General features: G+C 60.5%; 47 protein-coding genes. 21 read left to right on the top strand and 26 right to left on the bottom strand.

What is annotated here, in order from left to right; translation table 11 throughout:
* Positions 1 to 110 precede the first annotated feature (110 nt).
* From APH44_RS22790 to APH44_RS22780, 3 genes are all read right to left on the bottom strand, one after another.
* Positions 111 to 3,029 carry a S8 family serine peptidase gene (locus APH44_RS22790; protein ID WP_082430657.1) on the bottom strand — a complete coding sequence of 973 codons (2,919 nt, stop codon included), beginning with the start codon at positions 3,027 to 3,029 and terminating at the stop codon, positions 111 to 113.
* A gap of 169 nt (positions 3,030 to 3,198) precedes the next feature.
* The gene (locus tag APH44_RS22785; protein ID WP_054894672.1) at positions 3,199 to 3,852 is read right to left on the bottom strand and encodes a glycosyltransferase family 25 protein; all 654 of its coding nucleotides are present in this window, start codon (positions 3,850 to 3,852) and stop codon (positions 3,199 to 3,201) included.
* 249 nt (positions 3,853 to 4,101) lie between these two features.
* A complete protein-coding gene (locus APH44_RS22780; protein WP_054894671.1) occupies positions 4,102 to 5,295 on the bottom strand; it encodes a D-alanyl-D-alanine carboxypeptidase family protein in 1,194 nt (397 codons plus the stop codon).
* 285 nt (positions 5,296 to 5,580) lie between these two features.
* On the opposite strand from APH44_RS22780, the gene APH44_RS22775 reads away from it, so the two are divergent.
* Together APH44_RS22775 and APH44_RS22770 are read left to right on the top strand one after the other, a co-directional pair.
* Entirely contained in the window at positions 5,581 to 5,964 is a 384-nt protein-coding gene (locus tag APH44_RS22775) for a DUF4398 domain-containing protein (protein WP_054894670.1), read from the top strand.
* Between the two features lie 39 nt (positions 5,965 to 6,003).
* Positions 6,004 to 6,792 carry an OmpA family protein gene (locus tag APH44_RS22770; RefSeq protein WP_054894669.1) on the top strand — a complete coding sequence of 263 codons (789 nt, stop codon included), beginning with the start codon at positions 6,004 to 6,006 and terminating at the stop codon, positions 6,790 to 6,792.
* A 55-nt stretch (positions 6,793 to 6,847) separates the two neighbouring features.
* On the opposite strand, the gene APH44_RS22765 is transcribed toward APH44_RS22770, so the two are convergent.
* The 12 genes from APH44_RS22765 to APH44_RS22715 form a co-directional block, all read right to left on the bottom strand.
* The gene (locus APH44_RS22765) at positions 6,848 to 7,531 is read right to left on the bottom strand and encodes a hypothetical protein (RefSeq protein WP_054894668.1); all 684 of its coding nucleotides are present in this window, start codon (positions 7,529 to 7,531) and stop codon (positions 6,848 to 6,850) included.
* 186 nt (positions 7,532 to 7,717) lie between these two features.
* Positions 7,718 to 8,671 carry a retropepsin-like aspartic protease gene (locus tag APH44_RS22760; protein WP_177339352.1) on the bottom strand — a complete coding sequence of 318 codons (954 nt, stop codon included), beginning with the start codon at positions 8,669 to 8,671 and terminating at the stop codon, positions 7,718 to 7,720.
* Between the two features lie 33 nt (positions 8,672 to 8,704).
* Positions 8,705 to 10,408: a penicillin-binding protein 2 gene (locus APH44_RS22755; RefSeq protein WP_054894666.1), complete on the bottom strand. Its 1,704-nt coding sequence runs from the start codon at positions 10,406 to 10,408 to the stop codon at positions 8,705 to 8,707.
* Positions 10,405 to 10,863, bottom strand: a complete 459-nt coding sequence (locus APH44_RS22750) for a peptidoglycan-binding protein (RefSeq protein WP_054894665.1) — start codon at positions 10,861 to 10,863, stop codon at positions 10,405 to 10,407. Before APH44_RS22750 ends, APH44_RS22755 begins: the two co-directional genes overlap by 4 nt.
* The gene (locus APH44_RS22745; RefSeq protein ID WP_054894664.1) at positions 10,860 to 11,348 is read right to left on the bottom strand and encodes an OmpA family protein; all 489 of its coding nucleotides are present in this window, start codon (positions 11,346 to 11,348) and stop codon (positions 10,860 to 10,862) included. The genes APH44_RS22750 and APH44_RS22745 overlap by 4 nt, the downstream gene beginning before the upstream one ends.
* A 49-nt stretch (positions 11,349 to 11,397) precedes the next feature.
* Complete coding sequence (gene dsdC, locus APH44_RS22740) at positions 11,398 to 12,339, bottom strand: DNA-binding transcriptional regulator DsdC (RefSeq protein ID WP_054894663.1); 942 nt, start codon at positions 12,337 to 12,339, stop codon at positions 11,398 to 11,400.
* Between the two features lie 234 nt (positions 12,340 to 12,573).
* Positions 12,574 to 13,764, bottom strand: a complete 1,191-nt coding sequence (locus tag APH44_RS22735) for a pepsin/retropepsin-like aspartic protease family protein (protein WP_054894662.1) — start codon at positions 13,762 to 13,764, stop codon at positions 12,574 to 12,576.
* A gap of 27 nt (positions 13,765 to 13,791) precedes the next feature.
* Entirely contained in the window at positions 13,792 to 14,025 is a 234-nt protein-coding gene (locus APH44_RS29855; RefSeq protein WP_156343784.1) for a hypothetical protein, read from the bottom strand.
* 118 nt (positions 14,026 to 14,143) lie between these two features.
* On the bottom strand, positions 14,144 to 16,480 hold the full coding sequence (locus APH44_RS22730) for an ATP-binding protein (RefSeq protein ID WP_156343783.1): 2,337 nt from the start codon (positions 16,478 to 16,480) through the stop codon (positions 14,144 to 14,146).
* A 20-nt stretch (positions 16,481 to 16,500) separates the two neighbouring features.
* Positions 16,501 to 17,193: a response regulator transcription factor gene (locus APH44_RS22725; protein WP_054894660.1), complete on the bottom strand. Its 693-nt coding sequence runs from the start codon at positions 17,191 to 17,193 to the stop codon at positions 16,501 to 16,503.
* A gap of 138 nt (positions 17,194 to 17,331) precedes the next feature.
* Positions 17,332 to 18,489: a cationic peptide resistance protein CprA gene (cprA, locus tag APH44_RS22720; protein WP_054894659.1), complete on the bottom strand. Its 1,158-nt coding sequence runs from the start codon at positions 18,487 to 18,489 to the stop codon at positions 17,332 to 17,334.
* A gap of 72 nt (positions 18,490 to 18,561) precedes the next feature.
* On the bottom strand, positions 18,562 to 19,899 hold the full coding sequence (locus APH44_RS22715; protein WP_054894658.1) for a YadA-like family protein: 1,338 nt from the start codon (positions 19,897 to 19,899) through the stop codon (positions 18,562 to 18,564).
* A gap of 1,254 nt (positions 19,900 to 21,153) precedes the next feature.
* Here APH44_RS22715 and APH44_RS22705 point away from each other — a divergent pair.
* Positions 21,154 to 21,645: a DUF1543 domain-containing protein gene (locus tag APH44_RS22705; RefSeq protein ID WP_054894656.1), complete on the top strand. Its 492-nt coding sequence runs from the start codon at positions 21,154 to 21,156 to the stop codon at positions 21,643 to 21,645.
* Between the two features lie 28 nt (positions 21,646 to 21,673).
* On the opposite strand, the gene xth is transcribed toward APH44_RS22705, so the two are convergent.
* Together xth and APH44_RS22695 are read right to left on the bottom strand one after the other, a co-directional pair.
* A complete protein-coding gene (gene xth / locus APH44_RS22700; RefSeq protein ID WP_054894655.1) occupies positions 21,674 to 22,471 on the bottom strand; it encodes an exodeoxyribonuclease III in 798 nt (265 codons plus the stop codon).
* Complete coding sequence (locus tag APH44_RS22695) at positions 22,468 to 22,710, bottom strand: hypothetical protein (RefSeq protein WP_054894654.1); 243 nt, start codon at positions 22,708 to 22,710, stop codon at positions 22,468 to 22,470. Before APH44_RS22695 ends, xth begins: the two co-directional genes overlap by 4 nt.
* A gap of 248 nt (positions 22,711 to 22,958) precedes the next feature.
* On the opposite strand from APH44_RS22695, the gene APH44_RS22690 reads away from it, so the two are divergent.
* Complete coding sequence (locus tag APH44_RS22690) at positions 22,959 to 24,161, top strand: zinc-dependent alcohol dehydrogenase (RefSeq protein WP_054894653.1); 1,203 nt, start codon at positions 22,959 to 22,961, stop codon at positions 24,159 to 24,161.
* 13 nt (positions 24,162 to 24,174) lie between these two features.
* On the top strand, positions 24,175 to 24,408 hold the full coding sequence (locus APH44_RS22685) for a PLDc N-terminal domain-containing protein (RefSeq protein WP_054894652.1): 234 nt from the start codon (positions 24,175 to 24,177) through the stop codon (positions 24,406 to 24,408).
* Between the two features lie 90 nt (positions 24,409 to 24,498).
* On the opposite strand, the gene APH44_RS22680 is transcribed toward APH44_RS22685, so the two are convergent.
* The 3 genes from APH44_RS22680 to APH44_RS22675 all read right to left on the bottom strand — a co-directional run bounded on the left by APH44_RS22680 (position 24,499) and on the right by APH44_RS22675 (position 26,322).
* Positions 24,499 to 25,023 carry a hypothetical protein gene (locus tag APH44_RS22680; protein ID WP_054894651.1) on the bottom strand — a complete coding sequence of 175 codons (525 nt, stop codon included), beginning with the start codon at positions 25,021 to 25,023 and terminating at the stop codon, positions 24,499 to 24,501.
* Positions 25,024 to 25,194: 171 nt separating this feature from the next.
* The gene (locus tag APH44_RS30145; RefSeq protein ID WP_172964774.1) at positions 25,195 to 25,356 is read right to left on the bottom strand and encodes a hypothetical protein; all 162 of its coding nucleotides are present in this window, start codon (positions 25,354 to 25,356) and stop codon (positions 25,195 to 25,197) included.
* Positions 25,357 to 25,434: 78 nt separating this feature from the next.
* On the bottom strand, positions 25,435 to 26,322 hold the full coding sequence (locus tag APH44_RS22675) for a MerR family transcriptional regulator (protein WP_054894650.1): 888 nt from the start codon (positions 26,320 to 26,322) through the stop codon (positions 25,435 to 25,437).
* A 153-nt stretch (positions 26,323 to 26,475) separates the two neighbouring features.
* Between APH44_RS22675 and APH44_RS22670 the strand changes: the two genes are divergently transcribed.
* From APH44_RS22670 to APH44_RS22640, 7 genes are all read left to right on the top strand, one after another.
* Positions 26,476 to 26,922 carry a PAS domain S-box protein gene (locus tag APH44_RS22670; RefSeq protein WP_054894649.1) on the top strand — a complete coding sequence of 149 codons (447 nt, stop codon included), beginning with the start codon at positions 26,476 to 26,478 and terminating at the stop codon, positions 26,920 to 26,922.
* A 101-nt stretch (positions 26,923 to 27,023) separates the two neighbouring features.
* Positions 27,024 to 27,446, top strand: a complete 423-nt coding sequence (locus tag APH44_RS22665) for a nuclear transport factor 2 family protein (RefSeq protein WP_054894648.1) — start codon at positions 27,024 to 27,026, stop codon at positions 27,444 to 27,446.
* A complete protein-coding gene (locus tag APH44_RS22660; protein ID WP_054894647.1) occupies positions 27,443 to 28,198 on the top strand; it encodes an SDR family oxidoreductase in 756 nt (251 codons plus the stop codon). The genes APH44_RS22665 and APH44_RS22660 overlap by 4 nt, the downstream gene beginning before the upstream one ends.
* A 3-nt stretch (positions 28,199 to 28,201) precedes the next feature.
* Complete coding sequence (locus APH44_RS22655; protein ID WP_054894646.1) at positions 28,202 to 29,449, top strand: NAD(P)/FAD-dependent oxidoreductase; 1,248 nt, start codon at positions 28,202 to 28,204, stop codon at positions 29,447 to 29,449.
* Complete coding sequence (locus APH44_RS22650) at positions 29,446 to 30,255, top strand: DUF1365 domain-containing protein (RefSeq protein ID WP_054894645.1); 810 nt, start codon at positions 29,446 to 29,448, stop codon at positions 30,253 to 30,255. The genes APH44_RS22655 and APH44_RS22650 overlap by 4 nt, the downstream gene beginning before the upstream one ends.
* The gene (locus APH44_RS22645; RefSeq protein ID WP_054894644.1) at positions 30,230 to 31,492 is read left to right on the top strand and encodes a cyclopropane-fatty-acyl-phospholipid synthase family protein; all 1,263 of its coding nucleotides are present in this window, start codon (positions 30,230 to 30,232) and stop codon (positions 31,490 to 31,492) included. Before APH44_RS22650 ends, APH44_RS22645 begins: the two co-directional genes overlap by 26 nt.
* Positions 31,492 to 31,980, top strand: a complete 489-nt coding sequence (locus tag APH44_RS22640; RefSeq protein ID WP_054894643.1) for a DUF2878 domain-containing protein — start codon at positions 31,492 to 31,494, stop codon at positions 31,978 to 31,980. Before APH44_RS22645 ends, APH44_RS22640 begins: the two co-directional genes overlap by 1 nt.
* Here APH44_RS22640 and APH44_RS29395 read toward each other — a convergent pair.
* Genes APH44_RS29395 through APH44_RS22620 form a run of 5 tightly spaced genes read right to left on the bottom strand, consistent with a single transcriptional unit; the run spans position 31,918 to position 35,009 of the window.
* On the bottom strand, positions 31,918 to 32,100 hold the full coding sequence (locus APH44_RS29395) for a DUF2256 domain-containing protein (RefSeq protein ID WP_082420897.1): 183 nt from the start codon (positions 32,098 to 32,100) through the stop codon (positions 31,918 to 31,920). The two genes, APH44_RS22640 and APH44_RS29395, sit on opposite strands and share 63 nt — an antisense overlap.
* Entirely contained in the window at positions 32,097 to 33,623 is a 1,527-nt protein-coding gene (locus tag APH44_RS22635) for a cryptochrome/photolyase family protein (protein WP_054894642.1), read from the bottom strand. The genes APH44_RS29395 and APH44_RS22635 overlap by 4 nt, the downstream gene beginning before the upstream one ends.
* An 8-nt stretch (positions 33,624 to 33,631) precedes the next feature.
* The gene (locus tag APH44_RS22630) at positions 33,632 to 33,937 is read right to left on the bottom strand and encodes a DUF6482 family protein (RefSeq protein WP_054894641.1); all 306 of its coding nucleotides are present in this window, start codon (positions 33,935 to 33,937) and stop codon (positions 33,632 to 33,634) included.
* Positions 33,934 to 34,470, bottom strand: coding sequence for a DUF3833 domain-containing protein (locus APH44_RS22625; protein ID WP_054894640.1), 537 nt, complete (start codon positions 34,468 to 34,470; stop codon positions 33,934 to 33,936). The genes APH44_RS22630 and APH44_RS22625 overlap by 4 nt, the downstream gene beginning before the upstream one ends.
* 2 nt (positions 34,471 to 34,472) lie before the next feature.
* Positions 34,473 to 35,009, bottom strand: coding sequence for a chalcone isomerase family protein (locus APH44_RS22620; protein ID WP_054894639.1), 537 nt, complete (start codon positions 35,007 to 35,009; stop codon positions 34,473 to 34,475).
* A gap of 221 nt (positions 35,010 to 35,230) precedes the next feature.
* On the opposite strand from APH44_RS22620, the gene APH44_RS22615 reads away from it, so the two are divergent.
* Positions 35,231 to 35,458 carry a hypothetical protein gene (locus APH44_RS22615; RefSeq protein WP_054894638.1) on the top strand — a complete coding sequence of 76 codons (228 nt, stop codon included), beginning with the start codon at positions 35,231 to 35,233 and terminating at the stop codon, positions 35,456 to 35,458.
* A 76-nt stretch (positions 35,459 to 35,534) separates the two neighbouring features.
* Positions 35,535 to 39,662, top strand: coding sequence for a CheR family methyltransferase (locus APH44_RS22610; RefSeq protein WP_054894637.1), 4,128 nt, complete (start codon positions 35,535 to 35,537; stop codon positions 39,660 to 39,662).
* Positions 39,663 to 39,691: 29 nt separating this feature from the next.
* Here the strand turns inward: APH44_RS22610 and APH44_RS22605 are convergent, their stop codons facing one another.
* Positions 39,692 to 40,087, bottom strand: coding sequence for a low affinity iron permease family protein (locus APH44_RS22605; protein ID WP_054894636.1), 396 nt, complete (start codon positions 40,085 to 40,087; stop codon positions 39,692 to 39,694).
* Between the two features lie 300 nt (positions 40,088 to 40,387).
* Here APH44_RS22605 and APH44_RS29850 point away from each other — a divergent pair, with 300 nt between their 5' ends.
* The 7 genes from APH44_RS29850 to APH44_RS22570 all read left to right on the top strand — a co-directional run bounded on the left by APH44_RS29850 (position 40,388) and on the right by APH44_RS22570 (position 45,330).
* Positions 40,388 to 40,531: a hypothetical protein gene (locus tag APH44_RS29850; RefSeq protein ID WP_156343782.1), complete on the top strand. Its 144-nt coding sequence runs from the start codon at positions 40,388 to 40,390 to the stop codon at positions 40,529 to 40,531.
* 75 nt (positions 40,532 to 40,606) lie between these two features.
* Positions 40,607 to 41,551: a DUF72 domain-containing protein gene (locus APH44_RS22595; RefSeq protein WP_256216455.1), complete on the top strand. Its 945-nt coding sequence runs from the start codon at positions 40,607 to 40,609 to the stop codon at positions 41,549 to 41,551.
* The gene (locus tag APH44_RS22590; RefSeq protein WP_054894633.1) at positions 41,548 to 42,321 is read left to right on the top strand and encodes an endonuclease/exonuclease/phosphatase family protein; all 774 of its coding nucleotides are present in this window, start codon (positions 41,548 to 41,550) and stop codon (positions 42,319 to 42,321) included. Before APH44_RS22595 ends, APH44_RS22590 begins: the two co-directional genes overlap by 4 nt.
* Entirely contained in the window at positions 42,318 to 43,520 is a 1,203-nt protein-coding gene (gene clsB / locus APH44_RS22585; RefSeq protein WP_054894632.1) for a cardiolipin synthase ClsB, read from the top strand. Before APH44_RS22590 ends, clsB begins: the two co-directional genes overlap by 4 nt.
* Positions 43,520 to 44,479, top strand: a complete 960-nt coding sequence (locus tag APH44_RS22580; RefSeq protein WP_054894631.1) for a lysylphosphatidylglycerol synthase domain-containing protein — start codon at positions 43,520 to 43,522, stop codon at positions 44,477 to 44,479. Before clsB ends, APH44_RS22580 begins: the two co-directional genes overlap by 1 nt.
* A 27-nt stretch (positions 44,480 to 44,506) precedes the next feature.
* Positions 44,507 to 44,935, top strand: a complete 429-nt coding sequence (locus tag APH44_RS22575; RefSeq protein ID WP_054894630.1) for a hypothetical protein — start codon at positions 44,507 to 44,509, stop codon at positions 44,933 to 44,935.
* Positions 44,936 to 44,952: 17 nt separating this feature from the next.
* Complete coding sequence (locus APH44_RS22570) at positions 44,953 to 45,330, top strand: Rho termination factor N-terminal domain-containing protein (protein ID WP_054894629.1); 378 nt, start codon at positions 44,953 to 44,955, stop codon at positions 45,328 to 45,330.
* Positions 45,331 to 45,485 lie beyond the last annotated feature (155 nt).

Here is a 45,485-nt window from a genome sequence, read left to right as displayed (position 1 = left end):
ACATACTACAGCGCCTCCAAAAAACGAGAGAGCATCATCAATATGTATATCATGCCCTCCAAAAGCCGCACGAGCAGTTGAACCGCACGTCAAGAACGATATATCTTGCGTCAGAACTCGTAACTTAATTTAAGCATAGCGCCAGCACTGTTTCCGATCTTTTCTCCGACGGTTTCTTTGAGTGCCAAACTCGCCTGTACACTTCCGTGACGCGCACGTACGGCCAAGCCTGCACTTAAAAGATCGCGAGACTGCTCGGCCGAGTTCTGTTTCACCTCTACGCCTTCAAGGGTAGCGGTGCTGCTTGCCCCTCGTGAACTCAAAGAACGATGATAGCCAAGGTTAAGCTCAGGCTCGACTGACCAACTGCCCATGGGTATGCCGCGCCCAATACTCAGTTCAACGGTAGCGAAGGTAGCGTCCTTACTCGCTTTGTTCACGCCCAGCGTCAGCTCGCTGTTCTTTTCTCGCCTATCGTTCCACTGTGTATGTGTTGCCACCAGCCCGACCCTGGGCTCGATACGCCATTCTGCATACCGCTGCTGGTACCCAACGTTGATGCTCGCATGATAGAGCTGGCCATTGCTGTCCCCTTTTGCACTCGTGAACCCGGTCAGATCCCTTTTACTCTTAGCATCAAAATAACCGGCCCCGAGGATACCGCTCAGATAGGGGCCTTGCTGCAGGCTGTCGAAAGCATGAATGAAACCGACAGAAAGCTGAGTGATATCAAATTCAACTTTTCCACCGGCGCTGCTCACGCGCCCTTTAGTCTGGGCTAGCGTAGCCCCACCTTGATTTCGCTCATCGATTTTTTGGATGATGCCAATTGCTATGCCGTCGCTTCGCTCTCTGCTGTTACTGGCACTCGAGCCGCCCTCATTGCGCTGTCCAGAGGTGAGGCCTTGCATCCACAATCGAGTCGTCTGGCCAGGAGAGACATTGGAAAGTTCGGAAGACATTGCATTGTTTACGGCGATAGGTTGCCGACTCAAGTACGCTAAACTGTCGGCATAGACCTGACCACCCGCGTTGCGAGGCAGGTTGTCGAGATAGCCTCTCGATAAATTGCTTTGAAGCCATTCGTTATAAGCCCCCGCACGCAGTGCGATAGGCCGATCTCGTAACGCGTTTAGCGCACTTGCAGTTCTCGCCGTATTTCCTCTCAAGTCTTTTTGGCCGGGCAGCTCTGTCGATGCCAAGATCAAATCGACAGCGTGCTGGCGGAATCTCAGGTCATATCGCATGCCTCGCTCGGCGAGTCCCGGGGCTTGTTGCAAGCTATCGAAGCCACCGCCGTAACCTGCACCTTGGCTCGCAACGATGAGCGGTTGTACGGTTCCAACGCTATGGGTAGACCCAGCGGTGAGCTGAATTCGACCGCCGAGATTGGCGAATGCCGCTGGCCCTTCAAGGCGGATTGCCGCATGTTGGCTGTCCGTGGTCTTGAGGATACTGGTAGTCGACAGTTCCAGCGAGCGAGTGAAGGATAGTGCGCTGAGCTCCCGTTCGACTACGAGCGTACCCTCCAATCTGGTAGGTGCATTCACCTGGCCCCTGCCGCGCAGTTCACCATCTTCAGCGACCGTCAGTCCTGGGCCCGTCAACGCGCCATTCACGACCAGCCGCCCACTGCGAACATGGCTGGTTGTAGAGAACTGGTTGGTACCGTCAAGCGCCAACTCGCCCTGCTCTACAGCAACACCAGAAAAACGGTTGTTGCCTGCAAGGGTCAAAGCACCTGCACCGCTTTTGGTAAGTAGGCCGCCAGACGTTATGTCGTTACTCCAGACGTCACGATCACTCCAGCGAAGCGCGGTGGGGTTCATCGTCACGGTTTGATCGGCAAAGAGCATCGCGGGCCCCTTGATTGCTTTTCCCAGGTTTAACAGCCCCCAACCGAATTCGTTATCAACACCAGGACTGCCAAGATCCGACGCCGTCGTGAGCAACGTCATTCTTACCTGCGCCATACTCAGATAAGGAAACCGCTCAGCAATCAATGCTGCACCTGAACTCACCAGCGGAGTTGAAAAAGAGGTTCCACTACTCGGCTCATAAACATACTCGACATTACGCTCGCCGCTCACGCTCGCGCCCACCACATACAGGTCGCCTGGAGCTGCCAAGCACCAGCCTCTTGAAACACCGCACTCATTTGAATAGTCCGTCAACCTTCCGTCTGCCCCAACTGCAACCACGCTCAGAAAGCCACTCTCCAGCTCTGGCCTATATCGAGGCAATGTCGCGAGCAACCCAGGTTGAACGTTACTTTCGTTACCTGCAGCGAATGTGAATAGGCGCCCACTTTTCACGCCACTGACGAGTTCGTCAATGAAGGGGTGCTTAGCGGCGGGGTCTATTCTTGAGTACGCCAGATCGACCGATTCGGGCGTCTCGCCAATAGGGTCATCATTATAACTATTGCTGATTATTCTAATCGAGGGTGCCTTCTGCTGAAGTGTGGACAGTGCGCCGTAAAAGTATTCCTCTTTTCCGGGCGTCAGCAAGGAGGATGGGGGTTCTTCTGCATTGTCATCCGACTCATCCTCATCTTCATCCACTTCTCCCACCTCTGTTTGAAATAGTCGAGACTCAGGCGCAACGCCACCTACAAATGTGAACGCACCAAGGCTTTCTGTGCGCGATGCGATAATTCCACTAACACTCGCCCCATGACTTTCAATCGTGGGCAGTCCGGTTTTCTTGTCTGTACCGAATTTCGGAATTGAGAGATCCGAGTCAAACGCCATGTCATTGATGATGGTACGGTTGATCAGTGGTCGAATATCCAGCCCGAAAAAAGCAGGGTGCTGCGGAAGAAACCCGCGATCAATGACACCCACGTCGACTCCGCGACCGAAAAGTTCTAGTTCGCGAGCGGCAGGTACGTCAACATAATCCTGCTCCCACCCACTAGAGTTATTCGCTGCATTTGCGTGACTCGATAATGCGGCCAGCAGGGGTGCCAGGGCGAGCTGTGTTAATGATTTTGCGTCGAGAGTGCATTTTTTCAAGGACGGCTTCATTGTACGTTCTCATTCAAGTATAGGAAATCGAGTCAAGAGTAGGCGCCAGCATGACTTCCGAAAACGCCCACGCCTGGCTAGATAGTCTTGACCCTGCCAAGCTGAATACGGTGCCAGTGAGATTTCCGAAATACCGCTGCTTGTCGACATCCACACAACGTCACCCGACTTAAAAGTCAAGCCGCAATAGTGTGCGCCAGAAGTTTTTTATGGGCGAACGCCAGTGCTTTCGCCAATTGTTTTCCCACCATTCATCTTCGTTTTTGATCACCCCCTCGATATCACTGCTCGCCTCGCTAGCGGAATGCTGGCGGAACATCATCGGAAATACGCAGTGTTGCCGAACCCGCTGTTTGAACATCACGTCCACAGGGATACCGGCATAGGGAGTTTTTGCCAAAATCTCACAACCCGCTCGCGAAAGCACATAGGCATGCAGAGCGACTACGCGCCCTCTCGCGATGAAGGGGCACCACGTCAGCCACGTTCGACCCATGCTGTAACCCAGGTGCAAGGATTCGAAGCGTCGCGTGCGCATGAAACGATTTATCCACGCGACACGACCCGCCTTGAAGTCGTAGGATTTCGCGTCATCCTCAAAGATGAGAATCCTGTCGAGCCCCTCATCGAGCGCTTGTTGGGCAAGTTTCTGATGAGACAAATAGCAGCCGCGCTGTGGGTTGCTGTCCTTTTGCGCGATGTGGAAGATCACTTGCTGGCCGAGTCGCTCACCGATCCCGCGCCTGAATAACTCTCGCCTGTCGCTGCGCACATCGAGCGAAATGCAATAAATAGCGTCAACATCAAATTTAATTTTACTCAGCATTCCAACCACCCGACTCAACTGGTTGGAAATATTGAAGTTGCACCCACCCTCCAATATATAGGAGGATTCTTATATTGCCCCTCGCCAAAGCTAGCGCCGTCCGTACAGCCGAGCCTGCCAGGTCGAAAACATGAGTATCAGTTGCGAAACACTAACGAGTTGCCTGACAGCATTGGGGCAGATCACGCATCGCCTAAGGTGACCCGTCGTGCACATGTCCCCGGCATTAACAACATTCCACGAGCCTCACTCCAACAAGCCGTGCAACCAAAGGCACAGACTCCCCCACGCCCGGCTCAACCATCCGCCCTCGGGTACGGCATGCTGCGCGATGATCGGCTCGGCTCTGATCAGGCCGCCCAGCAGACTCCAACGCACCACACCTACCTGCTGACCCTGCTCGACCGGCGCGATGATCGGCTCGAAATACTCCACCTCGCTCCTCAGGCCCGCCTGCTGTCCGGTAGGTACTGAAAGCGTCACCGGCGCCTGCAATCCAATTTCCACGTGACTGGTCATGCCCTTCCAGACCTTGATGGGATCGAAAGATGTCACGGCTTGCTCTGCCTGCACCTGCTCGAAGGCGCGATAGCCCCAACTGATCAGGCCCGCCGCCTCTTCGGCCCTGCGCTTTTCATTCTCGGCCCCCAGCAGCACCAGCAGCATGCCGCGCTCATGCGTGGCATCGACTCGCCGCTGTGCAGTCGCCACCAGACAGTAACCTGCTGCCGCTGTGTAGCCCGTCTTCATGCCCGTCACGCTCGGATCGCTGAACAGCAATGGATTACGATTCTTGCGATTGGCCGTCGGCGTTCCGGGATAGTGATATTCCTTGATCGCGAAATAGTGCGCATATTCAGGAAATCCGTTCACCAACGCCAGCGCCAAGGCACCCAGGTCGACGGCGCTGCTGAGGTGGCCCTCTTCAGGCAGGCCAGCAGGGTTCATGAAATGGGTATCGAGCATACCCAGGCGTTGCGCCTCGGCATTCATCATGATCACGAACTGATCGACCGTACCGCCCACCACCTCAGCCAATACATAGGCCGCGTCGTTGCCTGATTGCACCAGAAGGCCTTTGATCAGATCGTCCACGGTGACCTCCATGCCGGCGTGAAGGTACATGGTCGTGCCCGATTGTTTCCAGGCAGATCCACTGATGAACACCTTTTGCTGCAGGTCGATGTGCTGGGCACGCAACGCCTTGAATACCAGCAGCGCCGTCATCAATTTGGTGGTGGAGGCGGGTTCGAATCGCCGATTCCCGTCTTTTTGCGCGAGCACCTGTTTCGCATCGGGGTCAATCAATACATAAGCCTTTGCAGACACATTAGCGCCGCCGGCAAGTACCGCCTGACTCAGGATCAACAGCGTGGCGCTGCAGGCGGCCATACTCAGGTGGTTGCGAAAACGCGCCGTGGGTGTCACGCAAGACTTCATCAGGTCTCCAGATTATCGAACAGGGCATGGATGCACCCGATAAAAACCTAAACGACAGTAATTTGCCAAATGATCGCTCATCATCGATAGCGTGATGCCTGCGCATCCGATAACGCCTTAACCACCATCACGCCAAACATGAGCAAATATCACGTATTTACCCGCTAACGCGCAGTACTTATAGTTTTTTGCGCAAGATGAACTTCAGCAATCCCGAACAACTACAACTTACGGCACGCATGATTCCTCTGCACACATTGAACTCTCGTAAAGGAATAATTCGCCATGATAAAGCCCTATGTACTTATCGGCAGGCAGCGCACATTGATATTGGCATTGGGATATTGCGCCCTGCTCACAGGTTGCGCCAGCGACTCACCGAGCGCCCAGTACGCTGTCGCCCAGTCCCAGGTGGACGCCGCCGTCGGCGCAGGGGGTACCGAGTTTGCCGCCATCGAGATGCGCGCGGCCCAGGACAAGCTCAAGCAGGCGGCGATCGCCATGCACGGTGCTGACAACAGCGAGGCCCGAAGGCTTGCCGAGCAAGCCGAATGGGACGCCAGGGTTGCAGAGCGCAAAGCCCAGGCCGCCAAGGCTGTGAAGGCGGCAAGTGACGCCAAGCGCGGTGCCCAGGACGTCCTCGGCGAGGCCATGCGCAGCGCCCGTTAAACAGCGCCCTATCTATTGTGTTTGAAAGGAACTGCATTCATGCAAAAGACCATCTTGATCCCCGCCCTGCTGACACTGGGCGCTATCGCTGGCTGCTCGCACGCGCCCAACGCTCAATTGGAGCAGGCACGCGTGAACCTCGCCACGCTGCAGAGCGATCCGCAGGCAAGCCAGGTCGCCGCCGTCGAGACCAAGGAGGCCGAGCAAGCTCTGGACCAGGCTGACCTGGCCTACCTCGATGGAGAAGACGAACAGAAAGTCAGTCACCTGGCCTATCTGGGTAACCAGCGGGTAGAGGTTGCAAGGCAGACAGTGACACTGCGTGTTGCCGAAGCAGACCTGAGGAACGCCAGCGCCCTGCGTGCTCAGGCCAAACTCGAAGCCCGCGAGGCGCAGATTCGAAAGCTGCGCGAAAGTCTCAATGCCAAGCAGACAGCACGCGGCACCGTGATCACCTTCGGTGATGTGTTGTTCGCCTTCGACAAAGCTTCGCTCAGGACCAGTGCCCACGCCAACATCGAGCGTCTCGCGCAGTACCTGAATGAAAATCCCGAGCGCAAGGTGATCGTTGAAGGCTTCACCGATAGCAAAGGCCCTGCGCCTTACAACCTGAAGCTCTCCGATCGCCGGGCCACCAGCGTCCAGGCAGCCTTGGTGCGCGCAGGGGTCGACCCACGGCGCATTGTGGTCAGGGGTTACGGTGAGGATTTCCCGGTGGCGGACAACGCCGATAGCACTGGCCGTGCGCAAAACCGTCGCGTGGAAGTCACCATTTCCAATGACGACCAACCAGTCAAGGCTCGCCACCTTTCACCTACGCACTTCTGAAAGCCAGCCCAATAATGGCCCAGGCGCTGTCGTCGACAGCGCCTGGGCCATTGGCCTACATATCCCGATACAGCAGCGTCTTGCCGATATTCTTAAGCACCTGGATGTATTGCTTTCGCCAGTTGGCTTTCCAGAAGGCGTCGTCGGGATAGGTTCCATCCAGTGAGCGAGAGGTGACGATGTCGCTGGGGGCCAGGTTTTCCGACTGCTGCTGACTTAACATCGGGAACGCCATGAACGCCTTGAATCGCTTCGAGAAAACCTTGTCAATCGCCTCCCCCGCATAGGGGGCATGACTCACCAGACGCTCACAACCCACGCGGGACAAGATGTACGCATGTGTCCCCTTGGCACGGACCCGTGCGATTCCCCGGCACCAGGTAAGCCAGACCTTGCCAAGGTTGGCGCCCAAGTAGAAAAGTTCTGGCTCATGGCGGCTCAGGAACGCGTTTATTTGGGACACCTGAGTCAACTTGAACGGCACCAGCGTCGCATCGTCTTCCAGAATAAGCACTCGCCGGTAACCCCGCTTCAACGCTAACTGGGCGCAGGCTGCATGAGAAGTAAAACAGCCGCGTTCCGGGCATTCACTGTCACGTTCTACCAGCAGGAATTCGATAGGTAATTGGCTGCAGGCAAACTCGCTGTTGAAGAGCGACCGACGATCTGAACGTTCCCGAATACTGATACAGAAAACTCCATCGACTTCCAAGTTACCGAGATCCATAGTTTTGAACATAGCTGTTACTTCCTGATATCGCACACATCATGAATAAACGGCGACGCGCCGAACGCCGAATCTGGGTTCGTCGATTTTCTGAAATATCAAGGCATCCTGTATTTAGGATGCCTCCGAAAAGAGCGTGAATAATCAGGGCGCAATGCGCGCAGAGCATGCACCGTGGATAGGCTGCTCTGTCGATACCTACAACCGTCGAGCGGTAGCGCGTGCGTTGAAGCAGAACAGCATGTCGGACGGCAGCAAGGCATAGCGATCGAACCGCGCCAGGAAGTCCAAGCCGACCCCCTGTTCGTCATCGGTAGAGCTGGCGAAGAGCACCTCACCCACGGGCCAGTCGTCCATCTCCAGCCCGTCCACCCGAAAGTCCGCCCAGAGTTTGGCATTCAGAGGCACGGTCATCCCGCCTTCGATGGCTAGATCCGTCACCCGGCCACCCAGGCTCCTGAGCTTTTCAGCCGCTTGCTCCGGCAGCGAGTTTTCCTCGAGGAGCGTATTCAATTGCAGCGGTACAGGTTGTCCTGAATAGTTGAACCAGAGCGTCGGGGAGTTGCCGTGACTGTCGCTGTAGCCGCTGCAGTGGTCGTATTCGGAGAGCGACGGTGTGCCTTGGGCGATGAGCAGCGTCTGCTCGAGGTTGTCGACGATCCAGTTGAAACGCCTGAAGGTATCCATTCCCAAAAGACCATCGATTCGCACGCCCATGAGCTGCTCATAGGCGGAAAGATCCAAGGTCAGCCACGGATCACTTCCAATGACCGTCTGCGTACCAATCTGCAATGGCAAGGGATGAGCGACGCCAAGCCGGTCGCTGCCGAGAGTGGTTCTGATGGTCGATACGCCCTCACGATAGATTTCCGGTATCTCGCTCGGGGCCATATCCAAGACCAGGTCGCCTGCAAGCCGCTGGTCGAGGATGGTGAAATTCGAACCCGTCGCCAGCAGGAATCTGTAACGTTGACCGCCGATGGTCACTGGCACGACCAGGCCGTTCCGGGTCTCGACCTTCAACACAGGCTTGAGCGCCAGATCTACCCGGTCACGCGAGTCGCCGGGCTGGTTGCAGCCTGTCGCCATGAATGCGAGCAGAGCAAGCAGGAAGATGGTCTTGACGCTGCCGCCAGGGGCGATCGTCGGCATGGTTACCTCCGTTGAGTACATGATTGGGCTTCATTACTGCACCGCTGGCCGCAAGCCATCGCCAGGGACATTGTTCAACCGCAGCGCCGCGGCCATGATCCGACTGAATACGGGAGCCGCCACCAGGCCACCGTAATAGCCACGCTTGCTGGGTTCGTCGATGACCACGACCACCACGAAGCGAGGTGCACTTGCCGGAGCGAATCCGGCGAAGATGCCTTGGTAGGCATTGGCTCGATAGCCACGAGCATCGGCGGCGGTCTTCCGGGCGGTGCCGCTCTTTCCGGCTACCTGATAGCCAGGGACTCGCGCGCGAAAGGTGCCACCATTGGCCTCCACCACACGCGTCAGCATCTGGGTGATCGCTTTGGCCACATCGGCAGGTAACACTTGCTCACTGCCCTGCGATGGCTGCCGGGCCACAAGCGTCGGTTCCACCAACTGCCCTTCGTTGGCCAGCGTTGCGTATGCCCTCGCCAGCTGGACCGCGGTGACCGACAGGCCATAGCCATAAGACAGCGTGGCGGTTTCTGCAGGGTTCCAGACCCGATACGCAGGCAGGACTCCGGCCCGTTCGCCCGGAAAACCCAATTGCGTATCGACGCCAAAGCCGACCCTGCTCAGCAAAGAATGGATCCGCTCTCCACCGATATCGAAGGCGATCTTGCTCATGCCGACGTTGCTGGAGCGCAGCAAGACATCACTCAAGCCCAGGACCCTGCCCTGGCTTCTTGATACATCGCGCACGGTATAACGGCCGATCTTGAGCGTACCGTCACCTACGTCCACGGTATCCGTAGGCTTCCAGCGGCCACTTTCGAGCGCTGCCGCCATGGCGAATGGCTTTACCGACGACGCCGGCTCGAAGACATCGGTCAGTGCACGATTGCGCATGGCCTCACGGGGCAACGATGCGCGATTGTTCGGGTTGTAGGTCGGCAAGCTCACCAGCGCCAGCAACTCACCGGAGCGGATGTCCATTACCACAGCGGAGCCGGCCATTGCGGCCTCTTGTTCGATTCCACGCTTGAGTTCGCGAAAGGCCCAATACTGCAGACGCATGTCGATCGACAGCTTCAGCGTCTGGCCGGGCCGCGCGGGACGTACGGTACCAAGATCGCTACTGAGATTGCCCTTGCGGTCCTTGATCACCTGGCGGATGCCTGGCACGCCTTGAAGCGCGCTATCGAATGCCAGCTCGACACCTTCGATGCCCTGATCGTTATCATCGGTGAAGCCGGTGATGTGCGCGGCTGTCGCGCCGGCCGGATAGAAGCGCTGGGACTCTTCCAGCCCGGCGACACCCTGAATGCCCGCGTTCTTCAGGCTGTCCAGTAGTCGCTGGGCCTCATCAGGAGGCAGGCGTCTGCGCAAGTAGACGAACGCCTTTTTTGCATTGTCGTCCAACTGCCGGTTCAGCTTCGCCGGGTCCATGTCCAACAGCCTGGCGAGTTCCGGCCAGCGTGTACGCTGCGATTGCAGCATCCGCGGGTCCGCCCAGAGCGTGGTGACCTGCGTGCTGACCGCTAGCGGCTGGTCCCTGCGATCGGTGATCACGCCTCTGGACGCCGGCAACTGCAGATGCCGCAGGCTTCTGGAGTCGCCCTGCTGGATCAGGAAGGCGCTGCCCGAGACCTGTAACTGGAACAGCCTGACGCACAAGACTGCCGACAGCAGCACCACCAACGTGACCGCAACGCGGAACCGCCAGGGGCTCGAAGCTTGCGCAGGTCTCATGGCGTTGTCGAGCTGCTGCTGAGCGACTGAGCGCTATCCGGCGTGGCGGGCGCTTCCTTGTGGTGCAACAACCACGCAGGTACCGGGATCCCCAGATGAGTCAGGGTAGGTGCATTGATTGCACCCGTGGCGGCCAAACCGTTGTCACGCTGATAGCGGTAGAGCGCTTGTTGCGTTGCACTGCCGACACACCCATCGAGCGGCTGCCGATAGTAGCCTTGCTCGGCGAGCATACGTTGCAGATCGCGCGTCACCCGTGTACCCAACGCTGCAAAGGCATGCCCGTCCAGGCGCTCGCAGACCTCGCTCAACGCAGGGGCCTGCTCTTTCAGCCCGGGACCGGCAGCGTCCTGCTCTGGCATGACGGCCTGACGCAGCGACACGACCACGGTGTACATGAGTACAAGGATCAACAGCCCGGTGCACGCCGACCCCGCAGTGACAACCGGTCTCATTGGCATGCCACTCCCCGGCCCGGTTCGGACCACGTCACGCCCACACGTCTGTTTACCTGCTGGTGACGCTCATCTGGCCGGGTTTCGATAGGCAGGCGATTACCGACCGCCCGTGTGACGATCTGCTGAGCCTGCACCCCCTGCTTGAGCAAGACATACCTGACCATCTGCACCCTGGCACGCGATATCGCCACGCTGGGCTCGTACTGCTCGAACTGATCGGCGTGGCCTCTGATGCACACCCGCTGACCTGGGTTTTGCGCCAGTTGCCAACCCAAGGCTTGCAGGTCGTACAGATCGTCCTGGCTCAAAGTGGCCTGGTCGGACTCGAAGTACAGAAAGTGATCTCCCCCTTCCACCACGTCGGTAGCTGCACGAGACTTTTCGCCTGCATGCAGCGCAGAGGGCTTGGACGCGGACTGCCCGGACATGACCGAAAGGCTCGCCATGACCAGCGCAAGTGCCAGGATATTTTCTGAAGCCATCGGTCTACCTCCGTCTGGATCAAATTCAAGGAAAGGGTCGGCCGGCCGCTCACGCAAAGGCATGCTGCTTCAACCAGTCGACCAGCACTTGCATACGCCTTGGCAGCGGATCCAAGGGTGGATGCACCAAGTAATAGGCGTAATCGTTGGCCTGCTGGAAACTGCCCCAGGGCGCTATCAGTTCCCCGCGGGACAAAGCGTTCTTGACCAACTGTTCGCGGCCTATCGCCACACCGGCGTGATTGATCGCCGCGAGCATGCACAGGTCGGAACGGTCGAAAGTCAGGAACCGCGAGCTCAACGGGGCCTCGCTGCCTACCGCCCTGAGCCACAGTTGCCACTCGGCGTCGAAAGACGAGTTGTGCCAGGCGGCGCAGTCATGGATCAGGGTGCAGCGCTGCAGTTCGTCCATCCGCCCATCAAGGCCATGGCGGCGGGCATATTCGGGGCTGCAGACCGGCGCGATGCGCTCGGCCATGATTCGGCTGCTCACAAGCCCGGGGTAATCACCGTCGGAATAACACAGCACGAGGTCGACGCTGCGGGTGCGATAGTCGACCTGCTCATTACCCACGCGGATATCCAGCTGCACATCAGGGTATTGCTCTACGAAGCCCGCGAGCCTTGGGATCAGCCAGCACTGCACGATGGAAGGACGCACATACAGGCTCAGTTGCCCACGCACCTGTTCATCGGCGCGTGACTGCATGGCCTGGTCTAGCGCATCCATGGTGTTCTGCATGATCTGGTAGAACCGCTCGCCGTCGGCCGTCAGGCTTACCTGGCGGGGCAACCGATGAAACAGCTTCAGCTTCAGCCCTTCCTCCAGTCGGGCAATCCGATGGCTTACAGCGCTTGCGGTCAGGAACAATTCATCGGCTGCCTTGGAAAAACTCAGGTGCCGGGCGGCAATCAGAAAGGTATGCAGATTGGCCAGGTGTGCACCCTGTACCCTTGGTAAACCAGTATCTTTTCGAATCAGGTAATTCATTAACCGCTCACGACTCATTGACTGTTGCGCGACACTGCGCTCGTAATAATTCGCCGACGTTATTATCGGTGCCGCACCTGTGGTTACTGTCTCCCCGGGGCGGGCTGCGTCACCTGGATCGGGATTGCACACGCCCCACGATAAGCACTCACGTATTACATGGGCAAATGATCCGTGGTCAGGTGACTGTTAACGCAGTTTCAATTGTCCTGCCAACGCCCGCACGCCCAAGCGTTATAAATCGACCTGCATAACCTGATGACTGCGAAGAATGTGCAAATTGAGTTTTCCAGGCGGGGTCGTCTTCAATAGATTTCTCACCGTCTCTATTTGACGTGGCACATACACTTGACCGTTGACCTGCTTGATCACATCTCCATTGAGCAAACTCGACTCCCTCAACTGGTCAACCGTGTTGTAATCGAGCGTGATTTGCCCATCTCGCACTTTTATCCGTATGTCACGATAGGCCAGCGGCAAGGGATCTACTGGCTTGAGTCCGCTGTAGCAAAACATCATCTTCGATGGAATGAAGGCATAGCGACTGAAGCGACTCAACACATCCATGCCCGCGCCATATCGATCAGGCACTTCGTGCACTTCCATCATGCCCAGTGGCTGATTGTTAAGGGTGACGGCATTGACCACATAACGCGACAACTCTGAGATTCCGTTGGCGTTGGCGACAACGTCCATACCCGGATTCACCTGCAGAGCCCCCTTCTCCGTGCTCAGGTGATCGACAAGCTCTTTGGCGATATAGCTCCTCGACGCACCGGTATCAATGGGCATGAGCACCTGCTGCTCACCCATTGCCAACAAGAGCTCCGGCTGTGAACCGTATTTATCGGAGTAACCAATGCACTCATCGAACGCACTCACTTCAAGCGGACGCTGAGTAATCTGGATGACCTTTTTTTCGTTGGACACATCCCAACTGAACTGCCTGAACGTGTCCACACCCAGTATCCCGCTGACCTGCACGCCAATCGCCTCACTCAGCGGAGATAGATCCGTAGACACCCAGACATCCTGGCCTACAAGCGAGAATGGCCCCAGTTTCAAAGCGACGGGCTTGATAAGGTCGAACCGGGAAGGATCCACCGCACCACGCGTACCCTGAAGTTTGGTGAGATCCTGGTACACGGTCTTGTCGACGAGGGTGCGGGTGTCCAAGGGCACTGTGACCTGACGAGCCAACTGCCTGTCAAGGAGCACCACCGGGACACCACTGTCGAGGAGAAAGTTGTAATACTTACCGGCAATGTGCACGCTCACCAGCGGCACAGTGTCGAATGGCTGCTCGTAACTTTTACTTTGAGATGGCGCACCCTCCTCAAGGTGCGAGCTGTGCAACCACTCCGTGCAGAGCAGCATGAAGATCAGTGCACTTATGCAAAGAAAGAGTTTGTTATCCCAGATCACGTTGCGGTGCCTCGACGAATGGCTGGTTCAGTTTGAATGCTTGCGGCGTTTCTTGACGTTCTCTGCATCCCGTACCGCACGGTCAAACCGTTCACCGGCATGTTCACGTTCGCTGCGCATATCATCACGTTCGGCTTGATAACAGACGTCCCGGCTTACACCGTACGCCTGACACTCATCCAATCGTTGATCCATCGTTTTACAACCGCTGCACAATATGACGAATGCAATCGCCATCCCCTTGGAAACTGTGATCTTCATCAATGACCTCTTTTCATACACTCAGTTAATCAAATTGCGCGCGCACGCACCCGCCCGGCCAATAATGGCCAGCGTCGAATCAGCGATGGGTTGGAACGGTGTATTGTTTTTAAAAGTGTCAGCGGGCGATCTTTTCCGCCAGTACCTTGCGAAGATGCATCACGTCGTTGCCGGCCTGATCGAAACGCTCTACTTGCACATGAGACTGAAGATCTTTAAGGCAAAGAATCATCCTGGGGTAACCGAGTACTGCACAGGCACCGAGCAATCGATGAGCGCGATAAAGCGCTGCTTCCTTGTCGTACCCCTCGATCGCCGCCTCCAGTGCGTCTACATCGATCTGCAGCGAATCGGCTGCTGCCTGCAGAGTACCGACCGACAGAGCGTCCTCGAACGCTTCGGCGATGTGCATGTCAGCCCATAGCGCAAGCGTGTCCCTGAGCTTGCCCAGCCTTATCGGCTTGCCCAGCACACCATTCATCCCCGCGTCGAAACAGGCGATCGTATGTGCCGCGTCGTTCTGCGCCGACACTGCGACGATAGGTGTTGGCGTCGCGCCGCTCACCACCTCTGCCTGTCGCCAGCGACGAGCTACCTCGTAGCCGGTGATATCCGGCAGTTGGCAATCGAGCAGCACGATGTCGAAGCGGTTCTGCTCAAGTGCCAGCAACGCATCGCCCCCGGTTTGTGCAAGCATCGAGTGACAGCCCAGAACCTCCAGCTGTGCTTGCAACACGATCTGGTTGGCGGGCGTGTCCTCCACCAGCAGGACTTGCAGAGCCTGCTCGACTTGACGCACCTGGAATGCGCCTGCTTCGGGAACTGTTTGTGCAGCGTGATGCATTGAGGGCTCATGCAGCTCACAGGGGATCACCACCGTGGCCACTGTGCCCTTGCCGGGCTCGCTGGACAGCCCGATCGCCCCGCCCATCAGCTCGCACAGTTGGCGGCAGATCAACAGACCCAGTCCGGTACCGCCAGAGCGGTGGCTGGCGGAGCCCGAAGCTTGTGTGTAGGGCTCGAACAGTTTTTCCAGACTATGGGAATCGATGCCGATACCCGTATCGATGACCTGGATCTGCAACTCACCCATCCCCGGTGATGAAGCCTCGGTATTCAGCCCGACCGTCACCTTCACGCCACCCGCCGCCGTGAACTTGATCGCATTACTGATCAGGTTCTGCAGAATCTGTTCCATCCGCACCTTGTCCATCATCAGCCACTGCTGGATGCCAGATGCCTGTACCAACTCCAGCGTCAGCCCTTGCTCACATGCCTTTACAGCGAGCAAGTCGACCACCGAACCGACCAGGCGCATGACGTCCACCGGCGCAGGGTCAAGCTGCAGGCGCCCAGCTTCCAGCTTTGAAACGTCAAGCACATCATTGAGCAGATAGAGCAGGTTTTCCGACCCGCTTCTGGCCAGGTCCAGCAAACGGCGCGATTCGGCTGAAAGCTCTTCGCCGCGCCCCAGCAACTCGATGGACGCAATGATGGCGTTCATCGGTGTACGTATTTCATGCGTCAGTACTGCAATGAACATCTTTTTCTCACTTTCACTGCGGATCGCCTCGCGCCGTTCCTTGCGGGCATGCAAGGCGAAGAAGAGGATCAGCAGAAGGCTGACGACAAGCACTCCAAGAATTGGCCCGTAATAGCTGAACATCACCCTGAGCGTCGGCGCACCGTAGGTGGCGTAATCGAAGCTGCGCTCCTCCATTTCATAGGCGCGCTCGGCGCTGACCGAAGCGAGCGCCTTGTCGATGATCCCATGCAGAATCACCAGGTCGCGCCGTACACCCATCGTCAGTTCTACTGGAAGGCTGGCGATACCTCCTGACACCTGCAGCAATCCGTCGTACTTCCTGCGCAGGTAAGGCAGCATCGTCTGCCCAACGCCCATGGCTGCATCGGCCCGCCCCTCTATCACTGCAATCAGGGAGTCTTCGGGAGTGCGGGTCGCCAGTATGATTATTCCCGGATATAGCGCGCGGACCCTGGCCTCGTATTCCCCACCGCCCTTGACGGCAACCACCCGACCTTCCAGTTGCTTGACATCGAAGATCATCGAATTGTCTTCAAGCGCGAAAATGAAGGTATTGCCGATGTAGTAAGTACGGGTTTCGCTGACCAGTGCGGCAAAAGTCGGCTGGGCAAAATCGCGCACCAGCGACGACACCATATCCACCTCACGCCGTTCGAGCAGGCCGGCCACCGAGGACCAGTCACTACTAGGTACCGGGACGAAACGCAACCCCGTGCTCTTTTCGATAAAGGCGAGCAACTCTCCCGCCAGGCCCTTGACTTCTCCGTCTTCCAGATACTCGATCGGCATCCAGTTGCGGTCGGCTGCGACTCTGACTACCGGGTTGGCCTGGATCCAGGCACGCTCCTCTTCGCTCAATATGAATTTCTGCGCGGCCACCGACGGCGCCAAGCTCACCAGAGCCGCCATGCTGAGCAGCGCCAGACACTTCAAAAGGCACCCGTCCTATGCTTGAGGTTGAACAGCTCGGCATCCGAGGTCACACCCAACTTGCGGAAGGCCGACCATTTCTGGGTGCTGATGGTCTTTTCACTGCGCTCGAACTTACGGGCGATCTCACTGACCGTAAGGCCTGCAAGAAAACAACGAATGACCTCGCTTTCCTTGGCTGACAGCCGCACCCCCTCGACTCGCACCGCGCTGCATTCCACCGAGGGCGTCGGTGTTCGCTGGAGGGCCGAATTGACGCTGACCTCCACCAGGCGGTAGGCCATATCAGGGTCGATGTAGGTCTTGCCTCTGGCCACGGTGCGGATGCCGCTGATCATATGGGCCATGTCCTGGGTTTTGCCGACGAATCCGCAGGCGCCCACACGCATGGCCAGGCTGACGATCGCCGGCTCATAGTGCGAAGAAAAGATCAGTACCGCGCTGGCGGGAAACCTGGTCATTAAGGCGCGGATCAGTGAAACGCCATCGAGCACGTTCGGGCTGAGGGTGTAATCGACCAGCAATACATCGGCAGGCACAGTGCGCAAGCCGGCAATCATCTCCAGGCTGGAGGCGTAGCTGCCCACCACCTGGATATCCGGCTCCTCGCCGATGCGCGCGACCACCCCACAGCGCACCACAGCGTGATCATCGAGCACGGCAACACGTATGACGGCGGAAGAAGCGCTCATGTCAGCTCCATCTATGATCAGCACCTGTTTGCGTCCGGATGCGTGGGCGTCACGCCTGAACGAACGCGCGGCAAGCGTTCAGCCATCGCCTGGCTATCATGGCTGAATAATGGCCATACGCTAACACCGCGCAGCTCTTCACTTGAAGTCCCACTGCATCTGCTGCGTGATCGCGACGCCTCTGGACGTTCGAACACAGGCTTCAAGATAGTCGGTAAAACGCGGCGGCGGCGTGATGCCTTCATCCAGCAAACGGCTGTTGTCGAACACGTAGTTGAGATTGGCGAAACCACTGTACAGGCGCAAAGCGCGCATGATCAGACGGGGGTTGCCTGGACCGATGCGAGACTCGAAGTCGGCAGCCAGCGCCGACAGATCCTCGACGCCGACTTTCTGATAGCGCTCGCCCACCGGCTGCGTCGTGCAGGCAGCAGCAAAGGCTTGGTCGATGTCGGAAAACGTACAGGCAGCGTCGCGGCCTGCGGAGATATGATAGAGGTCATGCCGCAGATGGCGTTTGAGCGCTAGATTGATCAACGCATCGGCGCAGTAGTCGACCGGGATCACATCGATCTTCTCTTCCAGATCACAGGTGAAGCTTTCCAGGGCCAGCCCCATGCGGAACATCCAGAAGATGCTGCCCGACGGCTGGCATCCCAGGATGCGGTGCCCGACCACGATCGAAGGCCTAGCCACGACCAGAGGCAGATCAGGCAACTCCTGACGCATGCGTCGCTCGATTTCGGCCTTCGAAGCGGTATAGGGCACCAGTTGTGCCTCGGCCTGCGGAAAGCGCCAGGACTCACTGACCAGCGAATCGCGATCAGGGCCGCAGCTCATTGCCGTGCCGACATGCACGAAGCGCTTCAGGCGCGGCATGCGACTCATCGCCTTGGCAAAGGCAAAGGTGCCCTCCACGTTCACCGGCCAGATGTTTGGATTCTTCGAAAAAGATGCCACGGCCGCGCAATTGATGACCCGATCGATCGTCATCAACCTCGGTGACTCGGGCTCCAGCCAGGAGGTATCCAGCAGGTCGCCACAAATCACCTGATCGGCGTTGAGCGACATCCGCCCGACTTCACCTACACCGTGCAAGCTCAGATTGGTACGCACACGCTCCAATCCCTGCTCCGGGCTACTTGCCCGAACCAGGAAGCACAATTGGCTGACGTAGCCGTATGCGATCAGCTGAGCGGCCACCGAACCACCGAGAAAACCGGTTGCACCTGTGATCAACAGGCGTTCACTGATGGCAGCCCGCGTTTTCGCTATAGCATCGATCTGCATGTTCATACACTCCTAACCATCCGGCGAGGCAGGCGATTACACCCGCCCACCTCGCGATTCAACGTTGATCGAAACGAATTACCACTGATAACCGACGCCCACTGCCGCACCAGCGTCGTTGCGGGTGTTGGTGGACCCGCTGAAGTTGGTCGACCAGCGACCGCTGGGCGAGACATACGAGACACCCACCGCCAGCGCCGACTCGCCACGGTAGTTGCCCACCGCCACCGAGGTCATGCTGCCGCCGGCGACCATCGACCGCGGCAGGTTGGCCATGGCCATGGCGCCAGCAATACCCGCACTGAGCGTGCTGTCCTGCTGCTTGAGGTCGCGGTGCAGTTGCGCGTAACGCTGGTCGGTGTAGGCATTCGCCTGCTCGGTGGCAGCGGCTGTGGCGCGAGTCAGTTGGGCGATGTTGGCGGCATCCGTGCCGCGGCTGCCCGCAGCGACATGGGTAATCTGCCGCTCGGCACCGGCTTGCCCCACAGAGACCGTGTTGCTGCGGTCGGCAACCGAGTTGGCGCCCAAGGCAACGCTGTTGCTGGCAATGGCCTTGGCATCACTCCCCACCGCAGTGGTGCCACTGTCTTCGGCACGTGCTCGGGCGCCCATCGCCACGCTGTTGTCACCCGCAGCCTGAGCAGCGCCGCCACCGGCCACGGCGTCTTTCCCCGAAGCCTGGGGCTGACGCAGGTTGCTGCGGGCACTGGTCTGGAAAGCGCCGCCCACGCCTTGCTGCAGATTGGCCACCTCAGCGCTGACTTTGCTTACCGATTGCGCGGTCTGGGTCGCAACGCCCTGCACCGCCTCGATGGACTGACGCACCGTGACGACATTGGCATCGGTGTAGGCCTTGGCCGCAGCGATGTCATTACCAGTACGTGTAGCCAGTTCGCCAAGCTGGGTGCCAAGCTGACCGATACGCTCGTTCGAGGACGACAACTGGCTGCCGTTGACTGCATCAGTACTGCTGGCAGTCAGTGCGCCGGCCTGGACGTTGGACAGGCGTGCGGCCTGACCACCCGGATTGAGGGTCAGTTGGGCCTTGCTGCTGGCGTCGTCGTATTTGACAGCTGCTTGCGCGGTCTGGGTCGCAACGTCCTGGACCGCCTCGATGGACTGACGCACCGTGACAACATTGGCATCGGTGTAGGCCTTGGCTGCAGCGATGTCATTGCCGGTACGTGTGGCCAGTTCGCCAACCTGGGTGCCGAGCTGACCGATACGCTCGTTCGAAGACGACAACTGGCTGCCGTTGACTGCATCGGTGCTGCTGGCAGTCAGTGCACCGGCTTGGACGTTGGTCAGGCGCGCGGCCTGACCACCTGGATTGAGGGTCAGTTGAGCCTTGTTACTGGCATCGTCGTATTTGACGGAAGCGTTGGCAGTGTTCTTGACGCTTTCGCCGACGGTCATCAATGCATCGGCTACGTTATTGCTCGTTGCCGGCGACGCCAAGGCATTACCATTTACATCGACGCGTGCCGCCTGGAAAGTTGGCAACTTCAGAACATCGTTAATCGGCGTATTCACAGGCGCGTCTATATCTTGCTGGACACTCGCCCCTCCTCCCAGTGATTCCGCAATGTAGTCGCCACGAGAGTCGAATTGCTTTTCAAACCGTGCAATCCCAACCAACGTATTTCTTACGTTATCAGCAAACGACTTTACCGCCGGTACTATCGCCGGAACCCCCCCAACTGCTTCCAGGGCCGACGAAATATTAGAAATTTCGTGTTCCGCCAACATGCGAGTTGTCAGGAAAGTACCATCGCCTTGGTTGGCGAATTTCGCATTAAGGCTCGCTGTCGCAACGCCAGGCGCCGGAGTTCCTAAGACCGCAGTGACCTGCTCCAACTTCTTCGCCAATGCATCTACGTTCGCCTTCAAACGTGCATCATCCGCAGCCGTCGGCGCCGGCCCCTTCACATCGGTAACTTGCACAGCCCATGCTACTGGCGAGCCTCCCATTCCCAACACACACGAGACCAGCACACCACCCATCCACCGCTGCCTGCCCGGTGCAAACTTGATATTCATTTTCGACTTCATGACCAACCGCCAACCCCTTCAATCCAATAATTAATCGAGGCCATCACCTCGACCTGCTTGTGATAGGGAGTCGCTCTTCGCGCATAGGCATCCAATCCAGTGACGAAAAATCGCCTGGAAGTTCAAAATGCAATATCAGCGCCCGGATGAAATACCCGCACTTCAGTGGCCGAAAAAACGAATGCATCGAGATACCCTCAAGCCGCGCGAGCAACTCGAACAGTGACCGTGTACAGGTGGGCGACATTAAAGCCTTCATAAAGAAAATGCCCATCCCTGGGCATTAATGCACCCAGCACCCGCATCCATCAGGCGCTTTCTTCAAAGAGCGAGCCCTTCCGAGCTGACGCAAGTCCTTGGCATTTCAATAAGTTTCGTCACACGCTAAGTGCACACTTATAGAACCCAGAAGCACCCACTCCCTGAACACGAGCGCTATCTTCCAGTAAATACCCGGGCGGAAATATCGGAGGATTCCTAAAAACTAAGAAAAAACCTATTTAACTATCAGACAAACCCTCGTGCGCATGAGCAGCGGCACAATGCCGACACGCCGCCGAGCACTCAACCACACGCTATGCCACCATATGCCCCCTGACCCTCATAACAGGCTCACCCATGCTCTACGTAGTCATGCTCGGAGGAAGACACCCTCGAGCCAGCATCGAAGTCCACGACGTGGTCTTCGCCCACGCCGACACGCTCGACCAGACCTACCCGCAGTTGCGCAGCGCCTGGTTCGGCAGCCCTAAAGGCTTGCACATCGATTCCTGGTGGGAAGTCCACGGTGTGGATGGCTATCGCGTGGAGCTCGGCCACGCCGCACCACCGCCCGGCGCCATGCGCTTGTTCTTGCTGAACCTGGGAGGCTACGCACCTGGGGTGTTTGGCGAGGATCACCGCTACTTGCTGGTAACGGCTACCGACAAGGCCGCCGCCAAGCAGATCGCCAAGCAACGCATGGCAGCCGGTTGGCTGAAGCCGCACACCGACACAGTGGTGGATGTCGACGACTGCCTGCCGGTGGACCTGGTCGACGGTCGCTATGTGCACCTGGTCGAGGGCGAACATCGAGGCACGCTGCAGCGCAGCGACTACATCGTCATCTGAGCGACGGTATCGACCGAAACGCTGACCGCTAACGTTGCTGGCGGCGCTTGCCCAGTTCGATCCAGACCGGCGCATGATCGCTGGCCTTGGCCTCGTTGCGTACCCAGGCATCCACACCCGCCCGTTTCAGATAGGGGGCGAGGTCGGGATTGAGCAGCAAGTGGTCGATCCGCAGTCCGGCATTGCGTGCCCAGTGATTGCGAAAATAATCCCAGAACGTGTAGATGCGCTGCTCTGGGTACAGGTGGCGAACAGCATCGACCCAGCCCTGCGCCAGCAACTGTTCGAAACACGCCCGTGACTCAGGTTGCAGTAGCGCGTCCTTGAGCCACGAACGTGGGTTGTAGATGTCCAGGTCAGTCGGCACGACATTGAAATCGCCCGCCAGCACCGTGGGATGGCTGCTGCCATGCAGTGCCTGGGCATGCTTGATCAGGCACTCGAACCAGCGCAATTTGTACTCGAACTTCGGACCGGGTTGCGGGTTGCCATTGGGCAGATACAGACAGCCCACCAGCACGCCCTGCACCGCAGCTTCGAGATAGCGGCTCTGCTGATCGTCCTCCATGCCGGGCAGCCCACGACGGACCTCCAGTGGTTCGCTATCGCGCGCCAGGATTGCAACGCCGTTCCAAGAAGGTTGCCCTTGGTAAAGGCAGCCATAACCCGCCGCCTCAAGCGCCTCGCGAGGAAACTGTTGATCAGCCGCCTTCAATTCCTGCAGGCAGACGATGTCCGGTTGCTCCCGCGCCAGCCAGGCCAACAACGCGGGCAGGCGGCTGCGGATGCCATTGATATTGAAGGTGGCAATCTTCAGCGCTTTCATGCGTCAGGGTCGTTCACGTGGGCCTGGACGGCGTCTTCCAGTGCCCGGACATGGGCCTGATCGGCCAACGCCTTAAGCGCCAGCCAGTCATCCCAGTCGATGGCGCCATCGTCACGCAGCGCCTCGGCGGTGCGAACCAGTTCATGGTGGTAGGCATCCGGCGACTCGCGCCGGTAACTGACGTCGTCGTACTGTGCGTACCAGGCTTCAAGTTCAGGAATGCTGCGTTCGATGCTCATGATGACGGCCTCGTTATACCCCTCTTTGTGAGAGCCCGCCCTGCGCGCAACGTTCCAATGAGCATTGGATCAGGACCGCTGGTGCTGGCCGGATGCAGCCTGTTCCCGCTTACCCCGATCGAACAGAAGCCGCTATTTAGCGAGTCAGTATTTAGTACCACCGGACTTACTCACCTGAACTTTGCTGACTGTCATGGCTTCCCCTGCATACCTACCACGCAAACATGCACTTGCAGGAGCAGACACTCATGAGAGCACTGACCTACCACGGAGCACACGACGTCAGGGTCGATAACGTCCCTGATCCCATCATCCAGGAACAAGACGACATCATCCTCAAGGTGACCGCCACCGCCATTTGCGGCTCCGATCTGCACCTCTATCGAGGCAAAATCCCGCAAACCGAAGCGGGCGATATTTTCGGGCACGAGTTCATGGGTATCGTCGAGGACACCGGTAGCGCCGTTACCAATCTGAAGATCGGCGATCGCGTCGTGATCCCCTTCGTGATCGCCTGCGGCAGTTGCTTCTTCTGTCAGCACGATCTGTTCGCGGCTTGCGAGACTACCAACACCGGGCGCGGCGCGATCATCAACAAAAAAGGCATTCCCCCAGGAGCTGCCCTGTTCGGATACAGCCATCTGTATGGCGGTATCCCTGGCGGCCAAGCCGACTATGTCAGGGTGCCGAAAGGTAATGTCGGCCCGTTCAAAGTGCCCACGGACCTTGCCGATGACAAGGTGCTGTTTCTTTCCGACATTCTGCCGACCGCCTGGCAGGCGGTGATCAATGCCGACATCGGCCAGGGTTCGTCAGTGGCCATCTACGGGGCCGGGCCAGTGGGCTTGTTGAGTGCTGCCTGCGCGCGGATGCTCGGCGCCCAGACCATCTTCATGGTCGACGACAACGATTACCGCCTGGCGTATGCCCAGGAAGCCTACGGAGTCATACCCATCAACTTCGAGCAGGACGACGACCCTGCAGACAGCATCATCCGTCAGACACCGGGCATGCGCGGCGTGGATGCCGTGATCGACGCGGTCGGCTTCGAGGCCAAGGGCAGCACTGCAGAAACGGTGATGACAGCGCTGAAAATCGAAGGCAGCAGTGGCAAGGCGCTACGCCAGAGCATTGCTGCGGTTCGCCGTGGCGGGGTTGTCAGCGTCCCCGGTGTGTACGCCGGCTTCATCCACGCCTTCATGTTCGGCGACGCCTTCGACAAGGGCCTCACCTTCAAGATGGGTCAGACCCATGTCCAGAAATACCTGCCAGAACTGCTGCAGCACATCGAAGCCGGACGCCTGCAACCGGAACTGATCGTCACCCACCGCCTGGCGCTCGAGGAGGCGGCGATGGGATACAAGATATTCGATCAGAAGCAGGACAACTGCCGCAAGGTCATCCTCGTGCCAGGCGCTGCGGCGGGCACCCTGGGCCCTGACTACGTGTAGAGGAGGCAAGGTCATGAACGGTTTAGCCAGTTACTTCTGGATTGCCGTGGCGGCAATTCTTCTACTCATCGACCTGTGGGCCATCGTCAGCGTGTTCAGGAGCGACAAGACGGATGCCGTCAAAGCGGCTTGGGCCCTGCTGATCCTGGCGCTGCCGCTCGTGGGTCTGGGGATCTGGGGCGTTGCTGGCCCACGAGGCATCAAGCGAGGCACTGGGCCCACGTCTGACGAGCACAGCAAAGGCTGACGGTGCGGAGGTTGGCGCTGCGGCACACTTCGCCCGCTCAGCCCGCGTCGAGCCCTGGATATTCGAACCGAACGTCCAGGATCGACGCGCTCAGGCCAGTTGGATGTAGACCGAGTAGCTCCCCAGCAGCACCCAGAAGACCAGAAAGATCCACGGCGTGCGTAACGAAAACAGCAGTGATTTTCGATGCCCTGCACGCGAGGTCTCTGCCTCGGAGAACAGCGGCGACTCGTCGTAGGCCAACCCCATCAACGGCTCGCTGCGCAGCAGGTGGCTTTGCTTGAGCTGCCAGTGATCGATGATGTTGTACGCAGCCCGGATGCCAGGCCAGGCGTTGAGCGAGCTCAATACCCCGAGCAAGGCAAGGAACGCCGGCACGATCAGGGTGAACATTTCGCCCCACCCTTGATTGAGGTTGCCCATGGAAGAAACGAACGCGATGACCAGGAAAGATTGCGCCGCCAGGTAGGCATCCGTGCGATTGGCCAGGATGCTGGTTTCGTACTGGATCTCGCGGCGGTAGAAGTCCAGGCGTTCCTTGGGAGAGCCGAACATCCTCGCATTGTGCTCGTTGATCTCGTGTTCAGGAGTGGTTGGGGTAATGATTCGAGGCATTCGCTGCTCCGGAAAGTGGGGTCCGAGCTACGAGATGAGCCAGGAGCTGAGTCCGGTAGAACAGGCGATGGGACCGAGAATTCCATTGAATTGACGTCTCACCTGCGATTTCCCTGCTCCGCCCCAGAGGCTCGCCAACGTGGCGAGCCTCAACCCTGTCGGGTGGCAGTTTCAGCGTTTGTGCTGACCATGATCACGGGCCGTTTTTTGCGCCGTCGAGTCATGTGATGTACCGGTAGATCCGTCCGGACGATGGGCGTCGTTGTCTCGCTCCTCCTCACCCTGGGTCCCGGTCTGCGTCCCCGGCTTTTGAGTCTGGATCTCTTTCTTCATGCTGCTCTCCTCAGCTTGGCCTTTGAACAAGGGAAGCCAATCCGTGGGGCAAAGTTCCATGTTTGAAGCCCAGACCCGCTAAAGGTCAAGCGCGCCACGGTGCAACGCACTCAGCCTGCGCGCAGCGTCAACGCCGCCCTCGTCCAGCAGGCATAACGGGATTCCGCTCAACGCATGCAGCGAATCAGCCAACCCCTCGCCAACCAAGGCCAGCGGACAGGCAATGTCCATCTGCAAGGTACGCAAGCGCCTGGCCAAGGCGGGGCTCACCGGCGCCTGGACTTTTATCACCAGCGCCGCAGGCTGCATGGCGGTGCAGAGCAACGGCAACTCTTCCAACGACTGCCCGCAGCCCAGTACGTCGATGCGCTGTTGCTCGCTGCTCAACATCAGCCCAGCGCACAGCACCTCGAATTCAGCCAGCCCCTCGATGCTTGCCAGCAGCACCCGCGGCGCGGGGATCTGATTCAAGTGCAGACGCGCCAGCAAGCGGGCACGCAGGAACGTATCGAGAAACAGCCATTGGCTACGCCGGCCTGGAGCAGCCCCTGAAGCCAACTCATACCAAACCGGCATCAGCACTTCGCGCAGCACGGAGGTCTTGGGGAACAGGGTGAACAACTGGCCATGAATCCCCTCCAACGCCTGTGCATCGAATGCCTCGGATGCACGCACCACAGCGTCTCGCCATTCGTCGAAGGCCGAGGCCTGCTGCACTGGCGCCTCAGGCCGGCCGGTGAGCCTGTCGCCGACCTTGCTGATAGGCAGGCCGTTGGCAGTCCAGCGCAGGATGTCGCGTATGCGTTGCACATCCCGGGCGGTGTACAAACGATGGCCGCCCTCGGTGCGCTGCGGGCGTATCAAGCCATGGCGCCGCTCCCAGGCGCGCAACGTGACCGGGTTGATGCCGGTCAAGCTGACCACATCGCGCATGGGTAGCAAATTGGGTGGGGTGGTGTCAGTCATAATCAGAGAATATCCGGGAGATCGAGCATTCTAAACTCATATGGACTTTCTGCGGCGAGCCTCCATGGTCCATCATGCAGACAACGGCGCCGAGGTCTTCCACACAGAAGCAATCTGCGCATCTCGCATATAAAACGCCTGTAGGTGGGCCCTATGATCACCGCGAAACTCCTTCAACTGATGGTCGAGCATTCGAACGATGGCATCGTCGTTGCCGAGCAAGAGGGCAACGACAGCATCCTCATCTACGTCAACCCCGCTTTCGAGCGCCTGACCGGCTATTACGCCGACGACATCCTCTATCAGGATTGCCGTTTTCTGCAGGGCGAGAATCATGACCAGGAAGCCCTCGCAAGCATCCGCGATGCGATCCGTGAAGGCCGCCCCTGCCGCCAGGTGCTACGCAACTATCGCAAGGATGGAAGCCTGTTCTGGAACGAATTATCCATCTCCCCCGTGTACAACGAGGCAGACCAGCTGACCTACTACATCGGCATCCAGCGCGATGTGACAGCGCAGGTATGCGCCGAAGAAAAGGTGCGCGAGCTCGAGGCCGAAGTGGCCCGCTTGCGCCGCCAGCTCGGCCAGGACGAGCGCTAAAAAAAAGCTATACACAACCCTCAATCTGTATAGATTAATCTCGGCGCTTCAGCTATACCTGTACAACAAATATATTTTGTACAGGATTTCCTGGAGCCCACATGTCAGCATACCTACAGCAATTCGCCGAGCGCTTCGCCAGCCTCGATGGGGCTAACCTCGGCACGCTGGAAAACCTGTACAGCGAAGACATTACTTTTCGCGACCCTCTGCACCACATACAGGGCCTGCCGGCGCTGCGAGCCTATTTCGAGCAGCTGTACGCCAACGCCACCGATATCCGCTATGCCTTTCTCAGCGCCGACGAGGTGAGTCCCGGACAGGGTTACCTGCGCTGGACCCTGCAGTTCCGCCACCCACGCCTGGCCAGCGGGCGGCAGATCTCGTTGCAAGGTTGCAGTTGCCTGCACTGGCGCGACCGTGTGCATTTTCACCAGGACTATTTCGACGCCGGCGCCCTCATTTATGAACACCTTCCCATCATGGGCGGCGCCATTCGCTGGCTCAAAGGCAGGCTGGCATGAGCCGCTGCTGGTTGACCGGCGCCAGCAGCGGTATCGGTGCCGAGCTCGCTCGCATCCTCCTGGAGCAAGGCCATCAAGTGGCCCTGGGCGCACGCCAGGCCGATCGCCTTGCACCCCTGGCCGAACAGTTTCCTGGGCAGGTACTGCTGGCCATCGGCGATCTTGGCAACCCTGAGGATATCGCCGCGATCGCCGCGCGGATCGAGCAGGCCTGGGGCGGGCTGGACATGGCCATTTTCAATGCCGGCACCTGCGAATACCTGGAGCCGGGGCAGTTCGATCCGGCGCTGGTCGAGCGCGTGATGCGCACCAACCTGCTCAGTGTCGCCTATTGCCTGGCATCGGCACTGCCCCTGCTTCGCAAGGGCGAGCGCCCTCACCTGGTGGTGATGGGCAGTTCGGTGACCTGGCTGGCATTGCCCCGCGCCGGTGCCTACGGCGCCTCCAAGGCTGCGGTGCGCTACTTGATGGAGTCACAGCGGATCGACCTGGCTCGCGAAGGTATCGCAGTCACCTTGATCAGCCCTGGCTTTGTCGACACACCTTTGACACGCCGCAACGATTTCCCCATGCCGCAGCTGTGGAGTGCGCAGCGCGCCGCCCGACACATCGCCAGGCGCTTGCCCCACCGCCCCGTGGAAATCAACTTCCCCGGTCTTTTCACCTGTGTATTGCGCCTGCTCGGTGCGCTACCGGCGCGCCTGCGTCTGGCCCTGGGGCAACGCCTCGCCCGTCATGAACAGGAAGGTTGATTCATGCGTATAGCAATCATCGGCAGCGGCATCGCCGGGCTGACCTGCGCCCATCTGCTGTCACGCAACCACCAGGTCACGGTTTTCGAGGCCGAGCGCTGGATCGGTGGCCACACCCACACCCTCGATGTGGTCTGGAAGGGCCAGCGCCATGCAATAGACACCGGCTTCATCGTGTTCAACGACTGGACCTACCCCAACTTCATTCGGCTGCTCGACCAGCTCAAGGTCACCTCACAGCCCACCGAAATGAGTTTTTCCGTGCATGACCCGGCCACAGGCCTTGAGTACAACGGCCACGACCTGAACACACTGTTCGCACAACGCCGCAACCTGATCTCCCCAGGCTTCTGGGGAATGCTGCGGGATATTCTGCGCTTCAACCGCCAGGCACTGTCCGACCTGGACAGCCAGCGTATCGATGCCAGCACCACGCTGGGTAGCTACCTTCAGGCACAGGGCTATGGGCAGCGCTTCATCGACCACTACATCGTGCCGATGGGATCGGCCATCTGGTCGATGTCCCGCGCCGACATGCTCCACTTCCCCCTCGAGTTCTTCGTCCGCTTCTGTCGCAACCACGGCTTGCTGTCGGTCAACCACCGTCCACAGTGGCGGGTCATCAACGGTGGTTCGAGCAGCTACATCGCGCCACTGTGCCGCCCCTTCGCTGACCACATCCGCCTTGACTGCAAGGTTCACCGGGTCAGCCGCGACGAAGGTGGGGTAACCGTGGTGAGCGCGGCCGGCACCGAACGCTTCGACAATGTGGTGTTTGCCTGCCATAGCGACCAGGCCCTGGCAATGCTGGAAAGCCCCAGCGCACAGGAGCGTGCCGTGCTCGGGGCCATCGGCTACGCCAGTAACGATGTCGTACTGCACACCGACACCCGCCTGCTGCCGCGCCGCAAGCGCGCCTGGGCGAGCTGGAACTACCGCCTGGGAGGCCCACAGGAGGCTCCCGCCGCGCTGACCTACAACATGAATATCCTGCAAGGTATTCAGGCACCGACCACCTTCTGCGTGAGCCTCAACCAGACCGCATTGATAGACCCTGCGCAGGTGATTGCCCGCTTTCAGTACGCCCATCCTCAATACAGCCTCGCGGCATCCGCGGCGCAGGCTCGGCAGTCAGAGCTGCAAGGTCAGCAGCACAGCTACTTCTGTGGTGCCTACTGGGGAAATGGCTTTCACGAGGACGGTGTGGTCAGTGCGCTGAAGGTGGCCGCGCATTTCGGGGTGCAACTGTGAACAGCAGCCTTTGCCTGGGCTGGATCAGCCACCATCGCCTGACGCCGCGCGCCCACGCGTTCCGCTATCGAACAGGCATGTTCTACCTGGATCTGGACGAGCAAACCTGGCTGATGAGCCTGTCACGCTGGCTAGGGCGCTGGCGCCTAGCACCGCTCAGCTTTCGCCAGACCGACTACCTGCCAGCACTGACCCAGCAGGGACACACGTTGGCACAGGCCGCGCGCTTGATCGTCCACCAAGCCACGGGGCATATGCCCGAAGGCCCGGTCCACCTGCTCACGCAACTGCGCTGCTGGGGGCTGTCGTTCAACCCGGTGAGTTTCTATTTCTGCCATGACCGCGACGCGAACCTGGCGGCGATCCTGCTGGAAGTACGAAACACCCCCTGGCGTGAACGCTTCCACTATGTGCTGCCGGTGCACGACAACCTCGGCACACCCTTCACGGTGGCCAAGGCCTTCCATGTGTCGCCGTTCATGCCACTGGACATGGACTATCGCTTTCGCTTCTCCCTGGATGCGCAACATATACGTATCCACATGGAGAACCACCAACACGAGCGTACGGTGTTCAAGGCAGACCTCGCCTTGCAGCGCCAGCCTTTGGACCGCGCCAGTCTGCACCGATACATCCTGGCCTTCCCGTGGATGAGCCTGCGCACCCTCTCGGCTATCTACTGGCAAGCACTGCGCCTGCTGTTCAAGCGCACCCCCATCCATGACCACACTGCCCGCCAGAATCACTTGGCGCTCGGCCACTCCTGCGAGGACACGAATGATGTCGAATCACACCCTGAGCGTTAGCAAGTTCGCCGGCCTTGCGCCGTTGCTCGGCGGTCTGGCACGAAGCGCCGTGCTCGCCCGGATGGGTAAGCTGCGCCACGGTCACTTGCGCCTGCTGTGCCACGGCCAGCAGTGGAGTTTTGGCGATACCGAGAGCCCGTTGCAGGCCGAAGTGGAGGTGCTCGATGACGCCACCTGGAGCCTGATCGCTGGCAATGGCTCGATCGGTGCTGGCGAAGCCTACATTCACGGCTATTGGCGCAGCCCGGACCTTGCACGGGTGACGCGCCTGTTCGTCGCCAACCTTGAAGTGCTCGACGCGCTCGAGGGCGGCCTGGCACGCCTCGGCCGCCCTGCCCTGCGGCTGTTGCACCAGCTCAACCGCAATAGCAGGCGCGGTTCCCGGCGTAACATTCTGGCGCACTACGACCTGGGCAACGCCCTGTTCGAGCGACTACTGGACCCCACCATGATGTATTCGGCAGCCCAGTTCGAGCATCCCGGGCAGACACTGGAACACGCACAGGTGCACAAGCTGGAGCGTATCTGCCAGAAACTTGAGCTATGCCCTGACGATCACCTGCTGGAAATTGGCTGCGGTTGGGGCTCCCTGGCGATTCACGCCGCCACCCGATACGGCTGCAAGGTCACCACCACCACGCTCTCCGAAGCGCAGTACAGCCATACCCTGGAGCGCGTTCGGGCGCTGGGCCTGGAGCAGCGCATAACGGTACTTCGCGAGGACTACCGCGACCTGGAAGGCCGTTTCGACAAATTGGTTTCGATCGAGATGATCGAGGCGGTAGGCCATCGTTATCTGCCGGTGTACTTCCGCCAGTGCGCCGCGCTGCTCAAGCCCGATGGCCTGATGCTGCTGCAAGCCATCACCATTCGCGACCAACGTTACGACCAGGCACGGCGCTCGGTGGACTTCATCCAGCGCTACATTTTCCCCGGAGGCGCCCTGCCTTCGCTGAGCGTGATGCTCGATACCGCCAGCCGGCACACCGCGCTGAACCTTGTACATATGGAAGATTTCGGCCAGGACTACGCCCTCACCCTGCAGCATTGGCGGGAAAACCTGCGTCAGGCACGCACGGCGCTGGCCGACCTGGGCTACGACGACACGTTCCAGCGCCTGTGGGAATTCTACTTGTGCTACTGCCAAGGCGGCTTCGAGGAGCGCGCCATCGGCGTTGCCCACCTGCTGTTGGCCGCGCCCCAGGCACGTCGTGCGCCCTTGCCAGGCCATGCCTGATGCACGGCGGCAGGCTGGTCGCCAATGCCCTTTGGTTGCAGGTCGGCTGGTGGGCCTGCGTACTGGGTGCCGAACGGCCCTGGCTCTTGCTGCTGGTGATCCTCGGCCTGGGCGTGCACCTGCGCCTGAGCCAGGACGTCAGCGGCGAGTTCAAGGCCCTGTGGCGCGTTACCTTGGCCGGCTGCCTGCTCGATACGGTGCTGGGAGCGCTGGGGGTATTCGCGTTCGATGCCTGGCCGCTGCCCCTGTGGCTGGCACTGCTGTGGCTGGTGCTGGCCAGTGGCATGCGCCACAGCCTGGCATGGATCGCCAGGGACTGGCGGCTCGGTGCACTGCTAGGCGCAATCGGCGGCCCCCTGGCTTACCTGGCGGGCGCCAGGCTGGCCGGGGTGGGATTGCCGTTGGGCACGCTGGAAACCGGCCTGCTACTGGCGCCCATCTGGGCCTTCACCTTGCCCCTGCTCTTGCGCCTGGCGGCGTGGCGCTGACCTGCGGCATCGCTCAGAGCAATAGCGCACCTCTTCCCAGCAGCGCGCCCAGCGCTTGCGCCAGCTGAACGGCCGGCCGCACACCACACAGACTTTGCTGGGCAACAGGCTCTTCTTCATATTGCCTGCCCGGCATCCAGTCGCGCCAACAACGACTGGCCGCGTTGCCATACGGCATCGCGACGGCTGGCCGACATGCCATCGAGCCCACGATAGGCCAGAGCCAGCCGCGGGTTAGCCGACAGCAAGGTGCGATGGCGAATCAGAAAATGCCAGTACAGAGCATTGAACGGGCAAGCATCCTCCTCGGTTACCTGACCAACCCTGTAACTGCAGGACGCGCAATGGTCGGACATGCGCTGGATGTACCGACCACTCGCACAATAAGGCTTGGAGCCCAGGTAGCCACCGTCGGCATGCATCACCATGCCAAGCGTGTTGGGCAGCTCGACCCAGTCGAAGGCGTCCATGTAGACCGCCAGGTACCACTCACAAATCGCCGTTGGCACGATACCGGCCAGCAAGGCAAAGTTGCCGGTGATCATCAGCCGTTGGATATGGTGTGCGTAGCCCAGCCGCAAGGTCTGCCCGATGGCTTGCGCCATGCAGCGCATACGGGTTTGCCCGGTCCAGTAGAATTCCGGCAGCGCGCGCTCGTTGCCCAGGTGATTGAGCCCGGCATATTCCGGCATGCGCAGCCAGTAGATCCCGCGCACGTACTCGCGCCAGCCTATCAACTGGCGGATGAACCCCTCGGCTGCATTGAGCGGCACTCGCCGCTCGCGCCACGCCCTGTCGACGTCTTCACACAGGCAACGCACATCCAGTAGCCCGATGTTGAGCGCCGCACTGATGCGTGCATGAAACAGGTAAGGCTCACCCTCGGCCATCGCATCCTGGTAGTCCCCGAAAGCCGCCAGGCCAAACTCTAGAAAGTGTTGCCAGAGCTGCTGGGCCTGGGAATGAGTTACTGGATAGTCGAAGCCGTCGGTGGCCCCGTAGTGATCGCTGAAGCGCTGACCTACCAGCGCCTGTACCGCTGCTGTGATCTCGTCCTGCGCAAAATGCGCAGCGAATGGGCCACGTAGCTGACGCGGCAACGGCTTGCGATTGTCGGCATCGAAATTCCAGGCCCCACCTGCCGGGCTGCCATCGAGCTCCATCAGCAGGCCGGTGCGCTTGCGCATGCCACGGTAGAAGTGCTCCATGCGCAGTTGGCGCCGCTCGCCGGCCCAGCGCGCAAAGGCTTCGCGCGAGCACAGAAAACGCCGGTCACGGTGCCACACCAGCGGCAACCCGGCATCACGCAATGCCTGCTCCAGACGCCACTCGCCGCACTCGGTCAGGTGGATCTGCGTAGCGCCCAAGGCCTGTTGCCAGCGACACAACTCGCCAACGATGCTGCCGCTGTTGCCTGCCGCATCGAGCTCGACATAGTGCACTTGCCAACCCCGCTCGCGCAGGCAGCGAGCGAAGTGCCGCATGGCGCTGAAGATCAGTACGATCTTCAGTGGATGGTGCGGCACGTACCGGGCCTCACCCTCCACCTCCGCCATCAAGATAGCGTCACGGGCAGGGTCGAGAGCGCTCAGGCTCGCCAGGTCGAACGACAGCTGGTCACCCAGCACCAGGCCCAGGCGCATCGTTTCGCCTACCACTGGCTGGCCAGCGTTATCGGGACCCGCAGTGGTTCGATGGGGCCGTCACGTTGCCCGCACATCTCATCATGCACCACGTGCTGCACCAGCGTGCAGGGCACAGCTGGCAGGCCCGTCAGCAACTGGCGTAGCTCGGTGGTGGAGCGCACGCGCGCGGGCTGCCCGTGGGCATCGTTCAGAGTCACGGGCCCAGCGTCGGTCAAGGCACGCAGGAGGTAGAAGCCGCCCTCCAGCGACAGCAGTTCCAGCGCCTTCGCTTCGCCGGTCGAGACCCATTGAAAAAGCGTGATCAGGTTCACGGCGTACCCTCCGGGAGGCGGCGGAAGAACAGGGTGATCTGGCCGATTTCCACGCCCAGCTTGCTCATACTCGAGCGATTGATCAGGGTGTCGTTATCCATCAGGTACATCCAGTCGTCCAGGTCCACTTGCCAGCTACGCCCATCGACAGGCAGGTCAAGTTGATAACGCCAGCGCAACGCGTTACCCGCCACTTCCCCCCTCGCCTCACCAATGACGTCCCCCGCCGTTCCGCGCCAGCGGCCAGGGCCGTCGGGCACCAACCGCCAGGTGCGTTCCTGACGGGTGCCATCGCTATAGAGAAAATGTTCTTCGAGGATCAGATGCTCACCTTCACGACGGCTATCGATGCGCACATGAAAGCGCTTGACCACCTCACCGGAGCGCTTCTGGAACATCCCCCAGGCCTGTACCGGCCGCGAGAAGAACGCCATCAGGTCGAGCTTCGGCTGCTCCTGCGCATAGCGTTCGACCCCGACATTGCCACAGCTGCCCAGAAGCAGACACAACGCCAGCAACAGTGCTTTGTACATGTTCAGCGTCCTCGTTCACTGCCAGTCAGCCCGAGCAGGCGCTGACGCAGTTGTGGGTCCCTGGCACGTGGATCGAGCCAGATGGCAAAGAATGCCCGGGCAAAGGCCGGATCGGTGATTTCGCGGCTCAATTCACCCTCGACGTAAAAGCGGCACCCCTGCCCCGGCAGGTACAAGCCTGTAATTCGCATCCCGGGGCGCACGTCCACGAATGCCGCTTCGAGCGCCTGGGTCCAAGCCAAGCGTTGCTGTGGCGCAATGCCGCCAGCGTTGAGACGATGCATTTCCTCGAGGCTGGCCTGTACCAGCGTGTCCTTGGACAACGACCGGTGATAGAGAAGCTCGAGGGCGAACGGCTGATTCCAGTCCAGCGCCGGCCCCAGCGTCCATAGCTGGGCGGTGTATAGACGCAGGCCGAACCAAGTGAACTCACCCGCACCCAACCGCTGCGCTCCGGGCAACTGCGAGCGCCAGTCCGCCGTCGCCGAAAACGCAACGATCAGCAGGAACAGGCACGTCCAACGAGCAGGGTGAACCATATTGACCTCGAGCGCGGCCTAATACTGTACAAAGATAGCACGATGTATAGATATTCCATCTTCATGTACAGATTTTTCCATTCGCCTCCAAGCCACGGGCACAGTCGTTGGTCGCAAAATCGAAAAGAGCTGCCCGTTGAGCCATCCGGTCAAAACGTTCGCACTTATTTGCCTGCGCGGTAGTCATAGGTCTGAATACCACCTCGCCTACCGGAGCTCCCATGCCCACGACCCGCGCCTGCCAACAGCTCGCTCTGGAGCAGAATCGCCGGCTGTTCGCCAGCGCCTATGAACTCGACCACGCAGCCTTTGCCCTACTCGAAGGCGTCGGGCTCGACGCCTTTGACTTCGACCATTACCAAAGGCTCCGGCGCAAGGCAGCCGAGCGTTATCAGGAGGCCATCGAGCATCTGGCCCTCCTCGAGGGCAACCGCTCATCGCCAAAGTGAGCGCCAACCTATAATCTGCGCCCAGTGCCCGGCGATTCGCCCCAGGCCATTTCCCAGTCCGTACAAGGCTGATGCCATGAAGTCGTCCAGCAAAACGTCCCTCGCCTCGCCGCACAACTCGGCGCTCAGCCCCAGCCACCTGGATTTCCCCGTGGTCGGCATCGGCGCCTCAGCCGGCGGCTTGGAGGCGATCCGTCGTTTCTTCCAGCACGCCCCGGACGACTCCGGCATGGCCTTCGTCGTGGTTCTACACCTCTCCCCGGACCACCAGAGCCAGGCCGACCGGATCATCCAGGCTGTCACCCGCATGCCGGTACGCCAGGTCAGCGAGCCGGTGCCGATCGAACGCAACCATGTCTACGTGATCTCGCCGGCCAATCGCCTGTCCACCAACGACGGCTACCTGCGGGTAACTCCGGCCAAGCGCAGCCGCGGCGATCATGTGGCCATCGACCTGTTCTTTCGCGATCTGGCCGACGTGCACAAGGACCATGCGTTCTGCGTCGTGCTCTCGGGAACCGGTAGCGACGGCGCCGTAGGCCTGACGCGCATCAAGGAGCAAGGTGGCGTGACCCTGGTGCAGGCACCCGATGATGCCGAGCACCCCGACATGCCCCGTGCGGCGCTGGCCACCGGCATGGTCGACCTGCTGCTGCCGGTGGCTGAAATGCCTGGGCGCCTGGTCGAGTTGTGGCGCACGGCGCGCCAGGTGAAACTGCCGGAAATCGAAGACGACAGCCTGCCGCCGCCACTGGGAGAGCGTGAAGGCGACCCGGCGGCAAGTGACCCGTTGCTGGATGAGATCCTGCTGACGCTGCAAGGCGATACCGGGCACGATTTCAGCCATTACAAGCGCGCCACCGTACTGCGCCGGCTGGAACGCCGCCTGCATGTCACCGGCCAGACAGAACTGGCCGGCTACCTCGACTTCCTGCAACGCCATCCGGAGGAGTCGCGGGCGCTGCTGGCCGACATGCTGATCGGAGTGACCAATTTCTTCCGCGACCGCGAAGCGTTCGAAGCGTTGCAGCGCCATGTCATGCCCGGCCTGGTCAACAAGGATGCCAGCGAAGAGTCCGCGCATGAGGTACGCCTCTGGTCAGCGGGCTGCTCCACCGGCGAGGAGGCCTACAGCCTGGCGATGTTGGTGACCGAACAGTTGGCGGTGGAACAGCGCAGTGCCCAGGTGCAGGTCTTCGCCACCGACCTCGACGAACGCGCCATCGCTATCGGTCGCGCCGGCCGGTATCCAGACGCCATCGCCACCGACGTGTCACCGGCGCGCCTGCGCCAGTTCTTCATCAAGGAAGAACAGCACTTGCGGGTACGCAAGGAAATCAGGGAAAAGGTCCTGTTCGCCCGTCACAACCTGCTATCCGACCCGCCGTTCTCCCAGCTTGACCTGATCGTCTGCCGCAACCTGCTGATCTACCTGGACCGCGAGGTGCAGCGCGATATCCTGCGTCTGTTCCATTTCGCCCTGCGTCCAGGCGGCCATTTATTCCTTGGTAGCTCCGAGTCGACTGACCTTGCGGCCGAGCTGTTCGTCGCCGTGGACAAACGCAACCGTATCTTCCGCGCCCGAGAAGTGCCGACCACCAGCCATCCGCCGCGCCTGCAGGCCCCGGAGCCTGCGCTCGCGCCACCGGCCCGCGCGCGTAGCACTCGCCGATTGTCCTACGCCGAGATCCACCACCGCGCACTCGCCCGCTGCACGCCGCCCAGCCTGGTGGTCGATAGCGAGGGCAATATCCTGCACATGAGTGACGGTGTCGGGCGCTTCCTGCGCCATGCGGGTGGCGAGCTCAGCCACAACCTGCTCAGCCTGATCATCGCGCCTTTGCGGCCGGCCCTGCGCAGTACCATGCTGCAAGCGCAAGGCAGCGGCCAGGCGGTGACCTCGCGCAGTGTCGCGGTCAACCTCGACGAACAGCCCACTACCGTGCAAATCCTGATCCAGCCGCACCAGGACGACCCCAGTGGTACCGATTGCCTGCTGGTGGTGTTCCAGACGGTAGAAGTCGATAGCAGCGCCAGCACCAACGCAGCCGTCGAGCAGTCCGAAGGCATGGTGTTGAGCAACCTGGAGCGCGAACTGCACCGCACGCGGCTGCAACTGCAGGAAACCATCGAGCAATCGGAGTTTTCCAGCCAGGAGTTGACCGCCTCCAACGAGGAAATGCAGGCGATCAACGAGGAACTGCGCTCGGCCAGCGAGGAACTGGAAACCAGCAAGGAGGAGCTGCAGTCGATCAACGAAGAGCTGCTGACGGTCAACTACGAGCTCAAGACCAAGGTCGAGGAGACCGACAAGGTCAACGACTACCTGAGCAACCTGATCGCCTCGACCGACATCGCCACGGTCTTCGTCGACCGTAACCTGTGCATCCGCTGGTTCACCCCACGGGCCACCGACATTTTCAGCATGCTGCCGGTGGACACCGGGCGCTCGCTACTCGATATCACCCATCGTCTCGACTACCCCGGCCTGGCCGACGACGCCCGTGCCGTGGTCGAGCGCGAGACCACCATCGAGCGCGAGGTGGTCGGCCACAACCAGCACTGGTACCTGGCCCGCTTGCTGCCCTACCGGGCCAGCGAGCGCAACGTCGATGGCACCGTGCTGACCTTCATCGACATCAGCCAGAGCCGCGCCGCGGAAGAACGCTTGCGCCAGGGCGAGGAACGCATGCGCCTGGTGGCCGAGAGCACCCATGACTTCGCCATCATCCTGCTTGACGAGCAAGGTCTGATCACCGACTGGAACACCGGCGCCGCGCTGATTTTCGGTTATGGCAAGGACGAGGTCCTCGGCCAGCACTATCAGCTGATCTTCACCGAACAGGATCAGGCCAGCGGTGTGCCGGAACACGAGCTGCGCAGCGCCCGCCTCCATGGCCGCGGCCAGGACGAGCGCTGGCACGTGCGCAAGGATGGCAGTCGCTTCTATTGCAGCGGCGAGGTCTCCCGCCTCAAGGGCAGCAGCCTGCGCGGCTACGTGAAGATCGCCCGAGACCTCACCGGCCACAAGCGCCTGCACGACGAGCAGAGCAAGCAACTGGCCGAGTCGCAGAGCAGCAGCCACATGAAGGACGAGTTCTTCGCCGTCATGTCCCACGAGCTCAAGCATCCGCTGAACCTGATCCAACTCAACGCCGAGATCCTGCGTCGCTCGCCGGCGGTAAAGTCTGCCAGCGCCGCCAGCAAGGCTGTCGGGATCATCTGTGACGCAGTATCCAGTCAGGCGCGGATCATCGACGACCTGCTCGACGTCGCCCGCATCCGCACCGGCAAGCTCAAGCTCAAGACCCAGTTGATCGACCTGTGCGCAGTGCTACAGGGCATCCATGCGGTGGTGCTCAACGAGCAGCATCCTTGCACCGTGCGCCTGGCGTTGCCGGCCGATGGCGCGCCGGTCTACGTCGATGCCGATGGCACGCGGCTCGAACAGATCATCTGGAATCTGCTGAACAACGCCTTGAAATTCAGCCCCGCAGGCAGCGAGATTCGCGTGGCGCTCGCCAGGCGAGACACTCAAGCCCACCTGGAGGTGATCGACCAGGGCGTGGGCCTGACCGCGGATAGCCTCGAAAGCGTTTTCGACCTGTTCACCCAGGCTGCCACGCAGTCGTCCGGCAACCACCGCGACGGGCTAGGCATCGGCCTGTCGCTGGTGCGCCAGTTGGTCGAGGCCCATGGCGGGACGGTGGCGGCTTATTCTCCGGGGCTTGGTTGCGGTAGTACCTTTACAGTCTCCCTGCCATTGTCCGCACCCGAGCACCAGGCCCCGCCAGATGCGCCCGCGCAGGACAGCGACGGCCGCCTGGACGGTATCAAGGTACTGCTGGTAGACGACTCGAAGGAAATCCTCGAGGTCATGCAGCAGTTGCTGGAGATGGAAGGTGCGAACGTCGAGGCCTACAGCGACCCGCAAGCAGCGCTCGAGGCCGCCGCCGACGGACACTACGAGATCATCCTGTCCGATATCGGCATGCCGATAATGGACGGCCATGCCTTGATCAAGGCGCTACGGGGCCTGGAACACCTGCGCTACACACCGGCCATTGCCCTGACCGGCTACGGCGCCAGCGCCGACCAGTACCGCTCACGCCAGTCAGGCTTCGATCGCCATCTGAACAAGCCGGTGGGCTATGACGAACTGGTCGAGGCCATAGAGACACTGTGCGGGTCGGTGCCCTACTGACCTGACTCTTGCCGTGTCGCCTTCCAGGCTCAGTCAGACGTGTCCTTTTCCTGAGCATCACGGCTCGCTTTTGCCGAGTCGTGCTCACCCATCCGCTGGTAATGCTTGCGCAGCGCATGCAGTTCCGCCGGCCCCATGTCCTCAAGGTCCAGCAGCGCCTTGTGCGCCCGCTTGGTGGTGCGCAGCAGCTCGTCGATCTTGATGTGCAACTCGTCGTTGTCGCGGTTCTGGGTGTTCTGGATCAGGAACACCATCAGGAAGGTGATGATCGTGGTCGAGGTGTTGATCACCAGTTGCCAGGTATCGTTGAAGTCAAACAACGGCCCGCTCACCCCCCAAACAATGATGAGCACTAGTGCGATGGCGAAGGTCATCGGACGTCCACTGCGGTTGGCCAACCATTGGGCAAATCGATCGAATTTCATGGTTTACCTCGATGTGTGCTCCTGCATGCGGTGGAGCCCCGCAGCACGGGCAAAGTTCCGGCTTTCTTGCCCCACCGGCGAACTTGCTCGCAACGCAGGCCACGCGCGGTACTGCTGTTGTTCGCCCGCTAAATGTTTGTCCCGCGGTCCTTCAGGCAACTGGTCTGGAAATCCGAGAATCCTTGCAGTGCGATGACTCGCGCCCTGGTCACAACTGAACACAGGCTTTCCTGTGTTCGACCAGAGGTGACCCCTCATGGCTGACAAAAGCGACTGACCTACCTGCCCAGGAGACCGACCATGAGCGACCCCAATCATCCAGATCCTTATGTCGATGAAATCCCACACGATCCCGGCGAGAAGATACCCGCGCCCGACCCGCAACAAGAGGTACCCGACTGGCCGGAAGGCCAGGTACCTCCAGAAGAACAATCCGACGGCTGAAGGCACGGCGCTTTGCAGGTAGCGCCACTCGTCAATCCTGCTGGAACCCTCTCGATCCGCCACGGGTCGCTACTGATGAGTACATCAACCCAGGGGGCAGTGGTGAGCGAGATCCGCATTGGCATTTCCGGTTGGCGCTATGGCCCATGGCGCAAGGACTTCTACCCCAAGGGGCTGCGTCAGGACGACGAACTGGCGTTCGCCTCGCGGGCAGTCAACACTATCGAGATCAATGGCTCGTTCTACGCGCTGCAGACCCCTGAACGCTACGAGCACTGGCGTGACGAGACGCCTGACGATTTCGTGTTTTCGGTCAAGGCGCCGCGCTATATCACCCATGTGCGCAGGCTTCGCGAGATCGACGAAGCGCTGGCCAACTTCTTCGCCTCGGGCCCCTTGCTGCTGGGTGACAAGCTTGGACCTTTTCTCTGGCAGTTTCCCCCAAACCTGAAATTCGACGTGCAGCGGTTCAGCGATTTTCTCGCCAAGCTTCCACATGACCGCTCGGCCGCCCGCCGCCTTGCCCGCGACGCCGCCGAGCGCCTGCAAGGCAGCGGTGGGACTGCCATCAAGGGCAACGCACGCCTACGCCACGCCGTGGAAATCCGCCACCCCAGCTTCCTTTGCGACACGTTCATCGACCTGTTGCGCAAACACAAGGTCGCCTTGGTGGTCGCCGACAGCGCGGGCAAATGGCCCTATGTCGAGGAGGTCACGGCCGACTTCATGTACCTGCGCCTGCATGGCGATGTCGAGCTCTACAGCAGCGGCTATACCGCCAGCGCGCTGCGCCGCTGGCGCATGCGTATCCAGGCCTGGGCGGCAGGCGGCCAGCCGGAGGATGCCCAGCGCGTCGTGCGCCGCGCGCCGGCCAAACGCGCCTCCCGTGACGTGTACTGCTACTTCGACAACGACCAGAAGGTGCATGCCCCTTACGATGCCCGCCGCCTGCTGGGCAAGCTCGGCCTTGACGGCGAGCTGGTGACCGAGCCCGGCGTCGAGCCGCAGGAGCCGCTATGAACGGAACCTTGCCTGCCCCACGCTGCATCATCGACAAGGTGACCGCCGTGCACCGCCTGACGGTGCTGACCCTCAACGTGCACAAGGGCTTCACCCTGTTCAATCGCCGTTTCATCCTGCCGGAACTGCGCGAGGCGGTGCGCGCGACCGGGGCCGACCTGGTGTTCCTGCAGGAAGTACACGGCAGCCATCAGCAGCATGCCGAGCGCCACCCGACCTGGCCGACGGCACCTCAGTACGAATTCCTCGCCGACAGCATGTGGCCGCAGTTCGCCTACGGACGCAACGCGGTCTATCCCCATGGCGACCATGGCAATGCCCTGCTGTCCAAATTTCCGATCCGCGCCCACGACAACCTTGACGTCACGATTCACGGCAACGAGGAGCGCGGCCTGCTGCATTGCCAGCTCGAAGTGCCGGGCCACGAGCAGGTGCACGCGATCTGCGTGCACCTCGGGCTGCGCGAGGAGCACCGGCAGCAGCAGGTCGACCTGCTGCTGGCGTTGCTTGACAGCCTGCCCTCGGACGAGCCGGTTATCGTCGCAGGTGACTTCAACGACTGGCGCCTGAAAGCGGATGTGCGGCTCTCGGGGCATCTGGTCGAAGCCTTCGGCAAGCCGGCGCGCAGCTTTCCCGCGCGCCTGCCGCTGCTGCGCCTGGACCGCATCTACCTGCGCAACGCACAAGCCAGCGACGCCCGGGTACTGTCCAGATACCCGTGGTCACACCTCTCCGACCATGCCCCGCTGGTGGCGCAGGTGACGCTATGAAGCTGCCCTGGAGCGAAGGCAATCACGTCCAGTTGCTGGTCAACGGCGAGCAGTACTATCCGCGCGTGCTCGAGGCCATGGCTCAGGCTCGCGAGGAAATACTCCTGGAGACCTTCATCATCTACGACGACAAGGTCGGCCAGGCCTTGCGCCAGGCCCTGATCGACGCCGCCCGGCGCGGGGTAAGGGTCGAAGTCGCCGTGGACGGTTACGGCACCGCCGACCTGCCCGACGAATTCATCGCCTCGATGACCGAGGCCGGGGTCCGTTTCCATTCGTTCGATCCGCAACCACGATTGGCCGGCATGCGCACCAACCTGTTCCGTCGCCTGCACCGCAAGATCCTGGTGATCGACGGACAACGCGCGTTCATCGGCGGTATCAACTACAGCGCCGACCACCTCGGCGACTTCGGCCCACAAGCCAAGCAGGACTACGCCGTGGAGGTCGTCGGCCCGGTAGTGGGCCAGGTGCACGCGTCCTCCTGCCGAATGCTCGCCCCCGTGCTGGATGCCGCCAGCCGAGTCCAGCCGAACAACATCGCCGCAGGCCCGGCCAGCGCCGTGCTGGTGGAGCGCGACAACCGGCGCCACCGCACCGATATCGAGGCCTGTTATCTGCAAGCCCTGCGCGAAGCCAGGCAACGTATCGTCGTGGCCAACGCCTACTTCTTCCCCGGCTACCGCCTGCTGCGCGAACTGCGCAACGCCGCTCGGCGCGGGGTCGAGGTGACCCTGATCCTTCAGGGGCAACCGGACATGCGCTGGGTCCGCGCACTCTCCCGGCTGCTCTACAACTACCTGTTGCGCGACGAGGTGCGCATCTACGAATACTGCCAGCGTCCGCTGCACGGCAAGGTAGCGTTGGTGGACGACGAGTGGACCACGGTGGGCTCGAGCAACCTCGACCCACTGAGCCTGTCGTTCAACCTCGAAGCCAACCTGCTGATCCGCGACCGGGCGTTCAACGAAATGCTCTACCAACACTTGAGCGAACTGACCCGCGAGCACTGCAAGGCCGTGACGCTGGAGCGCATGGTGCGCGGTTACTGGTGGCGTGCCCCTTTGATCTTCCTGGGCTTCCATATCACCCGCTACTTCCCGCGTATCGCCGGCTGGTTCCCGGCACACCGGCAACGCCTGCAGTCGCTGCAAAGCGAAAGCGAGGCTCCGGCCGACTACCAAGAGGGCAAGACCTGATGGCCACGCCACGCTGGAAGACCTGGGGCAAACGCCTGCTGACCGTGCTGTTCCTGGTATTGATCCCGATGCTGCTGTTCACCCTGGCGCGCAACCTGGACTGGAACGAAGTCAGCCAGTCGCTGCGGGCCTACCGGCCCTCGACGTTGGTCCTGGGATTGTTGCTGGCCCTGTGCAGCTACCTGGTGTTCGCCAGTTACGACCTGCTCGCCCGCGCCTATACCGGCCACCGTCTGCCGGCTCGGCAGGTGCTGCCGGTGGCATTCGTCTGTTATGCGTTCAACCTCAACTTCACCACCTGGGTCGGTGGCGTAGCCCTGCGCTATCGGCTGTACGGCAGGCTGGGCCTGGATACCCCGACCATCACCCGCATCCTCACCCTGGGCCTGTTGACCAACTGGATGGGCTACCTGCTGTTGGCCGGCACCGTATTCGCCTTGGGCTTGGTCAAGCTGCCGGAGAACTGGACGGTAGGCGCTGGCGGCCTGCGGCTGATCGGCGTGTTGATGGTCGTGGTCGCGTTGGCCTACCTGTTCGCCTGCGCCTTCGCCAAGCGGCGCACGTGGGACCTGCGCGGGCATGAAGTCACCCTGCCGAGCCTGCGCCTGGCGTTGTGCCAGGTGGCCTTGGGTGCAAGCAACTGGGCGTTGATGGCGGCGTTGATCCATCTGCTGCTGCCACCGGAGCTGTTCTATCCCTCGGTGCTGGGTGTGTTGCTGATCAGTTGCGTGGCGGGCGTGGTCGCCCATATTCCCGCCGGGCTTGGGGTGCTGGAGGCCGTGTTCCTCGCCCTGCTCCATGGCCAGCTCGGCCAGGGCACGCTGGTGGCCGCGTTGCTGGGTTATCGAACCTTGTACTACTTGATCCCGCTGCTGTTGGCGGTGGTCACCTACCTGATCCTCGAGAAACGCGCCAAGGCCTTGCGCCGACAGGTCGAGCCAGCCCTCGACAAGCGCTGATGGGCCGTGGGGCCCGGGAGGTACATCATGCGGATCGTTCCATGTATTGCACTACTGGCCACCCTGGCCAGCGGCCAGGCAATGGCCGAAGGCTGCGACGTAGTCACGCGCTCATCCAGCGAGGCGGTCAAACCGGTGCAGCAGCACACCTGCTACAGCTACGCCAACATGCCGGCCGAAGCGATTGCCTGGTCGTGCAGCAACGAAAGCAAGGAGATGCTCAACAGCCAGAAACGCCGGATCGAGCGTTGCGCCGACGGCAGCGTCGGCAGCTGCATCGCACCGCTGACCCAGGAAACCCTGGCCAACCCCGATGCCGCGGGGCGCAACGAGCCTTCCACCCGCCCCACCGTGCCCAAGGACGCGCGGATCATCACCTACTACTACGACACCCCCAGCCTGGGCCAGGCGCGTAGCGATTGCGAACGCAGCAACGGTGTCTGGCAGACCCACTGACGTAGAGGAGAACGACCATGCCACGTGGAGAAAAAGACAAGTACACCGATAAACAGAAGCGCAAGGCCGAGCATATCGAACAGAGCTACGAGGCCAAGGGCGTGTCCAAGGACGAAGCCGAAGCCCGCGCCTGGGCCACGGTCAACAAGCAGTCCGGAGGCGGTGAGCGCAACGGCGGTTCGGGGCAACGGAAAAGCCCGACGGCCAAGGCCAAGGCACGGGAGTCCTCGGCCCGGCGCGCAGTCGCGACGAAGCATGGCGTGCCCCGTTCCGGACAACAGCTGGAGGACATGACCAAGGCCGAGTTGATGGACCGTGCGCGTAAACAGCACATCGCCGGTCGCTCGACCATGCGCAAGGGAGAGTTGATCGAGGCCTTACGCAAAGTGGCTTGAGCCGCACCGGCGTTCTTACAGGGCAATCTCAGTGCCGTTGCCGTTGCCGTTACCAATCAAGAATCCAGCCTCATACCTCACGAGCGACAGCTACGCCAGCCCAGGCACCACCCGTACCTCCGCGACTTCAGGAGGCCGAACGCAGGACTTGCGGA

This window comes from Pseudomonas sp. NBRC 111143 (assembly GCF_001320965.1).
Lineage (GTDB): Bacteria > Pseudomonadota > Gammaproteobacteria > Pseudomonadales > Pseudomonadaceae > Aquipseudomonas > Aquipseudomonas machongensis.
This window is presented reverse-complemented; position numbering and strand designations above follow the sequence as displayed.

Coding starts and splice junctions, on each gene's coding strand:
- APH44_RS22760 (WP_177339352.1), bottom strand. CDS start 8,671: ATGCCGACGATCGCCCCTGGCGGCAGCGTCAAGACCATCTTCCTGCTT.
- APH44_RS22715 (WP_054894658.1), bottom strand. CDS start 19,899: ATGACCGTCGGCGAAAGCGTCAAGAACACTGCCAACGCTTCCGTCAAA.
- APH44_RS22665 (WP_054894648.1), top strand. CDS start 27,024: ATGTCAGCATACCTACAGCAATTCGCCGAGCGCTTCGCCAGCCTCGAT.
- APH44_RS22625 (WP_054894640.1), bottom strand. CDS start 34,470: ATGTACAAAGCACTGTTGCTGGCGTTGTGTCTGCTTCTGGGCAGCTGT.
- APH44_RS22605 (WP_054894636.1), bottom strand. CDS start 40,087: ATGAAATTCGATCGATTTGCCCAATGGTTGGCCAACCGCAGTGGACGT.
- APH44_RS29395 (WP_082420897.1), bottom strand. CDS start 32,100: ATGAAGAAGAGCCTGTTGCCCAGCAAAGTCTGTGTGGTGTGCGGCCGG.
- APH44_RS22595 (WP_256216455.1), top strand. CDS start 40,607: ATGAGTACATCAACCCAGGGGGCAGTGGTGAGCGAGATCCGCATTGGC.
- APH44_RS30145 (WP_172964774.1), bottom strand. CDS start 25,356: ATGAAGAAAGAGATCCAGACTCAAAAGCCGGGGACGCAGACCGGGACC.
- APH44_RS29850 (WP_156343782.1), top strand. CDS start 40,388: ATGAGCGACCCCAATCATCCAGATCCTTATGTCGATGAAATCCCACAC.
- APH44_RS29855 (WP_156343784.1), bottom strand. CDS start 14,025: ATGAAGATCACAGTTTCCAAGGGGATGGCGATTGCATTCGTCATATTG.
- APH44_RS22620 (WP_054894639.1), bottom strand. CDS start 35,009: ATGGTTCACCCTGCTCGTTGGACGTGCCTGTTCCTGCTGATCGTTGCG.
- clsB (WP_054894632.1), top strand. CDS start 42,318: ATGAAGCTGCCCTGGAGCGAAGGCAATCACGTCCAGTTGCTGGTCAAC.
- APH44_RS22725 (WP_054894660.1), bottom strand. CDS start 17,193: ATGAGCGCTTCTTCCGCCGTCATACGTGTTGCCGTGCTCGATGATCAC.
- APH44_RS22770 (WP_054894669.1), top strand. CDS start 6,004: ATGCAAAAGACCATCTTGATCCCCGCCCTGCTGACACTGGGCGCTATC.
- APH44_RS22610 (WP_054894637.1), top strand. CDS start 35,535: ATGAAGTCGTCCAGCAAAACGTCCCTCGCCTCGCCGCACAACTCGGCG.
- APH44_RS22675 (WP_054894650.1), bottom strand. CDS start 26,322: ATGACTGACACCACCCCACCCAATTTGCTACCCATGCGCGATGTGGTC.
- APH44_RS22640 (WP_054894643.1), top strand. CDS start 31,492: ATGCACGGCGGCAGGCTGGTCGCCAATGCCCTTTGGTTGCAGGTCGGC.
- xth (WP_054894655.1), bottom strand. CDS start 22,471: ATGAAAGCGCTGAAGATTGCCACCTTCAATATCAATGGCATCCGCAGC.
- APH44_RS22590 (WP_054894633.1), top strand. CDS start 41,548: ATGAACGGAACCTTGCCTGCCCCACGCTGCATCATCGACAAGGTGACC.
- APH44_RS22670 (WP_054894649.1), top strand. CDS start 26,476: ATGATCACCGCGAAACTCCTTCAACTGATGGTCGAGCATTCGAACGAT.
- APH44_RS22755 (WP_054894666.1), bottom strand. CDS start 10,408: ATGAGACCTGCGCAAGCTTCGAGCCCCTGGCGGTTCCGCGTTGCGGTC.
- APH44_RS22570 (WP_054894629.1), top strand. CDS start 44,953: ATGCCACGTGGAGAAAAAGACAAGTACACCGATAAACAGAAGCGCAAG.
- APH44_RS22615 (WP_054894638.1), top strand. CDS start 35,231: ATGCCCACGACCCGCGCCTGCCAACAGCTCGCTCTGGAGCAGAATCGC.
- APH44_RS22575 (WP_054894630.1), top strand. CDS start 44,507: ATGCGGATCGTTCCATGTATTGCACTACTGGCCACCCTGGCCAGCGGC.
- APH44_RS22775 (WP_054894670.1), top strand. CDS start 5,581: ATGATAAAGCCCTATGTACTTATCGGCAGGCAGCGCACATTGATATTG.
- dsdC (WP_054894663.1), bottom strand. CDS start 12,339: ATGAATTACCTGATTCGAAAAGATACTGGTTTACCAAGGGTACAGGGT.
- APH44_RS22750 (WP_054894665.1), bottom strand. CDS start 10,863: ATGAGACCGGTTGTCACTGCGGGGTCGGCGTGCACCGGGCTGTTGATC.
- APH44_RS22730 (WP_156343783.1), bottom strand. CDS start 16,480: ATGGCGGCTCTGGTGAGCTTGGCGCCGTCGGTGGCCGCGCAGAAATTC.
- APH44_RS22745 (WP_054894664.1), bottom strand. CDS start 11,348: ATGGCTTCAGAAAATATCCTGGCACTTGCGCTGGTCATGGCGAGCCTT.
- APH44_RS22780 (WP_054894671.1), bottom strand. CDS start 5,295: ATGAAGTCTTGCGTGACACCCACGGCGCGTTTTCGCAACCACCTGAGT.
- APH44_RS22635 (WP_054894642.1), bottom strand. CDS start 33,623: ATGCGCCTGGGCCTGGTGCTGGGTGACCAGCTGTCGTTCGACCTGGCG.
- APH44_RS22660 (WP_054894647.1), top strand. CDS start 27,443: ATGAGCCGCTGCTGGTTGACCGGCGCCAGCAGCGGTATCGGTGCCGAG.
- APH44_RS22580 (WP_054894631.1), top strand. CDS start 43,520: ATGGCCACGCCACGCTGGAAGACCTGGGGCAAACGCCTGCTGACCGTG.
- APH44_RS22690 (WP_054894653.1), top strand. CDS start 22,959: ATGAGAGCACTGACCTACCACGGAGCACACGACGTCAGGGTCGATAAC.
- APH44_RS22685 (WP_054894652.1), top strand. CDS start 24,175: ATGAACGGTTTAGCCAGTTACTTCTGGATTGCCGTGGCGGCAATTCTT.
- APH44_RS22705 (WP_054894656.1), top strand. CDS start 21,154: ATGCTCTACGTAGTCATGCTCGGAGGAAGACACCCTCGAGCCAGCATC.
- APH44_RS22765 (WP_054894668.1), bottom strand. CDS start 7,531: ATGTTCAAAACTATGGATCTCGGTAACTTGGAAGTCGATGGAGTTTTC.
- APH44_RS22790 (WP_082430657.1), bottom strand. CDS start 3,029: ATGAAGCCGTCCTTGAAAAAATGCACTCTCGACGCAAAATCATTAACA.
- APH44_RS22680 (WP_054894651.1), bottom strand. CDS start 25,023: ATGCCTCGAATCATTACCCCAACCACTCCTGAACACGAGATCAACGAG.
- APH44_RS22695 (WP_054894654.1), bottom strand. CDS start 22,710: ATGAGCATCGAACGCAGCATTCCTGAACTTGAAGCCTGGTACGCACAG.
- APH44_RS22645 (WP_054894644.1), top strand. CDS start 30,230: ATGTCGAATCACACCCTGAGCGTTAGCAAGTTCGCCGGCCTTGCGCCG.
- cprA (WP_054894659.1), bottom strand. CDS start 18,489: ATGAACATGCAGATCGATGCTATAGCGAAAACGCGGGCTGCCATCAGT.
- APH44_RS22655 (WP_054894646.1), top strand. CDS start 28,202: ATGCGTATAGCAATCATCGGCAGCGGCATCGCCGGGCTGACCTGCGCC.